The organism is Yeosuana aromativorans (assembly GCF_014646655.1).
GTDB lineage: Bacteria > Bacteroidota > Bacteroidia > Flavobacteriales > Flavobacteriaceae > Yeosuana > Yeosuana aromativorans.
In genome coordinates, this window is record NZ_BMNR01000001.1 from 115,343 (window position 1) to 173,013 (window position 57,671).

A 57,671-nucleotide genomic window follows, 5' to 3' on the forward strand; every position below is an offset into this window, starting at 1 on the left:
ATTCTAATGTAGATGTTGCGTTATTTGATCTTCAAGGAAGAATATATTGGAATTCAACAAAATCAGTTTCAAATAGTAGAATTATTGATCTTGATTTAGCAAACTTTAGCAATGGTATTTATTATTTGCAGTTACAGGCAGAAACAGTTAACAAATCAATTAAAATTGTAAAAAAATAAATTATGAAAACCGTAACATATATAAATAATTTAAAAGTCTTAATGGTTTTTATTGGAGCTGTAATAATGACTTCATGTTCAAAAAATGATGACAAGACCATTTCCTACACTACTACTCCAGGGGAAGCTGCTTTAAGTTTACCATTAAACAATCAAACATGTGAAGTTGGTGAGATTATTGGTGACAAAGCTACGGTGACTTTTAGCTGGGAGGCATCAGAAGCTACTGAAACATACAATTTAACAATAACAAATTTAGTAACCCAAGATGTAACGCTTAACGTAGGTCTTCCAACAAACTCAACAGTGGTGAATCTTTTAAGAGGATATCCATATTCTTGGATGGTGACTTCCAAAAATTCTGGAAACACAACTACAAATTCAGAAGTTTGGAAATTTTATTTGGCAGGCGAAGGAGAATCAAACAATGTACCGTTTCCAGCAACGCTTTTAAGCCCTTCTTCGGGAGCTACTGTGGTACCTGTTGATGGTAAAGTAACTCTTGAGTGGCAAGGCAGTCCAGATTCAGATGGAGATGCTATTACTTATACGTTATATGCAGATACCGTTGATGGAAATCAAGACGTTCCAGAAGAATGGAAAGGTTTAACCGATACCACTATAGATATCCCTGTTGATCCAGATACCGTATATTTTTGGCATATTGAAACCAGTGACGGCACAAACGCCTCTATTAGTACAACCTATACGTTTAAAACGGGTGACACTAATTCATCTATTCCGCAAGGAACCATAGTAAGTACTTCACAAGAAGTTTTAGACGCTATTGCAGCAGCCACACCTGGTGAAAACATTTACGTTCACGGTGGTGATTATATTTTTGATTCAACCATAAAAATAACTGGCAGTGGTATGTCTGGGAATGTTATTTCATTAATGGCTTACCCCGGTGATGAAAGTAGACCTAAATTTGACTTTTCTTCTATGACTGAAAACTCTTCAAATCGTGGCATAGAAGTCAGTGGCTCATTCTGGCATATCGAAGGTATTGATGTATTTCACGCCGGTGATAACGGTATGTTTGTCCAAGGGAATAATAATGTGATTGAATTCTGTACATTCAGTGAAAATTCAGATACTGGCCTTCAGATTGGCAATGGCGCTTCAAACAATATTATTTTAAACTGTGATTCATTTTATAACGCAGATTCCACTTTAGAAAATGCTGATGGATTTGCTTGTAAACTTGATGCCGGAACAGGTAATAAATTTGTTGGATGTAGGGCTTGGCAAAACCTTGATGATGGTTGGGATGGCTATTTAAGAGGAACAGATAATATTACTACCACTTATGAAAACTGTTGGTCTTTTAAAAACGGTATCTTAAAAAACGGAACCGTTGGTGCTGGAGACGGAAATGGATTTAAAACGGGTGGTAGTGATGATAAATTATTAAAACACAATGCCATCTATAAAAATTGCGTGGCTGCCGGGAACACTCATAATGGATTTGACCATAACAGCAACCGAGGAGCTATTGAAATCTATAATTGTTCCGCTTACAACAACGGTAAAAATATTAGTTTTGGAAGCACCAACATTGCCGAATCACTTACCATAAAAAATACAGCAAGTTTATCAGGTAAGAGCAACGACAGCTTTTCTGCCACGACTACGGATATAACCAATAATAGTTGGCAAAATGGCATTGTAATAAACTCATCAGACTTTGTTAGTTTAGATGTCGATTTATTGAGCAGCCCTAGACAAGCTGATGGTAGCCTGCCCAACGTGGATTTTATGAAACTAGTGGATGGTAGTGACCTAATAGATGCCGGAATTAATGTAGGATTACAATTTAATGGAGTTGCTCCAGATTTAGGTGCTTTTGAAAAATAATTTTATTGTTCATTGATTAATAGTTCAAAAAAAGGAAGGTGGCATCAAGCCTTCCTTTTTTTAATCTTCTACTCAAATTCATAAAACAATTCAAACATATAAACAAAATTTGAGTAATAATTTTAGAAACTAAAAAAGATGCACATTAAAAAAATATATAATTAAAAAATGTATTTTTAACATTTTAATTTTAGGGTGATTTAATCTTTTAAGATAACCATGGGTAAAAAAATAACCATTTATGATATAGCAAAAAAGCTGGATATCACAGCTGCTACTGTTTCACGCGCATTGAACAACAACACCAAAATTAGTGAGGCAACCAGAGAATTGGTGATTCGAACTGCCAAGGAAATGAATTATGAGCAAAACAAACTTGCTCAGGCTCTTAAAAGTGGAAAAAGCTACAATGTTGGCGTTATAGTACCCCGAATAGACAGTAACTTTTTCGCATCCATAATCAGGGGTATCGAGGAAGAATTATACCCTAAAGGCTATCATGTTATCATCTGTCAAACCCATGATCAAGAATACCTGGAAATTGGAAATATCAATTCCTTACTAAATGCACAAGTTGATGGTATTTTAATGTCCATTTCAAATGCCAATTTAGAAAATAACGAAAGCTTTAAAAATTTACTCAAAAAAAATGTACCATTGATATTTTTTGATAGAAAGAAAGACATTAAGGGAGTAAGCTCGGTAACCATAGATGACTTTAAAGGCGCCTATGATGCTACCCAACACTTGATCAATCAGGGTTGTAAACGGATCGCCCATTTATCAAACGATAGAAAATTATTAATATTTAAAAATAGGTATTTAGGTTATAAACAAGCTATTATTGACAATGGACTCGAATTTGATGAGAGCCTTGTCATTGAAACACAAAGTAAAGTGCTAGAAGGTAGAAAGACCACAAAAATATTATTGGATATGGAAAACCGTCCTGATGCCATATTTTCTTCGAGTGATTTTACAGCACTTGGTGCCATTGAGGAAATCAAAGCCCATGGCCTTAGAATCCCTGAAGATATTTGTGTGGCCGGTTTTGCAAACGAGCCTTTTACAAAATTTATGGAACTTTCTATTACCTCTGTCGATCAATCCCCTATTGAAATGGGTAGGCTTACAGCCCAAGTGTTTTTGGAAGAAGTCAATAACAGCAAAAAAATTAAATCAGAAAAACAGGTGGTTTTAACACCTGAGTTGATGATTAGAAAGTCGTCCCAAAAATTAAAAATAGATTAAACTTGAACAAAAAAGGCATGTCTAACATGCCTTTTTTATTTATAAAGATACCCCTCTACGCCAAGGGATAAAATCATTTTGATTTAACAATTTGGCCTTAGTTTTTACAGTTCCACTGGCTACTTGAATTATAAACTCAAGCAGTTCTTCAGCCATTTCCTCAATGGTTTTCTCTCCGCGTATCACAGCTCCAGTTTCTACATCAATGATGTCTGGCATCCGTTTTGCAAGTTCAGTATTTGATGACACTTTAATGATTGGTGCAATGGGGTTACCTGTTGGTGTGCCCAATCCGGTTGTAAACAAAACAAGGTTAACACCAGAACCAACCAATGCTGTGGTACTCTCAACATCATTACCGGGCGTGCACAATAAATTAAGACCTGGTTTAGTAATATATTCTCCATAATCCAACACATCTTGTACTGGTGACGTTCCACCCTTTTTGGCTGCTCCTGCCGATTTCATGGCATCTGTAATCAAACCATCTTTAATATTTCCAGGTGATGGGTTCATATCAAATCCTGAGCCCGCATCTACAACAGATTTTTCATAAGCCTTCATTAATTTTAAAAACTTCTCACCTATGGTATCATCTACACATCTGTTGACCAATTCTTGCTCTACACCGCACAACTCTGGGAATTCTGCCAAAACAGCCGTACCATTAAGTGCTGCCAACATATCAGAAACAGCTCCTAATGTGGGATTTGCTGATATTCCAGAAAACCCATCAGAGCCACCACATTCCAAACCAACTTTTAATTTTGATAAAGGTGCTGGTTTGCGTTCAATATTATTGGCTTTTTTTATGGCTTCAAAAGAATCCTTTATAATGGCAGACAGCATCTCATCAACCGTTCCCATTTTTTGCTGTTCATAAATTAAAACAGGCTTATTCAAATTAGGATTAATAGCATTTAAAGCGTCTTTAAAAATGCTTATTTGAAGGTTTTGACAGCCTAAACTCAATACCGTTGCACCAGCAACATTAGGATTGTTTACATATCCTGCCAACAATCTACCTAGACTTTCGGAATCCTGTCTTATACCTCCACAACCACCTGGGTGTGTTATAAACTTGACATCAATATTATTAAATACGTTTGTTGAATTTTCTGCAACAGCGGTATCTTCATGTCCTCCACTAACAAGTGAACGGAGTAACATTTGATGCGGATTTACGTGCTGCTTTAAAAGCTCTTTCTCAAAAATTTCTTTTAACGTTTCTATGTTTCTGTTTTCACAAAATACCAACGGGAAAAACAACCAAACATTTTCTGTGCCCACTTGTCCGTCTTCCCTATGGTATCCCAAAAACGTTCTGTCCTTCCATTTTTCAACATCTGGAGCCGTCCAACTAAAAGTTTGGGTTCTTCCATACACTTTTTCGCTTTGGTGCTTTACATTTTCAGTGGTCAACACATCACCTTTTTCAATAATACCGCTTGCCGTTCCAACTAAAACGCCATACATCGTTATTCTGTCTCCTGCATTTAGTTTATTCAAAGCAATTTTATGTTTGGCCTTTACATCAGACAAAATATGAATGGTATCATTATCAAAATCAATAGTCTCTCCAACCGATATGTTTACCAAAGCTACAGCTACATTATCTGTGGGATGTATTTTTAACAACTTTTTTACCATGCTATGTCTATTGTTTTATTTTTTATGTTATTGCTGAAATTAGCAAAGCCTTTTTCAACTCCATTGGCATCAATTTCCTCTAGCGCAATTGCAATAGCTGTTTTCAGCTTTTTGATTTTAGTTAAATCTTGGTCCCAGAAATCAACATGCTCAAGAACGGCTTTGGATATATCTTCATAGTCCTTAAGCTTCCAAATGTTTTCAAAGGTTTCAACAATTTCTGAACTGTCTTTTACTGGTAATTTAGCTCCTTTCCAAGTGCCTTTATAAAAACGAATCAAGCAGGCAAATGAAAATGTTAAATGTAAAGGAATGCTATTGTTTATTTCAATGTATTCCAATAAACTTGGCAGTACTCTCACCTTAAACTTTGATATGGAGTTTAAAGCAATATCAGATAATTGGTGTTTGATGAATGGGTTTCTAAAACGGTCCAAAACCTCTTCAGCAAAACTGTTTAATTCGTCCCGATCCATTTTAAGGGTTTCTATAATTTCATCAAAAACAGCTTTATTAACAAAGCCTCCCGTGAAATCATTATCAATGGTTTCTTTTACGGTTGTATTTCCATACAAAATAGAAAAAGGAACCATAGCGGTATGCGCGCCGTTTAAAATGCGTACTTTTCTGGTACGATAGGGTTGCATGTCATTAACAATCTTAACATCCAACTTTGTTTTGTTGAATGGTAATTTAGCTTTCAAATCGTCACCACCTTCAATCACCCACAACAAAAATGCTTCAGCAGCTACTATTAAATTATCCTGATAATTCAACTGTGCATTGTAAGATTCAATTTCATCTTTGGGATATCCCGGTACAATTCTATCAACCAAAGTGCTATGGAACGAATTGCTTTCCAACAACCAGGTTTTAAAATCATCACCAAGATTCCAATCGATTACATACTTTAATATAATATCTTTTAAGGTCTCAGAATTATGATTTATCAATTCACAAGGGATAATAGTCAACCCTTTAGTTGCATCTCCATTAAAATGTTTAAATCTTTCATGTAAAAGTAGTGTTAACTTAGCCGGAAACGAGCTTGGAGGCTCCATATCAGGTGTATCAGTTGCAACATAGGCTATACCTGCTTCAGTAGTATTTGAAATAATAAATTCCAAAGATTCTTCTTTTGCTAAATTTAGATAATCATTAAAATTAGCATACGGATCTACCCCTTTAACAATGTTGGAGATTAACTCAATATCTTGAATTTCTTGGCCTTTTTTAACACCTTTCATAAACAAGGTGTACAATCCATCTTGGTCATTTAGCATGTTTACCAAACCTCTATCAATGGGCTGCACTACTGCTATTCCTGCATTAAAGTTGACTGCTTTGTTCAATTCTTGAAACGCATATCCAATAAATGCTCTCAAAAAATTGCCTTCTCCAAATTGTACTATTTTGATTGGAAGTTTGTCCTCTAATCCAACATGTTTTCTATTTAGTTTCTTCATCTTATTGTTGCTCTATTCAGCAATTTTAACTTTTAATTGGTTTTAAGTTTTCATCTAATGGTGTCATTTTAGGCATTAATAAATGAACAATGCCCAAAATTATTAGGTAACAAGATCCTGCAATGAGAAATGCCCAAAAATAACCAGTATTACCAGCTGTATCCAAGACCTCTCCTAATGCTTTGTCACCGACCATACCTGCGACTGCTCCAACCATGCCTCCGATTCCTACTACTGATGCTGTTGCTTTCTTAGGAAACACGTCTGAAGCTAATGTGAAAATATTAGCTGACCACGCTTGATGGCCTGCTGCTGCCAATCCAATTAGAAAAACGGCTATCCATTTGCTTTCGGTTATGGCAACAAAGCTTACCGGCAGTATAATCAAAGCACATATTAGCATTGTTATCTTTCTTGCTTTATTAATACTCCATCCTTTCTTTATAAAAACACCTGAAAGGTATCCTCCTAAAATACTGCCTCCATCAGCCATAATATAAATGACAAAAAATGGAAGAGCAATATTATGGATATCTACACCAAAGGTGTCAGCTAAAAATTTTGCGCCCCAGAAAAGATAAAACCACCAAACGGCATCCGTTATTTTAGCTACAGCAAATGCCCATGTCTGACGTTTATCGAGAACTGCTTTCCATGGTAATTTTTCTTCATTTTCAATATCGGAATCACTATTTATATAGGCTAATTCTTCTTTTGTTACTTTAGGATGTACTTCTGGCTTTTTATACATTTTAAACCATAAAAACACCCAAATAGCACTTAATACACCTGTAATTAAAAAAGGAATTTGCCAATTTTTACCATCTTCATGAACTATCCACCCAACGACAAATGGGGCTGCAATGGCACCAACACTTGTTGCTGCGTTAAAAAGACCTGTTGCAAATGCACGGTCCTTTTTAGGAAACCATTCGGCCGTGGTCTTAATGGCTGCTGGAAAGTTTCCAGATTCTCCAAAACCTAAACCAAACCTTGCGGCGGCAAAACCAATAACACTAAACCCAGGACGTACCAAAGCATGAAGCATTCCAAATATACTCCAAGTACCAATTGATAGGATATACCCTTTCTTAGTTCCTAATCGGTCAATGATTCCTCCCATTGATAGCATCCCAAGGGCATAAGCCACCTTAAATGATATCATAATGTTTGCGTAATCATTATTGCTCCAATGGAACATTTTCTCTAATGTTGGAGCCAATACCCCAATGATACTTCTATCAAAGTAGTTAATAGTTGTGGCAAACATTAAAAGGGCTAAAATCCGGTAACGGTAATTTCCTATCTTCTGAGCTTCATTCATAATATGGTCTATTTAATTTAGTGTTTGTTTTAATTGAATCAGGAATTAAGTATTCCTGTTGAGCTTATGGCTTTCTCACTTTCTTGATGATGGCTAAAGCTTCTTTCACTTTCTGTTCCAGCTTGGCATAGTCCCTGTTGGCGATGATGTCCTTTGAGATCAACTGCGAGCCCATCCCAACACAGGTCACACCCGCATCGAACCAGCCCTTTAGGTTCTCCTCCGTTGGCGACACACCGCCCGTGGGCATCACGCTTGTCCATGGCTGTGGCCCCTTAATACCCTTCACGAACTGGGGCCCATAGATATCGCCCGGGAACAGCTTCACGATCTCGCATCCCAGCTCTTCAGCTTTTGCAATTTCCGTTAAAGTCCCACAACCGGGTGACCACAGTACCTTTCGGCGGTTGCATGCAATGGCAATGTCCTCTCTCAATACCGGTGTCACAACAAAGTTCGCCCCCAGGGCCATATATAAGCTCGCTTGGGCCGCATCGGTCACCGAGCCAACGCCCATGATCATGCCTGGCAGTTCCTTGATGGCGTACTTGGTCAGTTCTCCAAAAACCTCGTGAGCAAAATCACCACGTGCGGTAAATTCCATTAATCTGGCACCACCATCATAACAGGCCTTTAAAATATGCTTGCTCAGCTCAATGTCATTATGGAAGAACAACGGGACCATCCCAGTTTCTTTCATGGCCGTTGCCACTTCTATTCTTGTAAATTGTGCCATATCTTTAATTTTTTGTTTTTATGTTTTTTGTTTGTTTGGCCTTGAAAAGACCAGGACCGAAAATTTCTTGTCGGCCCCGATGATCCTTCAAAACTAACTCAAAAAAAAACTATTAATCAACTTTTTATCTTGCTGTCCGTCTATCTTGCCACTCGCCCCGAGGCATCGCCGCCCATCAGTTTCTCCACCTCCTCAACAGTCACCAGATTGGCATCGCCCTTGATGGTGTGCTTCAGGCAGGAGGCCGCCACGGCAAAGTCCAGTGCATTTTGGTCATCTTCCGGGTAGGTCAACAGCCCGTAGATCAGGCCGCCCATAAAACTGTCTCCACCGCCGACCCTGTCCACGATGTCCGTTATCTGGTATTGGCGTGTCTGGTACATCTTCTTTCCGTCGTACAGAACACCTGCCCAGGTGTTGTGGGATGCCGATATGGACCCTCTTAACGTTGTGATCACTTTCTTTGCCCTTGGAAACTTTTTCATCATCTGTTGGCATACTGATAAAAATGCCTCAGCCTTCACATCGTGCCCCTGTGTCTGTACGGATATGCCTTCTGGCTTTATGCCAAAGTGCATCTCGGCATCTTCCTCGTTCCCCAATATGATGTCACAGTAAGAGGTCAGCTCGGTCATGATCTCCTCTCTTTTTGAGGCATCGCAGTATTTCCACAATTTGGCACGGTAGTTCAGGTCCGTTGAAATGGTGACACCAAGTTTGCTGGCAGCCTTTACGGCCTCCAGACAGACATCAGCTGAACTTTGGGATATCGCCGGTGTGATCCCCGTCCAATGGAACCACTCCACTCCCTTGAATACATCTTCCCAGTCGATCATACCGGACTGGATCGTGGACATGGATGAATATGCCCTATCGTAGACCACCTTGCTGCCCCTGCTCACCGCTCCGGTCTCCAAAAAGTAAATGCCCAGGCGATCGCCGCCCCAAACGATCTTGTCGACGCCAACACCGCGCTTGCGCATCTCCATCATGGCACACTGACCAATATCATTTTTTGGCAGGCGCGTAACGAAATCCACCGTTATGCCGTAATTGGCAAGGGACACGGCCACGTTGGACTCGCCACCACCGTACACCACGTCAAAATTGTCCGCCTGCGAGAACCTTAAAAATCCTTGTGGAGCCAATCTTAACATGATCTCCCCAAATGTCACTACTCTACTCATTGTTCAATCTATTGTTTTTGTTTGTTTTGTTTAAAATTTGAAATATTCCTTTGCGTTGTTGTAACTGATGTCCGAGACCATTTTCCCGATCCATTCCATCTCATTTGGCAATTCACCCCTCTGTATCTCATCTCCCAAAAGGTTACACAGTATACGTCTGAAATACTCATGCCTTGGAAAGGATAGGAAGCTTCTGCTGTCTGTAAGCATCCCCACAAAGCAACTGATCAAGCCCATATTGGACAATGCGTTCAATTGTTTGGTCATGCCGTCCTTTTGGTCCAAAAACCACCAGCCGGAACCAAACTGTACTTTACCTTTCACACTGCCATCATTAAAATTACCGATCATGGTCGCCATCACCTCATTATCTGCTGGGTTAAGGTTATAAATAATGGTTTTTGTGAGTTTATCATTGCTGTCCAGGGCATTTAAAAATGCTGACAGCTTTTGTGCTTGTGGATAATCCCCAATGGAATCCCAACCTGTATCTGGCCCCAAAACACGGTGCATGCGTGCATTGTTGTTTCTTAAGGCTCCAAGGTGAAACTGCTGTACCCAACCAAATTCGTGATAGGTTTCTGACAAGAACACCAAAATGGCTGTCTCGAATTTCAAAATCTCTTCTTCTGAAAGCGCTTTCCCGCTTCTTTTCTTGTTGAAAATGGTCTTTACTTCACTTTCAGTGAACGGCTCAAAGGAAATCTGGTTCAAACCATGGTCACATAACTTGCAACCATTTGCATTAAAAAACGCAATGCGTTTTCTTAGGGCATCGCATAGATCATCAAAGGAATTGATGGGAGTACCTGCTATTTCGCCCAGTGTGTTTATGTAGTCATTATAACCTTCAGCAGCTATCAAAATGGCTTTGTCGGGCCTAAAAGCCGTACTGACCTTAACACTAAAATCACTCTTGGCCAGTTGTTGGTGGTATTCTAAAGTATCTATTGGATCTTCAGTTGTACACACCACTTCTGCATTTACTTTTTTAAGCAACCCTCTGCAACTATACCCATTGGAGTTTAATTTCTCTTGGGTTTCTTCCCAGATTTTTTCGGCGGATTTTTCATCTAATAAATCATAAATATCAAAATATCGGGCAAGTTCAAGATGCGTCCAATGATATAAAGGGTTGCGCATGGTGTAGGGAACTGTCTTGGCCCAATTTAAAAATTTATCCTTATCTGAGGCTTCACCTGTTACAAATTTTTCATTAACACCCAAAGTACGCATGGCACGCCATTTATAATGGTCACCATTGATCCAAACGTTGGTAATGTTTTTAAAGATTTTATCTTCAGCTATTTGTTGTGAGGGCAAGTGATTATGGTAATCTATAATAGGCTGGTTTTTAGAGTAATCATGGTACAGCTCTTCTGCATACTTGTTCTCTAATAAAAAATTGTCGTGTATGAATTTGTTACTCATTTTATTTATAAAATATTAATCTTCGTTTGATGGCTTTCCTATGGTGGCCAAAATACCGCCATCCACATACACCACTTGTCCGTTAACAAAATCACTGGCTTTTGAAGCTAGAAAAACAGCTGTTCCAGCTAAATCCTCTGGATTACCCCAACGAGCTGCCGGTGTTCTACTTATAATAAAATCATTAAACGGATGGCCATCTACCCGTATAGGAGCTGTTTGGCTGGTCGCAAAATAACCCGGACCAATTCCGTTGACTTGAATATTATATTTCGCCCATTCTGTGGCTAGATTTTGAGTAAGCATTTTTAACCCGCCTTTTGCAGCGGCATAGGCAGAAACACTATTCCTACCTAACTCACTCATCATAGAACATATGTTTATGATTTTACCTTCTTTGCGCTCAATCATTTGTTTAGCCACCAATTGTGACATAATAAAAGGACCTACCAAATCCACATCTATCACACGCCTAAAATCTTCAACTGGCATGGTTAATGCAAGTTCCCGTTTTATAATACCCGCATTGTTGACAAGAATATGTATATCGCCTATTTCTTTAGAAATAATCTCTAGATGTTCTTTGGCCTCCTTCTCATTCGTCACATCAAATAAGTAACCACTGGCCACATATCCTTTTGATTTATAATAATCCAAAGCACTTTCCATTTTAGAAGGCGTTGTTCCAGTTATTATAAGTTCTGCTCCAGCCGTAGCCAAACCTTCGGCCATAGCCATTCCTAAACCATGGGTTCCTCCAGTTATAAGTGCCCTTTTACCTTTCAAATCAAATAAGCTTAACGACATATATTGTTTATCTTAATTCATTAATTTTACAAACATCCATATCGCTATAATCAAGATTTTCTCCAGCCATTCCCCATATAAAAGAATAATTTGAGGTACCTGAACCCGCGTGAATAGACCATGGTGGAGAAATTACAGCTTCGTTATTGCCCATCCATATATGGCGCGTTTCATTTGGTTGCCCCATAAAATGGCACACGGCTTGACCTTCAGGAACTTCAAAATAAAAATAGACTTCCATTCTTCTGTCATGTACATGTGCTGGCATGGTATTCCAGCTACTTCCAATTTTTATGGATGTCATCCCCATTTGTAGCTGACAAACATCAACGATACTATTTACAATATACTTTCTCAATGTTCTTGCATTTGCTGTTTCTGGAGATCCTAACCCAATAACCTCAACATCTTCTTTCCCTATTTTTTTATTAGGGAAAGCCTTATGAGCCGGCGTAGAATTTAAATAAAACTGAGCTGGACTTTTTGATGATATACTTTTAAAAGTCACATCTTTATTTCCTTGACCGAGATAAAGCGCTTCTTTATTGTCTAGCTGATAGTCTTTGCCATCAACCTTAACGATACCTGAACCACCAATATTTATAATTCCCAACTCTCTTCTTTCCAAAAAAAAGTTAGACTTCAAAGCGTCTATGGTTTCTAATTTAACAACTTTTTCAATAGGAACAACTCCCGCGACCATAAACCTGTCATAGTGGGTATACACCCAATTCAATTCATCCTTTTTCATCACGTCTTGAATCAGAAATTCATCACGCAAATTCTGTGTATCATATTTCTTAACGGCCTCAGGACTTGAAGCATATACTGTTTTATAATTTTTCATAGTTCTGTTAAATGTAATCGATTACACAAATATAGTACAAAATAATTAAAATCCAATTTATTTACAACCTATTTGAGCAAATCATTGTTTTAAGTAGACTTAAAAAAGCAGGTTTCTATCTCATTAAAATTAACAGTATTATTCATTTTATAAAATATTGATTACCCTTAAATGAATTGAATTATTAAATATATAAATATCAAGCTCTATTTGAAAGAATATTTTTATTTTTTGGTGGAACTACCAGCTATAAAATAAAAACACCAATAAAAAAATGCTAATACTTTTGGATTAATTCTCTATTTTAGTAATGCTTAACTGACCAAATGAAGCTAACCCAAATTATAATTATATTAATAATAATCTCGTTCTCACCGCCCTGTCTTTCTTAAACAATTTTTAATAAAGACTGCTTAACCATTTTAGCAGATTCTTTGCAAGTGGAAGGGTTTTATGATGAATCACTCGCATTAAGAAAAGAAGCATTAAAAACATATTAGTGATTTATATCTTCAATCCTTGAAGTGTAAAACTTAATTATAATTGCCTTTTTAGGTTCTAATGGTTATTTTTGATTTTATCAATCATTAACTTAAATTGAAAAAAAAAGAGCTTTATAATTTCTCTTCAAAATCTATAGCTGTCTTACCTTTTAGTAATTTCAGCAATGATTTGTCCAATGACTATTTTACCGATGGCATTACTGAGGAAATCATAAATGCCTTAACAAGTATAAAAGGTTTAAAAGTTACGGCCAGAACATCATCATTCGCTTTCAAAAACAAACATATAGATGTCAGGGATATTGGTAACCAGTTAGGAGTTGCAACAATTTTGGAAGGCAGTGTCCGGTTTCAAAAAAACAAGGTTAGAATTACAACACAGTTGGTCAGAACCGAAGATGGCTTTTATATTTGGTCCAATAGTTTTAATAGAGATTTGGAAGACATCTTTGATTTACAAAATGAAATAAGCCTGTTGATTGCAGAACAAATTAGAGAACACTTTGGCCATTTTGAGATTGAAGATCATTTATTAACAATTGATACAAAAAGTGTTGAGGCCTATAAATTGTATTTAAAGGGCAGGTACTTACGTCTTAAATGGAACAATGCTAATGTTTCTGACGCAATCACATATTTCAAACAAAGTATCAAAATTGATCCTAATTTTTCTGATGCTTATTTTGAGTTAGGTTGGTGCTTTGGCATGTTGGCCAGTTGGGGATATATTGAAAAGACACAAGGAATAGAAAATGCCAATTATTTTATAAACTTAGGATCAGAATTAAATCCAGAATCTTATTTAGGGTATTACGCAAAAGCTACCGTAAGTTTTTGGGGGCATTGGAATTATAAAGACACCTATTATTTTCTAGAAAAATCCTTAGCCCTAAACCCCAACTTTTCTGAGATTTATAATGCTACAACAGATTTGTATTCAAGCTTAGGACATCTTAATAAAGCATTGAAGGAAAATGAAAAGGCCCTTAAAGTAGATCCCTTATCGGTTAACCATCATTTTACTAAAGGAAATTTATACTATTTCTTAAAAGAATATGACAAAGCTATCAAAGCCTTTGACAAAGCTCTTGAATTAAATCCTTCATTTCCTTTAGGTTTAGAAATGAAAGCCGCTGCCTTGATTTTAAGCAAACAGGAAAAAAAGCTTTCAGAATTCATAAAAGAAACACCTCAGCTTGAAAAACCCCATGTTTATAAAGACTTATACAATCTTATCCATAAAAAAACCGTATTTAAAATTGAACATAGAGAAGTTAATGAAAATACGGCTAACAATGATCCCGCATACATAAGTTTAAGATTGTGGAATTTATATTTACAAATCTATTTGGGAAACCATGAATTGGCCCTTGATATACTATCCGAAAAAATTAAATCCAAATCAGGGCAAATATTCAATTTCAAAAATGATCCATTTTTAAATCCATTAAGAAAATATGAACGGTTTAAGCAGATTGAGAAAAAAGTCTTTTCTAAAGAGCTAGTACCTAAATTAACCAAGGAAATCAATAAGAAAGAAAGTACGAGCCTGTTAGATGACCAACAAATAGAACACTATATTTTAAGTTTAAAGAAAGTATTAGAAGTTGATAAAGTTTTTCTCAATTCCAATCTAAGCTTAAAAACTTTAGCTGAAGCGATTGATTTACACCCCAACAAACTATCATGGTTACTCAATGAGGCTATGGGAAAAAACTTTAATGACTATGTAAATTCTTTTCGCTTGAATTACTTTCAACATATTGCACAATTACCGGAAAATTCAAATATTACCTTACTCGGCCTGGCTTTTGAAAGTGGCTTTAATTCTAAAACCGTTTTTAATACATTCTTTAAAAAAGAAACAGGATTAACTCCCAGAGCCTGGTTAAACACCTACAAATAAACACTATATACTCTCTTAAATCAATTTGTTTTATCAAGTAAAATTATCTGTAGAAAGCTTCAGATTACACTCAAAATAGGTTTCTTATTATAATTCCGAACATTTCCTAAATACAACTAATACACCTTTGCTTCATCAAAAGATGTATTAACTATAAAACCTAAAGTATGTTTAAAACATATACTATCATTACCTTATTGGTGGCATTGATTTCCCATTCCCAAAACACAAGGCAAGCACAGTGGTTAGAAGATCTTAATCATTACAAAACGCAACTTGAAAAAAAGCATATTGATGTTTATAATAAAATACCAAAAGCACAGTTCATAAAAGAATTAGACAAAATTAAGCTTGGGATTTCGTCAAAAACTGATATTGAAATTATCATTGATTTAATGCGGTTGACAAGACGTATTGGAGATGGACACACGGCTGTATCTTTATCCAATATCGACAAAAAAATATTTCCCATTGAAATTAAATGTTTTAATGGCAATTGGCGAGTTGTTAAAGCTTCCAAATTATATGAAAATTTATTAGGCTTAACACTTACTAACATTGATGGCATCCCCATAAAGACCTTAGCCAGCGCCATTTCTGAAATTGCCCCATACGTTGAAAACAAAAATTCTCTTGAAATAAGAACTGGAGAGTACTTAACGGTAAGTGAATTATTGTTTGGTTTGGGATTAACCAAACATAAAAACAATGCTAATTTTACGTTTACAAATGATAAGGGAAACATTAAAAGTTATACTATACATGCTATAGACAGTAAAACATATCAATATGAAACTGTATTTACATCCATCTACAAAGAATCAGAAAAAATTATAAAACCTAAAAATCCAAGACATGATTATTTATGGTTTGGCCCTATACAAAACACAAATGCCGTTTACATAAACTTTAGCGCTTATCCCAGCTATGATGAGATGCAATTATTTGGTCAAGACCTTTTAAATTTCATTAATGCAAACAAGTCTAGACAAGTTGTTATTGATTTAAGAAATAATAGTGGTGGAGATTTTTTTGTTGGTATCCTTCTTGCCTACTATTTAAATTTAGCTGATAGCATTGACTGGAAACATGGTGTTTATATACTAATTGACAAGGCAACATTCTCAGCCGCAACCATTAACGCTACACAATACAAAGAAATCTTAAATGGTACTGTGGTTGGATTACCAACTGGCTCAAACCCCAATGGCTATCAAGATTTAGGTTCATTTAATTTACCAAATTCCAACCTGACAATTACCTATTCTAAACGCTTATTTCGCATTCAAGAAAAAGCCAATCAACCTCTTAGTCCAGATGTTTTAATTGATTACAAATGGGATGATTTTAAAAACGGATTTGACACAATGTTAGAATGGATTATCAACGATATTTTAAAACAATAGGTTTCAAAATATAATTCCGAACATTTAACAGAAGCATTCTTCAAACCTTTGTATCAGCAATTAAAAACAATCGTGAAATAAGCTTATATAAACAAATCTCTGTCAAGATGATTTTTAAAAATTTTATTAACCAATCAAACATTTAAATTATGACAACAAAGCAACACTTAAAAACAGTATTATTTTTAGTAGCTCTGGCATTCGGAATTTCCAATGCAAGTTTAGCACAAGACATGGCGAATTCAAAAAAGGATAAAAATAAATTCAAAAATTCAATAAGTTTTTGTCCAGCAGCTTTAGCCTTTGGTATTTATTCTGTAAACTACGAATATTTGCTAAATAAAAAACACGGACTAGTAGCAAGATTTGATTACGAAGCCATCCCAAAAACCTATACAAATACTAACATAAAGTCAAATGGCAAAGCATTTATTGTAAATTATCGTTATCATTTCAGTGAGCAAATGAAATCTTTTTTTGTTGGCGCTTATGGCCGCTACAGAATTTATAATGGAACCGGTGTTATTGAAGGCAATAATACAACAGAAAATGAAAATTTCAGTTTTGATATGCCTGATTGGACCGCAGGAATAAATGCTGGCAAAAAATGGGTTTGGAATAGTGGATTTAACATCACACTTTCTTTTGGATATGGATTCTCAAATGAATCATGGAATGCAAGCTCTAATATTACTAGCGTAGATAATGCCATCAAAGATTTTAGAAAAGCTTATGATTTTATTGACCCTTTTTATGGTGAGTTCTCAATAGGATATTCATTTTAACAGATGTCCAAAAAAAAGAAAATAATGTATATTGTAGCATGAAAGTTTTAAAAAAAATATTAATCACAATACTTTCCCTGATTATTCTATTGGTTATTTCAGCCTTTATTATTTTAGGTATTGATAATAACAAAACCAATTATTTAAGTATTGAAAAAAACGTGAGTTTTCATAAAACATCGTTTGCTATAACCAATGTCAATGTAATACCTATGTCTAAAGATACCGTTTTAGCAAATCAAACGGTCATCATAAAAAATGGTTTGATTGATAAAATTGGCACTGAAATAAGCGCAAATAATTATGAAATTGTAGATGCCAAAGGCAAGTTCCTTTCACCTGGCTTAATAGATATGCATGTTCATGTTTGGGACAAGTATGAACTTGGTCTTTATTTGGCCAATGGTGTGACTTCAGTTAGAAATATGTGGGGAATACCCTATCATTTAAGACTAAAAGAAGATATCAATAATCAGGATTTTTTAGCGCCTCAATTTATTATAGCAAGTCCAAAACTAACCGGACCCAATGATTCTGGCATTGACAAGTTACAAATTTCAACACCAGAAGAAGGTAGGCAATTGGTCAAAAAATTTAAAGCAGATGGTTACGATTTAATAAAGACCTATGCTGGAATGCCAAAAAACATATTTGATGCCATTATAGAACAAGCCAGAATAGAGAACATGCCCATAGGAGCGCATCCAAGTTATGAAGTTGATTATAGCTATCATTTCAAACCTGAAATTGTAACCATTGAGCATACTGAAGAGATTGTACAAGAAGCTTTGAAGTTTCAGCATGATAGCATAAAAACAAAACACATTATAAATCTTTATGCAAACAATGATGTAGCTCACACACCTACTCTTTCTATTTTTCAAAACATAATTGACATCATTGAGCAAGGCGAAAACATCTTGAATGGTGAAGATGTTAGTTATATGAATCCCATGTTTGTTAAATTAGGCTCTATGGATGACTATAACCGTTGGACAAGTGAACAACAATACAATCCAGAAACCTTAAAGCGTATTAAAGACCAACATTCATGGCATTTAAAATTAGTCAAACAGTTAAGCGATGCTGGTGTAACTTTAGTTTGTGGAAGTGATTCAGGTATTATGTTTGCAAAACCAGGATTTTCAACTCATGAAGAATTATCACTTTACAAGGAAGCAGGTTTAAGTTCTTTTGAAGCGCTTTCAACAGCCACAATAAACCCTAGCAAAGTCTCACAATTTTTCAAAAATGTTGGAAGTGTTGAAGAAGGAAAAACAGCCAACCTTATTTTATCAAATGAAAATCCATTGGAAAACCTCAATACATTAAAAACACCCGAAATGGTTTGGGTAAATGGAAGAATGATTAATAAAAAAAATATTACCGATTTTAAAAACAAAGCTAAAAACAGAACAAACGGTGCTGCAACGCTTATAAGAATTGTTGAAAGCTTACTTTAAAAAACCATTTAAAAAAATAATGAGCAATACTGAGGAATTTAAAAAAAACAAAATAAAAAGCGGCTTTTGGAAATCATCAAGCGACAATTTGTTTTGGATACAAGTACAAAATGAGACGGTTTTTTGGTTAGGCATGAATAAAAAAACGCAACAATATAATGAAGGTTCAAATTGGTGCCACGTCGGCTATGGAACCTTTCAAGACAATACAATTTTACTTAATTGGAGTGATATGCCTATCGGCAATGATTGCCTTTCAGGAAACATCATCATCCAAATAATTAATGATAGCGAAATGAAAGTGATCAAAGATTCAGGAAATTTTGGGCTTTCTCATTGGAAATGGGTTAGCAAAAGAAATCATTTTCTTTTTACATCGTTTTAAAGATAAAGAAATGAAAAAAAAACAAAAATTAATTGGTCTCCTTTTTATAATCATATCCATACTTCTGATCATTGATTTTCATTTAAGCCATAATCTCTTTATTTCAGAGAATTTTCAATCGTTACATCATATTAACGGTGACTTTATAATGAATTTAGTGGCATTATCAATCATTGCATTACTCTTAATTACCAGTATTTCATTACTTTTCAACTATCAAAAAACCAATTTTCTATTGGCTCTTTTTGGTTTTACGGCTTTAGAAGAATTTATTTTTTCTGTTCTAGATTTGAAAATCACTCAATTCACAACTGTTTCAATTGTGATATTAATTATTAGCTCAGTCATGTTCCTGTACGCATCTTTCTTTAATGTTTTCAAATTAAAAAAACTAACTTTCGGAAGAACTATTTCAGAGGCCGTATTTGGAGCATTCATTACATTAATCCCTCTATTATGAATACACATATTTACGGCCCGGATAAAAACACAAAATACCCGCTTGAAAACCACTATAACCTGTGCTTTTTAAAAAACATCATTAAAAATCCTAACATCATTGTTGGTGATTATACCTATTACCATGATTTTGAAGATGTTTACAACTTTGAAAGAAATGTAAAATATCATTTTGACTTTATTGGCGATAAATTAATAATAGGTAAGTTTTGCATGATCGCTTCTGGAGTTAAATTTATTATGAACGGAGGTAATCATTTAACAAAATCTATTTCTACATATCCCTTTGCTATTTTTGGAAATGGCTGGGAAAAAGCTATGGATGGTAAAACATATCCAAGTAAAGGCAACACCACAATAGGCAACGATGTCTGGATTGGTCACAATGTTACCTTCATGCCAGGAGTTACCATTGGCGATGGTGCAATCATAGCAACTAATTCCACTGTCACAAAAGATGTCAACCCTTATTCTATAGTTGCTGGCAATCCAGCTGTGGAAATAAGAAAACGTTTTACAGATAAAACCATTAAAAAACTATTGAAATTAAAATGGTGGGATTGGAACATTGATAAAATAACTGCAAATACCCAAAATTTGACTGATAGTGAAATTGAAAAAATATCCTCAATATAGATTACAAACCAAGTATTGAACAATCAATTAAACTGAATAAAAAAACCTTCAACCAAAAAGGCCGAAGGTCATACTTTGTAACTAAAACCAAACTCAAACTATTGTAATTCAATATATTACATATTATAATCTGTGCTTTTTTTACACATACACCAAACTATCCCGTTGCTATTTATGAAAATCGTGTTCCAAAACAGATTCAGTTTTGTTTGTAATAATCTGTTGGGCTAAAATTAAATTTACAAAAGTAAAACATCATTTTTGGAAAAGTGCTTTTTTATAGGATTCAAAAAAATCGGCTTGTAGATTGTATTGCAACCTATAAAAAATGATGCCTTGTCAAGGCATCATTTTTTTCAAATATATGCAGTGGTTTTGTACTATTTGATAATTAATTTTTGGACCCCTTTGCTTTGGTTAATGTCTTCAATCTTTAATAAGTATAAACCGCTTTTTAAGGCACTTACGTTTATTGCATTATTGGACAACCTAGAAGTAGTTAAAACCAGTTTACCAGAGATATCAAAAATAGTCACTTTGGAGATTTTATTAGCACTATTTAAATAGACCAAACCTTTTGCTGGGTTGGGATACATAGTAAATTCAGCTTTATTAAAGTTCTTTGCATTTAAGGTATTATCAATAATTATTGAATTAAACTCTACTGTTCCAGCATCTTGAGCTTTTCCGTCCAATAGTGAACCAATTCCAACGGTAAACGTTATATTACCCGTCCAATCAGGGTCAACTCCTGCATCAGATAAATCAAAAGTATAAGTATGCTCCATGGCATCCAATGTACTCATTGTTTGTGTTCTGGTTACTTGACCACCCCCAGCAGGATAATAAACAAATCGCAGTTGGTCATTGGCTGCCGAATTATTTTTCAGTGTAATATGAACCTGTTTATGGGCTGTGGCATCAACATGATGAGTAAGTTGATCTAACTTAGCGTATTTAGTCGCAACAGGTGTAAAAGTCAAAATTCCACCTGTTGGCCCTGAAATGCTTGCATTAGTGGTAGTAAAGCCTTCAACATCATTATCAACATCAAAATTGTAAGTTTCTTGCAATGTTGTTGGAATAGAAGTTAACATTTCTACTTTGTCAATTTGAAAAATTTCAGTTCCAGTACCCGTAAAATTTGCATTCCCTATGGCTTTGAATTTTATATTTAATTCATCTACAGTTCCAACCCATTTGTTTCCACTAAAATCAACATAATAAGTTTGCCAATCGCTATCTCCATTAGAAATAGGTACACTAACATATGTATTTCCTGAATTAGCGTCACCACTTGTTACAGATTGAGCTCTAATTTCAAGAGGACCAGTAGCACTTAAGTTTTTCATTGTAATTGCTAGGATAGACACCAAAGCAGGATCAACAGATGGGACAACAGGGTTAATTTTTAAGCCAGGGTTATCAACACCATCTTTACTGGTTAATTCCCAATAAGTTGCTTGTACTGCTTGGGTTGAAGCAAGAGGTGTCCAACCATCATCAGTATTCGTAAAATCCCAGGTTTGAGCAAAGCCAAACACGGGCAAAATTGCTAAAATTAAAAATGTAATTTTTTTCATAGTATTAAAAATTTAGTTAGTAAAAGTATTGTGTATTAATAATTTTTGATTTGTGCTAAACCCATCTTTAAAGACCACTTTTAAAAGATATAAGCCGTCCTTTAAAATAGAGACATCTATAGCATTAAAATTGTCAGTTATGGTATGCTGCTGTCCTAATAAATTAAAAAATTTGATTGACATAATTTCAGCATTCGCTTTGATGTTTACAAACTTGCTAGCAGGGTTTGGGTAAATTTTACAGGTTTGGTTTGCTGTTACTTTTTTTACACCCAGAGTCCCCGCATTGAGCAAGGCATTTTTTACATCCTCAACCCAAGTACGATCGCTTACCTTGTAAACAGTTTTGTTAGATTCATCTCCTGCATCCCAAGCCGTAAAAGCAAAGCCTCTGCTAAGGGCCGCTTCTGCCAAATACCCGTAATAGGCCACCCTTGAAGCAGCATCTGGCCCACCAAAATCACCATAGGTTTGAGTGCTATAATTGAAACCACCCTCATTATCGGCACCAAATTCACCAAGTAATATGGGAATGTTGTTTGTTTGAGACCATGATTGTACAGCATCAAAATTAGTGTCTATTTCAGCAGTATCTGATGAATTTCCCCAATCATAATCATTTTGATTTTGACTTGAAGACGCCGTAAAGGCTCGTGGCCAATAATAATGAAATGTGGCTATTAAATTACTATCACTGGCTATAACTGAATTTCCTATTTGAAGTGGTGCTTCATAAGAGTTTTTGCTTCCTCCGGTTATGACAATATTTCTGGCGGCATTGTTGCTTCCTGAATTTCTTATGATATTAATTATATCAGTGTTTAAAACATCCATCTCAACATCGGTTATGTTAAAAAAGGGCTCATTGATAACTTCAAATAATAAATCGTATGTATAGTCTTTAAATCTATTGGCAATTTGGGACCAAATAGCCCTAAACTTTTCATTATCCGCAGCACGTTTAGCTGATGTTGGATAGGTATACAAATCAGGAGCCTTTGTTTGGTTGAATGTTTCTATAAATTCACTTTTTAATGTGCTTCCATGAAAATCCAGAATAACTACCAAATTTTGGTTTAATCCCCAATTAATAACTTCTTCTACTCGATCTAAATAAGCTGAACTTACCACATAATCATCCGGAGTGCCCGTATATGTGGCGGCAGTACCAGCGTCTTTTGAATAAACAGAAGTATCACCAGACGTTCGAGAACCAAAAAAATCCATTGGTACACGTACCGTTTTAAAACCTGCCACAGCAACGTCTTGAAAATAGCTTTCTGTAAAAGCTGGAGCCCAATTTCCTTCAACTGGAGCACTCATAACATTTCCCATATTTATACCACGTCCCATTTTGTTCACCATTTGTTGTGGTGTGGGTTGGGACATAGCTTGTTGAAAAAACAAGCAAGTGAATATTGTAAATATGAGAAATGCTGAATGCTTCATGTAACGTGCTATTAATCTTTGCCTTTCATTCTTTCTTTTGCTTGTTTAATCGCCTCCTTCTGTTTACTGTTTAAAACCTCTTTATGGATTTTTTGAAAATATTTTTTACTGATTTTCTTAATTTCATTTTTGTCCATACCCTTTCTTTTAGCTTTATCAATTTCTTTCAATCGCTTTTCAAGAATTGACTGGATTTCCTCTTTTTGATCATCTGTTAGTTCTAAAAATTCATTAACTGAAATGATTTGGTCATTTATTTCATTAACTTTTTCTTTGACCTGTTGCTTAATATCTTCAGATTGGGCAAAACCAGTTAATGACATTCCTAGGAAGAAAATACAGACGGTCATTATTTTTTTCATTCTCATTTTTGTAGGTTTTGTGTAATTCATTTTCTGTATTTTTTTTGCAATTAGTTAATTACGTAAATATCCTCTTTTTCCTTTTTATAGAGGTTTGAAAATAGTCAGATAACGTTTGATTATGATGAAAATATAGGCTCCAACAAGCCAAAAAAAAAGATACTGCCAACAAAACACCTATCAAACATTAATTTTAAATTAAAGAAATTAAATTAATTGTTTAAAGGAAATAAGTGTTGCAAGCCTTGGAGGTTTTCTGGTAAGATCACTTCTGGATCACCACCTTTTACATGGCCTAGAATACCAAACGGCCCTGTGTATTTTAAGTCCAACAATTGTTGGATCATGTCTTTTTCTAAATTACCTTGACCAATAGTGATAATTTTAGGGCCTTCTTTTTTCATGCCATTTAGGTTAACGCACCATAAATAAGGCAAAAGCATTTTTATGTTTTCTGAATAATTTTGTAAATCGTCATGGGCATGGTGGAAATTAAAGACAACCCCAATATTCTCGTTTGGAAGTGCTTTAACGATCTTGAACAGGTTTTCTGGCTTTCCAAACCAACCGCCATGATTGTACAGGGCTATTTTACATCCTAATGCCTGCGCTCTCTTTGATAGGAAGGAAACCATTTCAACAGATTGTTTTAAGGATTCAGCCTCTGATAAATCCTCAAAATAAGTAGGCTCAAAACCCACCCAAATTTGAGTGTGCAAGCCAACCGCTTTTAAGTTTTTAAACACCGCTTCGCTTTCGGGTTTTAAAGCCTGTGGACGGTCCCTTCTTAAATTAACAAACAGCCAAACGGCATCAATCTTGATATCGTTGTCTTTGGCCAATTGCCACTCAAGCCCCATAGTTGGCACATGTTTTGGGCGGTTTCCATAAGCATACCTTTTTAAACCTAAACGTTTTAGCATATCAATACGCTGTTGGGGTGTGCGCTCCTTAACATCAAAACCAACTATGGACCATGGAATGAGATTACTTTTTCTGAAAGCATAAAAATTTTCATGTTTTGTAGCCTGGGTTTGCTTTACCTTACAAGCATTGTACATTAGCGCACAGAAACATACCAATAAAATTTTTAATACTCTCATTTATAAATTTAACCTTACTGTTTTATTATTCTTTTTATCTGAACAAATGCTTCGCTCTTTATCTTTACGATATACATCCCAGAAGGAATAGCTTCTAAATGCATTGTAGTTTTTGGACCAGTTAGAGGCGTTTTTTGGACCAATCTTCCTAAGTTATCAAATAGTTCAATGGTTCCATTTTGTATGCTGGATTGTCCAATACTAACAGTCAACAATTCCTTTGTTGGATTGGGATATAATAAAACCGTCTGATTTTCTTTATCATCTATTGATAATGTCATATCCAAAAATTCCACATTGGATTGTGTTGACTCATTAAAAGAGCGATCCTTAGCCGTTACATAATAATTGTAAGACGCATTGGTAACCGTATTGTCCACAAAGCTATTGGTTCTAATTTCTGAGCCTATGACGGTATAAGGGCCTCCGTTTACTGAACGATATACCGTATAGGTATCAAAAGCAGGGTCGGTTGAGGCATCCCAATTTAACAGCACGCTTCCTGTTTGATCCGTAGCAGTTAAATTTGCCAGCGCATTGGGTGCCGTGCTGTCTAATGTTGTATAAAAGTAATCATTGTTAAGTATCGATTCGCCTTCATAAACTTCATAACCAGCAGAAATAGACTTTATCCATAAAATGCCCACTGCCACTTTTAAATCGGCTAAGGTCCTTTCATCTGTGGTCAACGGTACATAATCCAAATAATTTTTGGTACAGTCTATGAACTGTTTTAAGGAATGGTCTAAATAAGGAATGGGCTTACTGTTATCTATAGGAATAAATTTAATATGAACTTTATCATTTTTATCATAATTTGGGTCACCAACCGGATAATCAAAAAACTTATAGCGGACAGCCCAGCTGTAAGCAACACCATTCAAATACACTGTAAACGGTTTTATTGCACCGCCTGGTGTTTCCCTTGCAAAATACCAATATCTGCCACCAGGGTTACTTAAATCGGTCAAGTCATCTTGTTGGTAACTTACATTTTGAATAACCAAATCGTAATCCCGCGCTGCCGGATCTGGTGCTGATGTTTTTGTTCCTCCATCAAAAATCACGTTAATGGTAGCCCACCACTTATCTGTGGAATCACCAGCATTTGATTGGGATGTTTTCCAATTGATTCGAAGCTCATCTGTTAAATCTTGTATCTGTATGGGCAGTCCGCATGCATTTACATCGCCGGAATAATACGTTCCATTAATTTTAAAACCTCCCACAGTTCCACTGGGGTAACCATCAAAGCTGGTTCCTCCCTGATTGGTATAGTGTATACTAAAAGCAGCCCCATTTACATCTACTTGTGAAGGATCGTAAGTCATTGGGGAACCATCATTGTACAATGGGTTGGTCAATCCAAAATTGTGGTTGGGCTTAATTAAGGTATTGTAACTTGTGACTGTTGTTTGAGCAAAAACAAAACTAGTTGAAGCTACTAATGCAATGGCAATAAAGTAAATGGTTCTCAAAATCGGTTAATTTAAGTTTGACTTGCAAATTAAATTCTATAAAAGAGAATTCATGGTATAAAAACTATCAGAATACGTTCAATTTTGCTTTTAATCCCCTTCAATATTGTGTTTAAAGGCATTGTGCAAGATTGTTTTTAATTGTTTCACGATAGCTTCATATTCCGGGTGGTCAACCACATTAACATTTTCTTCCTTATCCACTCTATGGTCGTACAACATAGATGTTATGGTTGAATTATCCTCGGCTTTGATAAATTCGGTATAACTAAAGTTGGATGTTTTTAAGGTAAACCCATTGCCTTTTTTAATCAGAACATATCGATTTCCTTGCTCCTTTTCATCATGTAATACCGGTACCAAACTTATACCGTCCAATTGATTTTTGGGGATTTGCAAGCCACACAACTGAGCTAGTGTAGGATAGATATCCACCAATTCAACCAGCTCATCCCGGGTACCATGTGCTTCTGAAAACGGATTGTAAATAATTAAAGGCACCTGTGTAGATGTGTTGTAGTTGGTAAACTTTGCCCATTGGGTATGCTCTTCTAAATTATAACCATGGTCAGATACCAGTACCACGATTGTGTTCTTATCCAAGCCTTGCTGTTTTAATTCATCTAAAATCTTTCCTATTAAGGTATCTACATAAGTTACCGTGGCATAATACCCATGGATCAAACTAATGGCCAAACTATCGGACACTTGCCCTTTTTTAGGGATATTGGAATAGGCGCGCATTTCGGGCCAATTGCTAATGCTCATTAAAGGTGCATCCTTGGGAATATAATTATAGTTTTCTGGTTGTTTTATGTCTTTTTTATCATATAGGTCCCAATATTTCTTGGGGCTATTAAATGGCAAATGGGTGCTAATGAATCCTGCAGTTAAAAAGAATGGTTTCTTGGACATTTTTAGTTTCTTGATATCCCGAATTACTTTTTGTGCCACCAAACCGTCAATATAAACTGAGTCTGCCACATCAGCATTTTCGTAAGCCGGTCCTGTACCGGTGGCTTTATATTCAGCAATATTTTTTGGTATATGATAATCTTTCCAAAGGGATTGCCAATAATCCGTTGGCGACAAGCCCAAGTCATTTTTATCAAATGCATAAGGCCGCCAAATGTCATCCCAGTCGGATTCCCTATCATCTAAATGATGATAAATTTTCCCGTTGGAAATGGTAGTATAGCCATTCTCTTTAAATAACTGAGGCAGGGTTATAGCATTGGGTGTTTCCTTTTCAACAAAGGTATCGTAATTTAAAAATCGGTTTTTATTAGGTAACATGCCCGTTAACATACTGGCCCGTGAAGCACCACAAACCGGCACATTGCAATAGGCATTGGTGAACTTAATACCTTTTGAGGCCAACGCATCAATGCTTGGTGAGATGATTTTAGTTTTTCCATAGATTGCCAATTCCGGACGCAAATCATCCATATATAGTAACAGCACATTCGGTTTTGCTACGGAATTGTTATATTCCACTGTTTTTTTGCAAGAAAAAAACAGTGGAATAACAAAAAGTATATAAATTATTTTTATTGATTTCACTTGTTTAGATTATAAAGGTTTAACCAATATGTCACTTTCCTTATAACCAATACGTTGCGCCCTAGTATATATGTATTTGCCTTTTTCTACTGGGACAGGTTCAACATATAATTGCCAATGGCTGTCAAGATCCAATTGTTCATCAGGTTTATCTGAAATATAATATGCAATTGAGGCCCCTTCCGTTTTTGATGTTAGGGTAACTTTACCGTCTTTTTCTTGTACGGTAGCCTTGGCCGTAACCGGCTGTTGATAGTTGGGCCACATCATGTCAATAAGCTGACTCTCGGGCATTTGTCCCATATCGGCACGTCCCTCATAATGGTCTATAAATGCCGTGCGCATGTTGCTTAATACATCTGCATATTTTGGATCATCGGCTAAATTATTCAAATTAAACGGGTCAACGCTACAGTCATATAACTCCTCTTTGGTCTTGGTTTCAAACCAACTATGCTGCACTTCGTTGAGCTTCCCTTCTTTTTCCAATTCCAAGAAATTGCTCATCATGGGTATTTGTTTTCTGTAACTTACATCTTTGTATTTGGGTAATTCTGGAAAGTAATTGCGCAGATACAAAAACTGTTTATTCCTAACCGAACGTATCCTATCGGAATATTCATCGAAACGATCGGAACTTCCAAACACATAATCTCTTTTTTGAGTGTCGAATTCCCCTCTAAACGGTTTGCCTTCCATATAGCTTGGCGGTTTTATACCTGCCAAACTTAATACCGTCGCACCCAAATCGACATACGAAATCAAGCGATCGGTTCGTCCTTTGGTTTTACTGTTAATGTCTTTAATAATAAAAGGCGTTTTTAGGCCCACATCATAAATCTCCCGTTTTTCACGTGGTAACGGGCCACCATGGTCACTGTAAAAGAACACAATGGTATTATCGTAAAGACCATCTGCCTTTAATTGATCAAGAATCTTGCCCACTTTGGCATCCATCATTTCAATATTGCTGTAATTTCGGGCTACCATATGACGCGAAGCGGCATTATCTGGAAAATATGGTGGTACTGGCACGCTATCAGGATTTACGGTCAATGGCAAATCCTCATGCTTCCAAAGTTTACTTTCATGGGTATCATCAATATTAAACACCGAAAAGAACGGTTTACCTTTAGGCCTATTTCTCCAATGTGCTTTTGCATTATTTTCGTCCCAAGCTGTTATGGGTGCTGCAAACTGGTAATCGGTTTTTTGGTTATTGGTGCAATAGTAGCCTGCTGCACGTAAATATTCGGTAAAACATTTAACCTCTTCGGGAATGACGGCCGAATATTGACGGATGGGTTTTCCGGTAATATCTTTCCAACCCTGTTCCTCACTATTTTTGTAGGTTCTGTTTCCCCAAGACTGAATGTCTTGACCAGTTCGCATATGCATGGTACCAATGGTTGTAGGATACATACTAGTAATTATTGCTGAACGGCTTGGCGCACAAACCCCAACCACGGCAAAGGAATTATCATAAATCAAACTTTCTTTTGCCAGCTTATCTAAATTGGGGGTTTTTGCTGTGCTATCACCATAAAAAGACAAGGTCGGACTGATGTCTTCACAGACAATCCATAGAATGTTTGGTTTTGGATTTTGCTTTACTGGTGTGCTCTTTTCTTTTGACTGGCATGAAAAAAGCGCTATTGTTAAGGTTAATGTTGTTAAAAAATACTTCATTTGATTAGAAAATATAAATGGTTATTAGAATGTGTAAGTCTTTGAAGGGCTATAATTATCATCAAAGAGCAATAAATCGTGGCCTGATGGTGCGTAATCCACCGGTTTCACTACCGATGGGTTATTAGGATAGGTTTTACCATTATTCACCAGTTTCACAAACTTGTCTCCGAACCTTACCAAAATGGTATTCCATCCGTTTTCTACTTCTTTTTGGATGTAAAGTGGCGTACGAGTGACCGTAAATTTGGTGATTGGTTTTAAATCGTTGCTCAAAAGCAGTAAAGTACAGCCTCCTGTACCACAAAAATAACTTGAGAAAAAGTTAACGAACACCTCATTTTTGCCATCGCTGTTCAAATCGATTTCGGCCAATTGGAATTTTTTATCATTGTCCATTAAAATATCATAATCGGATTTCAAATAGTCATTTTTAAGAAAATCTGCTATGTTTTTGACCAAGGCATCGTTTACCGTAAACGGCATGTAATGGGCATTGGCAGAATCTGTTTCTGGAGTATTTTTTGAAGTCGGTTCTTGAGATGTTTCATTAACTGAACCAGCAGGTTCTTCACTTGCCTTTTCATTGGATTTTGATGTATCCTTACATGAAAAAGCAAACTGGGCAAACACGAGCAGAACTAATAACTTTTTCATTTTACTTAGATTTTAAAAGTTTAGAATTTCATTGATTTAACTTGTTAGTTAATTTCATCCTTTTTATTCAAATTGCCCATATTAAATTGTAGGCTTTCCATCAATATACCCAAGCAATTTTAAAAACCGATCTGTTTTCCTTAAAGTGTCTATAAAATAGTCACCTTTATTAAAAAAACTGTGTTCTGCTCCTTCATACAAGAACAAATCGCATCTACTCCCTATCGCTTTCATTTTCTTTTCATAAGCCTTTGATGATGCCACGGGTGTGGTTTTATCTTTAGTCCCAAAAAACACAATGGTTGGTGGAGCGCCCTTATTGATATTGTGCAATGGTGAAATCTCTTTGTACCTACCGTTCATTCTCGCAAACCCAAAACCATTTTGACTGTTATCATAAACAGGATTAAACAGTACCAAAGCATTAGGTTTAGAACTGATGCTTAAATCCTCATTCGGGCCTTCCAACCCTTCAATGTTTCCACATGCCGCCGCCAAATGCCCTCCTGCCGAACCTCCTCCAGCAGCAATCATATTTGGATTTATACATAATTCCTTGGCATGTTTTCTAACATATCTAATAGCCGATTTGGCATCTTCAACAGCGTCAAAGGGTGTGGTGCCATGTACATTTTTAACTCTGTAATCGGCAGATATTGCTATCATGCCCCGAGAGGACAAATATCTGGATTGCCTTTGAAAGGCTTTATAATTTCCATTATTCCATCCGCCCCCATGAAAAAAAACAATGCAATTGTATGTTTTATTAGTATTAAAATTTTGAGGTTTATAAATATGCAAGTTTAATTTAATTGTATCAATGGATTTGTAGACTATTGCTTCTGGTATGATGTCCGGTATGGATGATTGAGCATTTAATGTATATCCCAAAATACTTATCCAAAATATTAAAAATGCTCTCATAATATGTTTTTATTAAAATGTAGTCTTCCAATCGTTAAGCACTTTTAACATCTCTTGGGCTAGTTTTGGTTTTTCATTGATTAAATTATGGGTTTCAGAAGGATCTTCTTTAATATTATACAATTCAGTCCTTCCTTCAACATACCAGTTTATCAATTTATAATCACCTTTGCGAATAGCTGATGATTTGGTGTCTCCAGTATTGGTAGGCCTAGCATTTGGTGAATGCCAAAAAACCGTTCTGTCTTGCCAATGTTCTTGATTTTTTAAAATTGGTAAGAAACTTTTTCCATCGGTATCGAGTTTTTTGCCCGAGGTAATGTCAGAAAGGGTAGGAAAAACATCCATTAACATAACAAGTGACTTGTTTTCATCGCGTGGCTGAAAATGATCGTTCCACTTCACAAATAGTGGAACCTTAATACCTCCATCATACAACCAGCCTTTTCCAGCTCGCAATGGGTAGTTTGAGGTTGCCAAGTCCCTTTTCTTGGTTCCATCATTAGAAAGCCCACCATGGTCTGATGAAAAGAAAATTATGGTGTTTTCCGAAATACCTTCATCTTTTAACAATTGTAATAAGCGCCCAACATTTTCATCCATATTCTCTACCATGGCCGCATAGGTGGCATTGTTCTGGCGCATTTTTGTACGTCCGGTGCCTTCTAAAATATATTCTGGCTGATCACCAAAGTCAAACGCATCAATTTCCTTTTGGTTGCGTTTAATATCAGCTTCTTTGGCTTCAAGAGGTTGATGTACAGCATAAAACGCCAACATGGTCATAAACGGTTTTGACTTGTCCCTGTTCTTAATGTATTTGATGACTTGATCAGTCAACACATCTGTTAGGTAATCACCTTTTTTTCCAATAGAATCCAAGTCCTTAATAGGTGCTTTTTTATTGATCCCTTTATGCTTTGGTGTGTTAAAAGGGTAGATATAACTAATAGGCGATCCGGCATGACCAGCAGCCAAACTATAATCGAACCCAAAGTCTTTTGGGTCTTCTCCCAAATGCCATTTACCAAAATAGGCTGTTTGATAACCAGCATTATGGATTTGCTTAATATAATTTTTGGAATCCGGAACATCTGTCATTTCAAAACCATCATCAGGCACATCACCATCCTTTATTGGGTATCCTGCCGTTAGCATGGCATACCTTGAAGGCACACAACGTGGGTAATTGGCATAAGCGTTATTAAACCTAACAGATTCGCTTGCCAATTGGTCCACATGAGGCGTTTGATAGATTTTTGAGCCTGTTAAGCTTAAATCGTGATATCCTAAATCATCTATGTGAATAATTAAAATGTTGGGTTTTTGTGAGTTAGATTGCTCTTTAGTTATTTTATTTCCTTTACAGGAAACAAAAAGTATACACAGAAAAAAAACAAGAGCTTTATACTGTTGTATTTGTTTTAAAAATTTCATTAATGACTTGCTTTTAGTGCCCTTTGAATACTAAAATAGGCAGGTGTAGGTTTAAATTTTTTATTGTAAATGGACTGAAAGTCTCCTGTCCCTTTTTTGTGTCTTACACTTAAATCCCAAAGGTTTAAAGTTACCTCGCCTTGTTTGCTTTTCTCAATTAAAAGATTGACTATTTTATCATATAGTTTCTTTTGGTTTTCACGCTCTGGCTTTAACTCTTTTTTAAATTCATCCTTAACGAGATAGTCCAGTTCTGTTACATGAAATGCCAGATCGTGAGCATGTGCCCAATCAATCAGATCAGACATTTTTTGGATGGTAGCATCCATATTGTCTATAAAATCCTTTCGTTTAGCTCCCAGTAAAATATGGCCCTGCCATCCAATACCATCTACACGGTAACCTTTACTTCTAACGTAAAGAACTGTTTCTTTGACCTTATCCCACAGCTTGTCTTCCATGCCTGCATTTTGATTATAAACCAATTTGAGATTTGGGGCATATTTGGTCGCTATTTCAAAGGCTTTCAAGATATAGAGCGGATATCCATTTTCATCATACCCCATATTTATCCATGGGTTTTCCCATTGGTGAACACCTTCTTTTGGACCAAACCAACTACCATCGGGCAAAATGGTTTCGTTCACTACATCCATGTATTTTATGGAAGGCTCTACATTGAACCTTTGTGAAATAGCCGTAACATATTCTTCCATATTTTGTGTCAGCTCTTCTGCTGTTCTATGGTCTGCTTTGGCCCATTTTGAGGCTTGTGGACTAACCGGGGCATGCATGCGAACGGTAAGGTGATTTTTGTTTGCAAAATCAATAAAATCGTTTATTTTGTCCCAATTCCATTTACCAGGCTCAGGGTGTATAGCGCTCTGTTTGGCTGCATTAGCAGGTGTTAGGTACTTAAAGTCTTTTAGGAAAAGGCGTTCCTTTTTGGTTCCCAGTTCCTCATAGTTTAATGTAGCACCTACTAATAGTGAAGGAAATGATGCTCTGTTTGATTGTTTATCAATGGTATTGCTGTTATTTTCGGACAGTTCATTTTGCGAAACCCCAAAAAAAGCAAAAGCAAAAAACAATATGCAAAACACCTTCAATCTCATTATTCGCTATCTTCTTGATTATCCATGGCTTTAGCCTTCATTTTTTCCGCCTTTCTTTCAGCTTTTCTTTCGGCTTTTTTTGCTTCTTTTTTAGGATTGGGCTTCTCAAATTCAATATTATCGCCTCCTGCCTTGTGATTGGCTTTCATCTTAACATGTCTTTCCTTTTTGAATTTTTCAAGCATGGCAAGCATGGATTGCGTTTTTTCAGGCATTTGCTTGGAAAGGTCGTTTTTTTCTGAAATGTCTTCAGCAACATTATAAAGCTCAACTTTCCCACTTTCCACAAATTGAAGCAACTTGTAATCTCCTATGCGTATAGCTGAAGTCTTATCATCACCAGTTTGAAGGGGACGAGCCTTGTATGAATTCCAATAAACGGTTCGGTCTTTCAGGCTGCTTTTTTTATAAATTTCATCTTTCACACTAACACCGTCTATACCAGTTATTTTTTTATTCAATGCTATATCAACTATGGTAGGAAATACATCCATACCTAAAACAATTGATTCTTTGTCCACTCCAGATGATGTTTCGTGAGGGAGTTTGAATATCAATGGTACTTTTATACCGCCTTCGTAAATCCAACCTTTTCCAGCTCTAAGCGGGGCATTAGAGGTTGGTATTAATCGATGGTTAGGTCCTCTTGTGGAAAGGCCACCATGATCAGAAGTCAATACAATCAGCGTGTTGTCATACAGTCCTTCATCCTTTAACGTTTTAATCAACTTTCCAATATTTTCATCTACGCTTTCAACCAAGGCAGCATAAGGCGGATAATCTTGTTTCATTCGTGTATCCCCATTTCCTTCTTTGATATACTCTGGGCCATCACCAAAATCAACATGTTTCATTTGCTCTTCGTTTCTTTTGATATCGACTTCCTTTGCTTCTATTGGTGTATGAACAGCGTAATAAGCAAGCACTCCCATAAATGGTTTATCCTTATTATCCTTAATGTATTCTATAGTCCTTTTGGTCAGCACATCGGTAAGGTAATCACCAGGTTTTGCATAGTCTTCAACATCTTCAATAGGAGCTTTTTCGCCTTTAGCACCAGCTACTCGTTTTTTATTGAAAGGATAAAATCGGGCATCGGTTCCACCAGCCTCTCCAGCGGCAAATGAAGAGGTGAAACCCATGCCTTTGGGACTATCAGCTTCAGATCCTAAATGCCATTTTCCAACGTAGAATGAATAATATCCCGCCTTTGAAAACTGTTTTGGAAAGTTTTGATCTTCTGGAGTTGAACCAGGATGTCCTTTGCTTTCTTCCAACGGATAGGTACCTGTCATAATTCCATATCTAGATGGCACACAACGCGGATAGCTGGCATAAGCATTTTGGAACACAAATCCGTTTTGTGACAAATTATCCACATTGGGTGTGTTATACATTTGAGAACCATTAATACTTAAATCATGGTACCCCCAATCATCTACGATGATGAATAATACGTTTGGTTTGTTTTGTGAAAAAACAAAAGTTGAAAAACCAAGCATTAATGCAAATATGATATTTTTCATTTTTTTTAAATTTTTGTTCTGAATATTTGACCGTTAAATCGCTTAATAGTTTATTGATAGAAATGTTAAAATTATTAGCATTCCATTATCTCCTATCCATTAATGATTTTTTGGATCAGTCAAATGTGCTTTAAGTTTCGCTTTTAATTGAGTTACTACTGCTTTGTATTTTGGATCATCAACCCAGTTTTTGGTTTCCAAAGGGTCATCTTGATAATCGTATAACTCCCGTCCAATGATATTCTCATCTTTATACGGTTTGTAGCTTCTATAATCATTGTCATGCCATTCTGTATAACGGTATCTATCCGTTCTAATGGAATATCCCATGCGCTTTCCACGGGCATATTGATGAAAAGCGGCATCGGCCGTCATTGTTGTTGCAGCATTACCATCTATTAGTGGCACCAATGATTTTCCTTCGGTTTGAGAACTTGGAGCAACTCCCGCCAAATCGAAGAGCGTTGGGAACAAATCCAAAAGTTCTACCGGGTTATCCACTTTTATATCTTTGGCAACTCCTGGTCCAGCCCACATAAATGGAAAATGGGCCGCTTGTTCAAAATTGGAATGCTTGCACCATTCGGTATGGTCACCCAAATGCCAACCATGGTCACCCCAAAGCACTATAATTGTATTATCCAAAATACCTTTAGCTTCCAGTGCATCTAAGAGTTTTCCTAGTTGTGCATCAATGTATGATACAGCAGCCATATAGCCATGTACCAATTCTCTCTGCTTATCCAGGTCAATAATATCGCCAATATCATAATTGTCGTCTATATCTGAAAAAGCTCTTAGCTCACCGTAGTTTTGATAAGCAATCCTTGGTGTGCCTTCTGCCAATTGTTGAAATTCAGCCAGTTTTACCTTACTCCTATCATATAAATCCCAATATTTTTTGGGTGCTATAAAAGGAAGGTGTGGTTTTTGAAATCCTACGGCCAAAAACCAAGGTTTATCACCATTCATTAGTATGTCAAGTTTCCTTAAGGCCTCTTTGGTATAAATACCATCTTGGTAAGCTTCATCTGATACATCCGCACATTCGGTACTTGGTTTAAGTCTTTTGAAAACATAATTTCTCAACTTTCCTCCTTTGATCCCTTTTGCTTCGGCTTCATCTATCAAAGCTTGCATTTTCTTTTTGGTATCAGGATTTTGATAGTACTCAAACATGGGTGCCCCATATTTAGGGTCAAAATTATCTGGTTGAATCCAAGGAATGCTCCAGCTTTTAGCGTCATGTCCAGGCGATGACGATCCTTTGTGAAAAATCTTACCAATTCCTGTGGTTTCATAGCCTTGAGAAATCATGTACTCTGGCATTGAAACCAAATCTGGGGCAGATTCCCTAAAATTGGTGTGTAAGTCCCAAACTTTGGTTCTATCGGGATAAGTACCTGTCATCACACTTGCTCTTGAAGGACCACAAACAGCATATTGAACTTGGGCATTGGTAAAGGTAACGCCCATCTTGGCCAAACGGTCAAAATTAGGTGTTATCATTTCTGGATGACCATAGTTGGACAATAATGGCTTTAAATCATCAACGGCAATAAAAAGAATGTTCTTTTTTTGATTTGTCCCAGATGTTTTTGAGACCGTTGCTACTTGTTGGCTCTTACAAGTAAATACAGCCAAACAAAGAAAACCGAATATTATTTTATTTAATTTCATTTCTATTTTATTGGTTTAATATATCTCTAACAGAAGTCTCATCATCCTTTTTGTCAACAATCGCTCCAAAATCAGTATCCGTAATGGTTCTGAAATCTGCAAGGGATTTATTATCATCATATTTAACCATAAGGTCTTTGAGTTGTGATTTTAAATCTTGAATAACATTGGTATATTGTGGATCATTTATGATGTTGTTCATTTCGTGTGGATCCTTTTCTAAATCATATAATTCCCAAACATCAATGTTATAGTAAAAATGTGCCAAGGTGTATTTTTGAGTCCTGATACCATAGTGTGGTTGTACATGGTGCCAATAAGGGAATTCGTAATAATGATAGTACATGGCCTGTTGCCAATCTTTCGGGGTCTTACCTGCCAGAATGGATTTGAAGCTATCACCCTGCATTTTTTGGTTGGTCTTAATATTGGCCAAATCCAATAACGTAGGTGCAAAATCAATATTGGTTATAATGTCCTTGTTAACGGTTCCTGGTTTTACCAGTTTAGGATATTTAACCATAAATGGCATGCGCAACGATTCTTCGTAAATAAATCGTTTGTCAAAAAATCCATGATCTCCCAAATAAAATCCTTGGTCTGAAGTTAATACAATGACCGTATTATCGGTTAACCCATTTTTGTCCAGATAGTCCAATACTCTACCGATGTTGTCATCAACGGATTTTACACAGGCCAAATAATCTTTAATATATCGTTGGTAACGCCATTTTTTACCTTCTTCATTGGTCATTCCTTCTGGTTGAACCAATTCTCCTGGTTTAGCTCCATAAAATGCCCATTTTAATTTTTCAGCACCTTTTAAATCAGCAGGTTCTTCTAGTTTCATATCACGACGGGATAAATAATCCATCGTCATTTCTGTATCACCTGCCGTAAGCTCACGGCCTTTGTAGTCGTCATTAAACGTAGCAGGGTAAGGCATTTCTATGTCATCCCAAAGTGTTTCATACTTATGGTCTGGTTCCCATGGTCTATGAGGTGCCTTGTACTGCAAAACCATTAAAAAAGGAGCATCTTTTTTTCGGCCTGTTTCTAACCAGTTTAAAGCAAAATTTGTGCTTAAATTAGTGGAATATCCTTTTTCTTTAACATCCACTCCATTTTCATTGTAAACAGGATCCCAATAATGACCTTGTTGTCCTGCCGAATTATGGTATTTAAACACATCAAAACCTTTGGGTTCTGTTCCTAGATGCCATTTACCAAACATACTTGTTTGATAACCATTCTTTTGGAATTCTTGTGGAAAAGTCCATTGTGATGCATCAAATTTACCACCGCTTTCGTTTTTGTAATAACCATTTTTATTGCTGTAATTACCAGTCAGTATAGCCGCCCTACTAGGCCCACATATTGCATTTGTGCATAGAACATCTTGAAAAAGCATACCGTTTTTTGCAATCCTATCAATATTGGGGGTTGGAGCAATGTCCTTATAAATACCTCCATAAGCACTAATGGCTTGTGTGGTTAGGTCATCTGCCATAATATATATAATATTAGGACGCTTTGTTTCTGTAATAGACGAATCGGCCAACGTTTGGTCTTTAGTGTGTTCTTTACAAGAAAGTACTACTAATGCACAGGCAATAATAAGGTTAACTTTTCTAAGCATTTTTATTTGTTTTTATCTAATATAATCTCATTATCAACTGAGATTGTTGTTTTCATTAAGTCTTTGTCAGCAGAAGAACTGCCTGTCATGATTGTAAAGGTTCCGGGTTCTACAACAAAATTGAAATCTTTGTCATAGAAGGCTAGACTTTCTGCTGATATAGGGATTGTTACTGTTTTCGTTTCACCTGCTTTAACAGCTACACGCTTATACCCTTTAAGTTCTTTTACAGGTCTTGTATAAGAACTAACGTCATCTCTTATATAAAGCTGTACAACTTCAGTACCATCCATTTTTCCTGTATTGGTCACATCAACAGAAACATTTATTGTGTCATCTTTACCCACAAACTTTGCTTTGGAAAGTTTAGGCTCTGACAACTTGAATTCTGTATAACTCAACCCAAATCCGAATGGGTGTAGTGGCACCTTTTTCTCGGTATTGTATTTGTGTATATATGCTGTTGGTTTGTGATTATATACCATTTGTAATTGACCAACCGATCTAGGAATGGTCAATGGTAGTTTTCCACTTGGGTTTAAGTCACCAAAAATAGCTTCTGCAACAGCTTGACCTCCAAAAGACCCGGGCTCGTAAGCATAAACAACCGCTTTGGCTCGTTCTTCTAAGCTAGGCTCAGCAATTGGACTTCCGCTAACATACACAACAATAACGGGTTTACCATTTGCAAGTACTTTATTGGCAAGATCCATTTGTTTTCCCGAAAGTCTTAATGTGGCACGATCTATATTTTCACCAGTTGTTTTATTCGGCCAATCATAACGAAACGAATTTTCACCTAATACCAATATGGTAATATCAGCTTTTTTGGCTAATTGAGCGGCTTTATCAATATCGGCATCTTTCATCTTTTTGGAACGATCACCCGCATTAAAATAAGATACGTTGTAACCCTTTTGTTCTCCTAAAGCTTTTAGCCCTTGGTAGACTGTCGTTACGTTTTCGGCTGGTTGTTGATAAACCCAATCGCCCATAATGGTTTCATTGTTTGCATTTGGTCCTGTTACAAAAATGGATTTTTTACCACCTTGTAACGGTAAAATATCATTGTTCTTTAACAATGTAATGGCCTCTCTTGCTTGAGCTAAAGCCGTTTCTTGGTGTGCTTTAGAAAAATTGACTTCATTAGCTTTTTTAACATCCACGTACGGATTCTCAAAAAGCCCCAATCTAAATTTCGCTTCTAAAATTTTACTACATGCATCGTTTACACGAGACTCATCCACCTTACCTTCTTTTACCAACTCTATCAAAAGTTTGTCAAAAACTGGACCATGCATATTCATATCCATTCCTGCATTTACAGAAAACTCAATGGCTTGCTTGAAGTCTTTAGCCACATGATGCCACAATGCAATTCGGGATATATCATTCCAGTCACTTACATAAAACCCTTTAAAACCCCATCGATCTCTCATTAAATCGGTCATCATAAATTCATCCATATGTCCTGGCATACCGGCAACTTCATTATGTGCTGTCATAATGGAAAACACATTAGCTTCTTGTACGGCACGGCGATATGGTGGCAAGAAAATCTCAAATATCGTGCGTTTAGATACATCGGTTGGAGCCGCATTCAAACCATTAACAGAAGAACTTCCAGCAATTAGATGTTTGGCACAAGCAACCACATGGTCAGGACCAGATAAGTCTTTCGATTGCAATCCTGTAATGGCCGCAACCCCCATATTACCAACTAAATAAGGATCTTCTCCAAACGTTTCACCTGTTCGCCCCCAACGTGGATCTCTTAAAACATCAATGTTTGGAGCAAAAGTCCAGTGCATGCCATTAGCCCTCATTTCTTGAGCCGTCTGTGCACTGCCTTCTTTTATCAAGGCATCATCAAAAGTTGCAGCTTGAGAAATTGGAGAAGGATAAATGGTCGAACCATTGACCAAACCATTACCATGAATGGCATCAATCCCTATTAACAGCGGAATCTTTAAAGGGGACTTCAACGCTAAACTTTGAAGATAATTGGCTTCTTCAGGAGTTACCACATGAAGAAAGGAACCGATTTTCCCTTCCGTGGTCAAACGGGCAATATCTTCAGGCCTCATTCCTGGATAAAAGCCCAACGCATCGTTTTTTTCTAATTCCTCTGGAGAAATTTCACTTTCGGCCGCCTTCATGTGCTCTAAGCCTACATATTGACACATTTGATGGACTTTATCCTCAAGAGTCATGCGAGACATTAAATCTGTTACTCTATCATTAACTGATGCTGAAGAATCAAGATATATTGGATTTCCAAATTCTGTTTTTTTGTGTTCATTGCAAGAAACTAAAAACATTACCGGCACTAAAACAAGCATGAATAAACTACACCTCATAAGTCTTATTCGTTTATCAAATTATTACCCGATAACTCAGCTAAAGGGATTGGAAGTGTCATTTGTGTTTCTATATTAGAAAATATAAAATCTTTATTTCCTTCAGATGAATAAAAGCTGACCGCTGCATTATGATGGTCTATTTCATTTTGGAAATAATCCAAACCGCGTCTTCTCATATCAAACCATTCATGCCCTTCACCATTTAGTTCATACTGACGTTCTTTCATGATGCGGTAACGGAATTCTTCTTGAGTAGGCACACTGGTAGCGTCCCAATCGGCCGGTTGCAATGTGGTTCCAGTAGCGGTGGTTCTGGCTCTTTTTAATACCTTGTTCACATAAGTGTATGCAGATGATGGACCATTAATTTCGTTTTCAACTTCAGCTCTCAATAACAAGACCTCAGCGTAACGAAGCAAAATAATATTTTTAATGGTTGTTGTGCCATCATAGGTTAAGTCCTTATATTTGGCAAGACCTGGATAGGCTTGATTTCCCTTATTAATTCTTGGAAACAAATTTTGATTTTTACCGTTTACAGTGCTTGTATAATTGTTATAAAGATAGGTTTCGTTTATTCTAGGATCTGCCACAGCATCATCTAAAGTAATGACGTCTGAAGCTTTACCTGCAGTAATAAAATCTTGCCCTGTGTAATCATTTCCAGAATATTGGATAATATGGTCACTAAACATTTCTTTGTTTGGTCTTATGCGTCCAAAAGTATTTGCTCCATCGGGTATAATTCCTGGATAACCTTTAAGCACTACGTCTCTAATAATATCATTTGTTCTTACCGCTCCTGTATGCCCATATTGCAGTTCAAAAATAGATTCAGATGTGTTTCTGCTGTCTTGTGTCCATAAATCGGCAAAGGTTGGTGTTAACTCATATCCGCCATTGTTTATAACAAAATCCAGTTCCTTTTTTGCTTCTTCCCAAAAATTAGAAATACTAGTTACGGTTATTTCAGATTCTGTAACAGTATTAAAACCTGAAGGTAGAGATGTTGCATCATTAGTCCCAGCCAATGTAACATATACTTTTGCCAAATAGGCATTAGCAGCGTATTTTAGTGGTCTGCCCGCAATATATTCACCTCTGTCGGGTAATAAGTCAGCCGCTTTTTTAAGGTCTGAAATAATTAAGTTATACAGTTCTTCTTTTGAACTTTTAGCGATATGAATATCATCTTTTGTTGTTGGTGTTAATCTTATGGGTACTTCACCAAAAATACGCACCAAATCAAAATACACCACTCCTCTTAAAAAGTAAGCTTGTCCAAGTGTAGTATTCTCGTTGGCCAAGCCACTCCCTTCAGCATTTACAATTACTATGTTAATTTGATTGATGGTTTGCCATATACCGCGCCATAATTTATCTAAATTGATATTGGTATTGGCTGCAACTAACTGGTTGGCATCATCATTTGCCCCTTGGGAGGAATTGTATTTACCGGAATGAGGCCATAACAACAAACGTGTTCTTGAACCATAATAATCATAACCTTGTAATTGGGCATACATACCATTTACAGCCGTTTCTGTACCTTCTTCAGTAGAAAATACTTGTACCTCTGAATATTTATTTTCAAAATTGTCAACTAATTGTTCATTACAACTTAAAAAAGCTGTGATAACCATGAATAATCCTAATATTTTATTTCTATTTTTCATTGTGCTTCTTTTAAAATGTAACATTTAATCCAACTGTGAATGTTCTTTGATTAGGAAATGATCCCCAATCTATTCCGATACGTAACGGATCATAAGCAAAACTGTTTACTTCTGGATCAAAACCGGGATAATCTGTTAACAGCCATAAATTTTGTCCAGATAGGGTTACCTTCATCGAATCAAAAAACTTAGTGTCCTTCACAGGAATGTTATATGCTAACGACACATAACTTAGTCTTAAAAAACTTCCATTGGCTACCATTCTATCATTAAAATCCGTAGTATAATTAGCTCCATAGCCACCTACACCTACATTTGGATAATTACCAGTAGGATTGTTTACTGCATCAAACGCATCATAGTATGCAGCAGATAACACATTTCTGGTACTGTTGTTGGCATAACCAGACTCTAAAAAGTTTCCAACGGCTATATTGTTTCCATAAACACCATTAAACATGGCGCTCAACGAAAAACCTTTAAAATCAAATGAGGTGCCAAATCCAAAGGTGAAATCAGGATTTGGATTTCCTATAATGGTTTTGTCATCATCGTTAATAACTCCATCCCCATTTTGGTCAACAAAGTAAACATCACCTACTCTTAAATCTGCTACACCGTATTTTAATGGATCACCTGTAGGAGTGTCAGTCAACTCCGCATCTGTTCTAATAATACCTTTGGTTTCATATCCATAGAATAAACCAGCTTCTTTACCTTGAATAAAAATATTGGCAGGTTGTTTAAAATAGGTACCTCCTGATACATTATTTCCAAAAAAGCCGACTTGCTCACCCAAAGTTCCAAATGTAGTTGGTTGAACTTGGCCTAAATTTGTGATTTTGTTTTTGTTAAATGAAATATTCCCAAACAGATTCCAGTTAAAATTTTCATTTTTAATAATATCAGCATTCAATGAAATTTCCAACCCTTTATTTTCTAAATCACCTTGATTGGCTATGATGTAGTCAAAACCAGCTGTAGGCCCTAAAGCTACTTTTAGTAATAAGTCTGAACTTGTTTTTTTGTATACATCAACAGTTCCTGAAAGCCTGTCTTTGAAAAGACCAAAATCAATACCTGCATTGTATTGGATGGCTGTTTCCCATTTTAAGTCTGGATTTGCAAGATTTAATGGCACCACAGCTACTAAACTGCCCCCAGATGCATCTGATAGTGCAGCCTCTGTAGCTCCAAACGGTGTAAGATAACTGTAAGGTGGAATGTTTTGATTACCAACTTCACCATAACCCAATCGTACTTTTAAATCTGAAAACAACTTCTGATTTTTTAAGAATGGTTCTTCAGTCGCTTTCCATGCAAATGAAAAGGCTGGAAAATAACCCCATTGGTTTCCTTTAGCAAATTTGCTACTACCATCGGCCCTAAATGTTCCTGTAAATAAATATCTATTATACAGTGTATAATTTAAACGCCCAATAAATGATATAATGGTCGGAAATTCACTATCAATAATCAAGGGTGTGTAGGTAGACCCATAAGATATCCCATCTGCTCGCAATGATTTATCAGCAAAATTGGCAGCAGAATAACGGCTTGTTTTTAGACTGGTTTTATCTATCAAAGCACCAATAGTTGCATTAATCCTATTGTTTTTGTTAAATGATTTTCTGTACATTAATGTATTATCAACATTGTATCTAAATCTGTTTAAAGTACTAATACCTGCCAATCCATTAGGATCTCTACCTTTAAGCAAGGCTGTTCCATACCAAAAACTCCTTTCTTTTCTTCTATAATCTCCACCAAATCTAAATCGGTATGTCAATGCTTTTGATAATTTATAATCCATGGTTAATGACCCTAACAGACGTACTTCTTTACCTTTATCATCATAATCTGTTGTCCAAGCTCTTGGCCCATCAACAGCCTCATCAGTAGAACTAGGATCAGGGTTATTATCTGCAAAATTGACTATTGGAGCGGCTAAAAGCACTTGTCTAACCATACCGCCATTAATACCTCCATTTTCATCTGTTCCTTTTGAAGAAGACAAGTCTGTATATGTTGTAGCTATTTTTGTATTAATTTTTACTCTATCTGTTAAATCTTGATTAAGATTTAAATTAAAATCAACTGATTTTGCAAGTGCATTAGGAATGGTTCCTTTATTGCTAATCATTCCTCCAGAAATATAATAACTGCCATTATCTCCTCCTCCAGAAGCAGATATTCTGTTTTTTTTGATCATTGAGTTTTGATACGTATCTTTTGCCCAATTAATCCCTTGAACCCTATCTGTGGTTCCAGAATAATAGATCTCACCATTAGGATTTATATCAAAAGCTGGTTCTTGACCAAGAGTCGCTTTCATATCGTTTTGATAATTGGCATAGCCATTAACATCCAAAACATCAATATTTCTAACAACACTACCGGTAGTTAATGATGAAGTGAAATTAAATTTTGCCTTTCCTTTTTTACCTTTTTTAGTAGTAATAATTATGACACCATTAGCAGCTCTTGATCCATAAATTGCTGTAGCAGATGCATCTTTTAAAACCTCAATACTTTCAATGTCCTCTGGATTTACACCTGAAACACCTCCTCCTTGAGGTGCTGAATAACCTGACAACGGATTATTAACATCTTCAGCCGCTGTATCCATAATAATACCATCAACAACATATAAAGGTTCAGAATTAGCAGTAAGACTGCTTGTTCCTCTAATTTTTATTGACATTGATGAACCTGGCTCTGATCCATTAGAGCTAACCTGAACTCCAGCCGCTCTTCCTCTTATAATATCTTGAATATTACTAGATTGTTCAGCAGCTTCTTGTGTAGGCTTGATAGATGTGACAGCACCTGTTAAATCCTTTTTGTTGACAGAACCGTAACCAATAACAACCACTTCATCTAACTCTTGTTGATTTGCTTCTAAAACTACAGCAACAGTTTTTTGGTTTGTAATTACAACTTCTTTAGTGATGTAGCCAAGATAGCTAACTACTAACGTAGCAGGAGATTTATCAATTTCTATGCTAAATTTCCCATCGAAATCGGTCACAGCGCCTTTCGTGGTTCCTTTAATTATAATTGAAGCTCCTGGCAAGGGCATATTATTACTGTCTGTAACAGTTCCTTCTAATGTTTTTTGCGCCAATAAAACAAAAGGGCATAATAATAAAATTAATAACAGCTTAATGTGTTTCATTTTTTAGAGTGAGTTTAATTTGTTTAGTATGATATGTAATTTGTTGTTGCTAAATTATCCAATACCATCATCAAACAGGTTAAAAAAACTATCAAAAAGGGTTTGGAAATTGTCAAAAACAATAGAAACATTGTACAGTTCCTGTTTATTTGACCATATTTAAAGTTTATTAGCTTTAAAAAGAACAGCTCAATTTTATTGTTCCTTTTTGAGGCTCTCCAAAAAAGCACTCGGCGTTATATCATAGAATTTTTTGAAGGAAGTACTAAAGTATTTGGGATTTGAAAAACCAGAATGATATGCAATTTCCTTGATACTATACTCTCCTTCTATGAGAAGTTTTTTGGCGAGTTTTAATTTTGTGTGTATAATAAAATCCTGAGGAGATAAATCTACTAGATTTTTGAGCTTCATGTAAAGTGATGTCCTGCTCATATTGAAACTGTTTGACAAATCATGTACTGAAAAAGATTCGTTCTCAATATTTTTTATAATAGTCTCTTCAAGGTTTTGTAAAAATTCTTGATCATGTTTATTTCTATGAACGGTAGCATTGTCTGCATCATTGTCATGAACGTATTTCTCCCGTAGTTTTTTCTGCCATTTCAATGTATTGACAATTTTAGCAAATAAAAACTTCATGTCAATTGGCTTTTCAATATACTCTGATATCCCGGTTTCAATACTTTCTAGCTTTTGAGCTGAGTTTTGCAATACAGTGAGCATAAAAACCGGAATATGATTGAGGTTGATATCGTTTTTCAATATCCGTGACATTTGCATACCGTCCATTTCAGGCATGATAAGGTCTGTTAAAATGATGTCAGGGAAAATTTGCGACGCTGTTTCCAGACCTTCTTTCCCATTACTGGCCTCAAAAATCTGAAAATAAACGCCCAGTGTTTTCACCAACAAGTCCCTAAGCTCATCGTTATCTTCAACAATCAGTATTTTACTGTCACTAAACTCTTCTATTTCAGTTTGGTCCTCCAATAAATCATTATGCTCAACCGTATTTTGTAACGAATCTATTTTTTTATTGTACTCATATTTTAAATTTTTCAATATCACGGTAAAGGTAGTTCCCTTGTTTTCTTCACTTTTGAAACTAATGGAACCACCTGTTTTTTCAAGTAATTTTTTAACCATCATTAAGCCCAGTCCAGTCCCTGGCCTTTGACTATTAATAACATTTCGTGCTCTGTAGTACCTGTTCAAGATAAATTTTTGCTGGTCTTTAGGTATTCCCAGCCCTTCATCAGCAATTTCAATTTTTAATTCTTTTAAAGAGGTTTTAGTTAAGTTGATTGTGATTTTTCCGTTCTTGAAAGAATATTTTATGGCATTGGATATTAAATTAAGAAAGATTTTATCAAAAATATCCTTATCAAAATAAAAGGATGGTTCATCCCAATTATTGTTTATAATAACTTCTAAATTATTTTCTTTTGTGAGCGGTTCAAAATTATTGACTCTTCGCTTGATATGCTTATCTAAGTCTATCTGTGAAACATCTATTGATAAATTATCACTGGATGTGACTGTTTGAAAGTGCAACATCTGCTCAAAAAGGGAATTTATACGTTTTACAGTGTTTTTTATCCGCTTTTTAGAATCCTCTCCTGAACCCTCATTATCTGTTATATTATCCAATGAAGAAATTAAAATGGTCAGCGGTGTTTTTATTTCATGGGTAATGTTATTGAAGAAATCTATCTGCTCATCTGCATTTTTTTTCTTGATAATGACACTTGTGAAATGAATGATTGCAATCACAATTCCTATCAATGCCAAAAAATAAATGACATAAGCCTTATCTGTAGCCCACCAAGGAGATAGTACCTTGATGTTTAATTGTCGTTCCTCACCAGGTTCAGAAAATTTGTTGTAGGCCTTAACCCTAAAAACATACTCTCCTGGGCTTAAATTGGTATAGGTAGCAAAATTAATATGGCTAGGTGTTGACCATTGTTCATCAAAACCTTCAAGTTTATATTGGTATTTTATTTTTGAAGAAGAACTGTGCAAAATACCCGTGAAACCAATTTCAATAGAATTTTCATTATGTTTTAAAGTAATGGACTTTGTTTCATTGATGTGCTTGAACAGTGGCCTTTCTCCTGGTTTTACAGCTTTGTTAAAAAGTTTGAACTCATCAAAAACCAATTTTGGTTTAAAACTTTCTCCTTTTATATTATAAGGATTGAAAATTGTAACACCATCTACCCCTCCAAAAGCAAATAAACTATCACCAAGCTTAGCATAACTCCCATAATTAAACTCCGTACTTGTTAAACCATCCCTTTTATCAAAAACATTTATAATTGTGTCTTCTTTGGTGGTTTGAATATTAACCAAGCCTTTGGTGGTACTAGCCCAAAAATTTGAATCAGAAACAGCAATGACCCCTTGTACAATATCTGAAGGCATTCCCGAATTGATTTTGAGTTTTTTTACACTTTTATCATTAGGGTTATAAAAAATAACACCTTCACCATTAGTTCCCAGAACCAACATGTTGTTCTGGATCTCAATAACTGAATTGATTGTTGAGTAGGCCAGAGTATTTTTATTGGGACTTAGAGCATCTATAAGCTCAAAATGCTTTGTTTTATCATTAATAGAGTAAACACCATATCTTCCTGCTGCCAATATGTTGCCCGATTGTATTTGGCTTATAGATTTAATTTGCTGAATTGGATATGTTTCAACCTCATTTGTTTTGGTAATTTTAGTTAAATAGCCGTCAATGCCACCATACCAAATATTGGAGTTGTTATCTTTGAATATAGTATATACTTTTTGAGGCATGTTATCTTTTTGAACCAGTGACTTAAATTGGGTACTTTTTAATGTATTAATGTTGATTTTAAAAATCCCATCGTTGTAGGTGCCTACCCACATATATTCATCACTAGGCTCTAAGGCCAATACTATTTCCCCAGAGGTATCATTTGTTTTATCAAAACTTGGTATGTGTGTCCATTTATTGGATTTCTTGCTCCAAATACTGACCCCTTTTTTAGTTCCAAACCATAAATTGCCATTGCTATCTTTTGCCAATGACCTTGTAAAATTGGCTACAAGACTGTTTTTGTCATTGAGTCTGTGCTGTATTTTTTGAAACGGAAAACCATTTGAATCAAAATAATTAACACCGCCTCCATAGGTGGCAATCCATACTATGTTCTCTTTTCCTAATACAATATCATAAATTCCATTACTGGATAAGGAATATTGGTCATTTGCATCTTCTACATAATGATCCAAGATAGAAAATGAATTGTCCAATTTATATAAACCATCTCCATCTGTTCCCAAATACAGTGTATTGGAGTCTTTTTTAATAACATCGGTTATTGGATTTTTTTCATCAAAATTTATTAAAAACCCTTGTTTGAAATTTAAATCTGTCTTGTATAATTCCCCTGTTTTAGTACCAATTACCACGTAATCGTTTATGGGACCTATAAAGCTAATGTTGCTTGGTTTTGAACTTAATGGTATTTCATTTAAAATATCATTCTGTGTGTTATATACAAAAAGACCTTTTGAAGTTCCAAATAGGATTTTTCTTTTATAAGGAAATAGTGCCTGAATATTTTGGTTGCTCAAAACCCTGACGAGTTTACTTTGGTTATCATTTAAGCCATACTTCCATAAGCCATTAAATCCACCAATCCAAACATTACCAGAATCATCTTCACTTATACAGGTTATCAAGGAAGGGTTGATATCGGCATCAGAACTAACAATTTTAAAAAGATCTAGGTTTTCATCATAAACACAGACCCCTTTTTCAAGTCCAATCCAAATATGTCCTTTAGAATCTATGAAAATTTTAGTGACCCGGTTACTTACCTCTTCTGGTAGTCCATTATAGGAGTTGTAAACTTTATAAAACTTTGAATTGTGCTTTAATACCCCTTCTTCCGAAGCAACCCATATATTTCCAATACTATCTTGAGCAATAGCATACGTAATGCTTTGAGTGGAAACATTCTCCCCTACCAATTGCTTAAACTCAATTTGGTTTTGAGATAAAATAAATTGAGATAGCAGAAAAAAAACGCTAAAGAATATGGATGCTTTAATCTTCAATCTATAAATTTGTTTCTTGATTATAATAAATATTTCTTTGTTGAAAATAAATGAAAATTATTTACTCCTTCTCATGATTTAGAAAAATAACCTCTTATTTAAATAAAAACAACCAAACACAAAATTTTCACCTAAAACTAAAATCCCATGAAATCTCGCTGTAGGATTATGAAGAGAAATAACAAACCATATTGAATCACCCTCACTTTCCTTAAAAGCAGCAAATCCAAATTTATGAAAAAGAATTTTTAAACTTGATTTTATTAACAGCTTGGACAATTCTTATACGCTTTATATCTATAAACAAACCCATTTAAATCACATGATTTATAGTTTAGACTAAATAAAAATAAAATAATCATGAATAAAATAATCATTGCATTTTCTTCCCTGGTCTTAATCATATCTATGTTAGATACCAAAGTGCAAGAACGTAATTTTGAAAACACTGTTAAAAGCTGTGTCCTTGAGGAAAAACAATCATATACTATTACAAACGGGATTTTAACTGTTAGCATTTTAACCAAAGGTGCTGAACTATCCAGCTTAAAAACAAAAACTATGGAATACTTATGGCAGGCCAACCCAGAATATTGGCCACGCCATGCCCCTATTTTATTCCCTATTGTTGGGCCTTTAAAAGATGGCGAGTACATCTACAAGAACAAGAAATATCCCATGGCACAACATGGCTTTGCCAGGGATTATGATTTTAAGGTGATTGAAAAACATAAAAACAGTATTGTTCTTGAACAAAGAGCCAACGACGAAACAAAAAAAATATACCCTTTCAACTATATCCTACAAGTACATTATACACTTGAAAACAAACAGTTAAAAGTTGAATATGTCGTTAAAAACCCATCCAGCGATGTCATGTGTTTTTCTATTGGTGCCCACCCAGCATTTAACTGTCCGTTTGAAGCTGGTCAAAAACGAAGTGATTACCAATTGGTATTTGACAAAAAATTAAGCCCAAAGGCCAAAAAGAAAGAGGGACCTTTCTTTGTTGAAAAATACATGCAAGTTTTTGACGAACCGGGTATTTTGGAACTCCCTGATGGTAGATTTGACGACCACGTGATATGCTTTGACCCAAATCCTTTCTCTAAAGTAACGTTTGTACACAAACCAACAGGTAAAAAATATTTAAGTGTTACTTTTAAAAACTGTCCCTATTTGGGCATTTGGTCTGCAGGAGATTCCCCCTTTGTGTGTATTGAGCCTTGGCACGGTATTGCCGACAACGTGAATCATGACAAGGATTTCACAAAAAAAGAAGGCATTATAAAACTTGAGCCAAAAAAAACCTTCACTTTTAGATTTACAGTTGAAGTTTATTGACCAATTAATATAAAATAAATAAAAAGGCCCTTAAATGTTTAAGGGCCTTTTTATTTGAAAGCAGTAATCCAAATTAATAATTGTTTAAGGCTATAACTTTCATAGATTTAAAAGAAATACCATTCATGTTATCTTGGGTTGCTGTTAGGGTTGTTTTTTTGCCTTTAAAATTTGGTTTGGGATATAATTCAACCTCAAAATCAAATGGCACCATAATGGAATTAACAGATTGGTAAAACCCAATGGCCTGTAGATCTGTCTGATCATAATTTCCTGGTGCAAGCCTGTAGGACGCTCCTTCGTAACCTTGGTTTTGGTAAATGGCTATCTTTTCGGTATCCAACAATACGTCCCTTACCGGTATCCCTGCTGCATCAGTTGTCGTGGCAAACCAACTATTGGTCTCGTAATCATAGTATTTATTGCCTGCATTGATGGACCATGGAATATTGGCCTTGGCCAGCTCTCGGGTCATAAACGTAGCAAAAGCCACTTGCTCTGGAATGGAGAAATCATTGCCTTTGTTATAGTTTCCAGACATCCAGGCTCCTACCCAAGTTTTATAGCCTGTGGCCTGCATCCACTGAACGGCCGTTTGAATGGGGCCTGTGATATTTTCCCTTTCTGTGGCGGTACTGCCATCGTTCCAGTATTTTTTATTGGTAGGATCTGTAGTAGGGCCAGCTGCATAAAAGTGCCATTCTGCCATTGTATATGGATCGTTCGCGGGAATTTCCAAATATTGCAAATAGGTTGGATCTGAGATTTTAACGGGTGGAAAAATCACGATGCGGTCTGGATTGGTTTCACGTATGGCGGCAAGTACATCCACGTAAAAACTGTTTATAGCCGTGTAATTCAGTTTATAAGTACCTGAAATTTCTACCAATATATTAAAAGCCAGCATGTTGGAATATCCCTGGAATTCTTGAGCCATGTTACGCCACCAGGTCACCAAATGCTGTCTGGCTTCTTCATCAGTAGAAGCAATATCTTCTATATAGGCACCTTGATAGGCGATTATGGGGTAAATGCCATGGGCCAGGCAATCATCAACTTGTGTTTTAAGACGGGCAAAGAAGGCCGCATCTGGATTCGCTTCACCAATTCGGATCCTAACGTTGGTAAAACCGGCATTGCTGAAATCTATCACGTCCTGCTCGTTGTATAAATTCATGTATTTGGTGAACTCTGACCAAGTCACATCAAAACCTCTCCCTAAATTCTGAATATAATCTGAAGGTGTAATGGCTCCTCCTGTTAAGTTTATTGTACTGTTTGCTTTTACATTGAGTTCAGGAGTTGATGCTTTTGAATTTTCAATCCCTTCATTGGAACAAGCCGAGAGTAATAGCAATACACAAAAAAGAATTTGTGAATAAAATGGTTTAGTTTTCATGTTTAATGTAATTTAAGTTTAGTTTATTTTTGTTTTTAGTGTTTAATGAGTTTATAAACCTTAGAATTGATTTTAAGAATATATATTCCCCTTGGGAAATTTGAAAAATCTAACTCAGAGATAGGTTTGGAGTTTATTTTAAATGCCATTTTTTTTCCAGTAATATCATAGACAGCTATATTGCTTATATTGTCAAACCCCTTTAAATGAACAACATCCTTAAAAGGATTTGGATAGATAGTTCTGTTGGTCTTTGTAAAGCTTTCAACTCCTAAAGTCCCTGAATAGGTGTTAAGAGCGATAACTTTTAAAGACTTTACTACTAAACCATTTAAACTCTCTTGGGTTGTTGTTAGGGTCATTTTTTGTCCTTGGAAATTGGGCTGATCATACAATTCAACCACAAAATCAAAAGGTACCATGATGGAGCTAACAGATTGGTAAAACCCGATAGCTTGAAGGTCTGCCATGTCATAATTTCCTGGTGCCAATCTATAAGATGCACCACCATAAGTTTGATTCTGGTAAACGGCAATTTTTTCTGTATCCAGAATGGCATCTCTCACAGGTAATCCTGCAGCATCAGTTGTCGTGGTAAACCAACTATTGGTTTCGTAATCATAGTATTTGTTACCTACATTGATGGACCATGGAATATTGGCCTTGGCCAGCTCTCGGGTCATAAACGTAGCAAAAGCCACTTGCTCTGGAATAGAGAAATTATTTCCTTTGTTGTAGTTTCCAGCCATCCAGGCTCCTACCCAAGTTTTATAGCCTGTGTCCTGCATCCATTGAACCGCCGTTTTAATGGGGTCCGTAATATTTCCCCTCTCTGTGTCTGTGCTACCATCATTCCAGTACTTTTTGTTGGTTGGATCCGTTGATGGACCAGCCGCATAAAAGTGCCATTCCGCCATCGTATATGGATCATTTGGAGGGATTTCCAAATATTGCAAATAGCTTGGGTCTGATGTTTTAACGGGAGGAAAAATTACGATGCGGTCTGGGTTGGTCTCTCTAATGGCAGCCAAAACATCTACGTAAAAGCTGTTGATGGCTGTATAATTAAGCTTGTAATTGCCTGAAATCTCAACCAGAATATCGAATGCAAGCATGTTGGAATAACCCTGGAATTCTTGAGCCATATTACGCCACCAAGTAACCAAATGCTGTCTAGCATCTTCATCAGTGGATGCAATATCTTCCACGTAAGCACCTTGGTAGGCTATTATGGGGTAAATACCGTGGGCCAGGCAATCATCAACCTGCGTTTTAAGACGTGCAAAGAAGGCCGCATCTGGATTCGCCTCTCCAATCCTAATCCTAACATTTGTAAAACCGGCATTACTGAAATCTATCACATCCTGCTCGTTGTACAGGCCCATGTATTTTGTGAACTCAGACCAGGTTACGTCAAAACCCTTCCCTAAATTCTTAACATAATCTGAAGGTGTAATAGCAGCAACAGATTGTTGTTTGATAACAGAATAACTAGTTTGTGCGATGGCAAAACCATGAGTTAAAAACATAACAGCACAAAACCAACTCGCAATTCTTGAGACCATAAACTTTTTTTTTTCAAATCTATTTAATGAATTGCATAAAAAAGTTCAGTTATCGTTTGTTATGGGTAAACAAATCGTCAAAATGAGGCCTAATAATTGTCATAATAACAAATTAAGAGTTAATTTATTAGTAAACTGTTATAAATTTAAGTTCACAATTAAACCAAATCAATAAATAATTGTCATACAGACATTCAAATACTTAAAAATGAAAAAATCGGTTCTTTGGTCTTTACGTTTAGGATTTAGTTCTGCGCAAGCAAAATCTATTGAAGCATCGGGTTTTACGAATTTTTTAAACAACTCATTTAATGTTCCCGTTGACACCAAATTACCAGCCTGTTTACAAGATGTCCCAAAAACAATCAAAGCCTACAGGGAACTCCGTAAGACAATCAAAAGCTTTTCAGCAGATGAGAAAAAGGCTTACAATTTAAGACAGCGCCAGGCGGCTATTGAACTTCAAAAATGGTGGCTTGATAAAATGATGCACTCAAACTATCCATTAATTGAAAACATGATATGCTTTTGGCACAACCATTTTGTCTCTACACAACAAAAAGTAAAAGTCAATTATTGGATTTACCAACACCACATGATTTTGAGACGGTATGCTTTTGGGAACTTTAAGACCTTGACCAAGGAAATTATAAAATCCAATGCCATGATAAGCTATCTGGATAACGAAAAAAATAGGGACAATGCCTTTAACGAGAACTTAAGCAGAGAACTATTGGAACTGTTCACCTTAGGTATTGGAAATTATACAGAAGATGACATAAAAAGTGGTGCCAAAGCATTAGCTGGCTTAAGCCACGGTGATGAATCCGGGATTTACAGACGCTTTTTTGAAAATAATGACCCCATTACTTATTTAGGAAAAACAGGCGTTTTTAAATTGGATGATATGATTGATATCATTTTTGATCAACCCGCCATACCCTACTTAGTTACAAAAAAATTGATACAATGGTTTATCGAGGATGATCCTGAAGAGGAAATCATCAAAACTTTAGGAAACTATTTTAAGGAGGTTAATTTTGAAATACAGCCCTTATTGGTTAAAATGTTTACTGAAACCTATGATCATGATATTGAGGGCAAGAAAATCAAAGACCCTTTACGGTATATTCTTCAATTAAAAAATGAGTTGAATATTGCCATAGAAAAACCAGAACACATTCTCTTCTTTTTAAAACAACAAGGCATGGAACTCTTCAACCAACCCAATGTAAAAGGATGGGATGGAGGAAATTCTTGGTTATCCTCACAGACTTACCTTCAGCGCAACAACGTTGCTGATTTGTTGTGCACGGGAAAAATGCTTCGTGGTAAAAAAACACAAAGCAAAACCAGACCAGAAATAAACCTTTATACTAGTTCCATGAACAACAAGGAGATTATAAAATCTCTTACAGATCGTTTGGTTTTTCAAGTTAGCAATGATATGCAAACCGATATGGAAACACTTCTCAAATACGATTTTGATGCTAGCAGCCCAAATGCCAATGCTGCCGTTTTAAGAGTGTTTAATTACATTGTAAAAACCCCTGAATTTCAAGTAATATAATTAGCAAACAACATGAACAGACGTCACTTTTTATCCGTTTCTGCAACATTTACAGGAGGTGCTTTAATAGTTCCCAACTTCTTGTTTGCACTTAAAAACCAATCCTTTGTTAATGATAATTCACAATGTTTAGTATTCATTCAACTTAATGGTGGCAATGATGGACTCAACACCTTTATTCCATATGATGATCCCCTTTACAGCATTCTAAGGCCCAATATAGGTTTCTCAAAACATGAAGTTATCAATAAAAGCAACGGTATGGGGTTTCACCCCATACTAAAAGGCATTTCAAATATCCAACAACGAGGTGACCTGAGTGTTATTCAGAACGTGGGATACTCTGAACCCAATCGGTCCCATTTTAGGAGCCAAGAAATATGGCAAACGGCTTCAGCATCAAACGAATATTTATCAAATGGCTGGCTTGGCAGGTATCTGGATTTGCAATGTAACGGGCATATGCCAACTGCGGGCATTAATTTGGATACCATTGATACCTTATCCTTAAAAGGGGAAGAACCTAATTTCATTACAGTAAAAAATGTAAGACAGTTCAAACCTAAGGATACCGAAACAGAAACCGTGACACTTTCAGGTAATCCTCAATTGGACTTTGCCAGAAAAATATCCTATTCGGTTAATGAAGGAGCCGAAGAAATACAAGATGCCTTGAAACAATCGAAAACTGAAATAACCTATCCAAAGTCTGAATTAGCATCAAAAATGGAATGGATAGCCCGTTTAATAAAAGGGCATTTAAATTCAAAAGTATATTACACCTCTCTTAATGGTTTTGATACGCACAATAACCAGTTAGGCATACATCATAATAAACTAAAAGAACTGGACGAAGCCGTCACCACATTTTATAAAGATTTGAAGGATGCCAAATTAATGGAACAAGTAACCCTTGTGATATTTTCAGAATTTGGAAGGCGCGTAAAGGATAATGGAAGCGGTACTGACCATGGAACTGCTGCACCTATGCTCATTATTGGCGGACAAAACAAAGGAAAGGTACTTGGCAGCAACCCAGACTTAAACAATCTGGACAATGGTGATTTAGTTTATAAAACCGATTTTAGAAGTGTTTACGCCGCTCTTCTTAAAGAAAAAATGCAGTTTAACCCAAAAGATATTGGGTTAAATAACGACTTAGTAAAAGGGTTGTTTTAAAGTATCACTAAAATCTAATTTTGTAAAGCTATATTCCAACAGCTTTTAAAAACTTTCATTTTATATATAACCCATAAAAAAAGGTTTCAAGTGATTGAAACCTTTTTTCTTGTAGCGGGAACTGGACTCGAACCAGTGACCTTCGGGTTATGAGCCTAAAGATTACAAAATCAATTTTAATTAAACAAACTTAAAATCAATTACTTACACGACTAATGATTTTCTTTGATCGCAATTAATACTATCTAAAATCAAATTATTCTGTACCTATTCTGTACCCATTTTTTAATTATTTTTATTATCTTTATACTAACATAAAATACTTTGTAAATTATAGTTAAAATAGGCATTTCCATAAAAATGTACAACAGAATATTGGCGTCTTTACTTTGTGTTTTCAAACACTGATTCTGTACCCATTTTTTAAATTATTTAAATTACACTAATACTAATTATAAAACGAGGCTTATGTCATCCATAAAAATTGTAATTCGTAAAAACAAACTGCGTAAAGATGGTACTGTACCATTAGCATTAAGAATTAGCAAAGATTATAAAACGAACTATAGCTTTATAGGTATATATATCTATGAAAAGGATTGGGATGAAGTAAAAGGAAAAGTGAAAAGAACACACCCTAATTCTCAAAAAATCAATAATTTTTTATTGAAAAAATTGACTGAAGCTAATGATATTTCTTTCGAAGTCAATGACAGAATTTCCAGTAAAGAAATGAAAAAAAAAGTGGTCGGGCCAGGTGGTCAGAAATCTTTTTTTTCAGTTGCGGGGGAACGAATAGAGACTAAATAC

At 35.8% G+C, this 57,671-nt stretch carries 42 protein-coding genes (2 of these 42 running past the window's edge); 14 read left to right on the forward strand and 28 right to left on the reverse strand.

Features of this window, described 5'->3' with window-relative positions:
* From IEW94_RS00435 to IEW94_RS00445, 3 genes are all read left to right on the forward strand, one after another.
* Positions 1-179, forward strand: partial view of a pectinesterase family protein gene (locus tag IEW94_RS00435; RefSeq protein WP_188649293.1) — the final stretch only. 6,535 nt of this gene lie to the left of the window's left edge; only the last 179 of its 6,714 coding nucleotides appear in the window; its start codon lies off the left edge, out of view; it ends in the stop codon at positions 177-179.
* 3 nt (positions 180-182) lie between these two features.
* Positions 183-2,039 carry a right-handed parallel beta-helix repeat-containing protein gene (locus IEW94_RS00440; protein WP_188649294.1) on the forward strand — a complete coding sequence of 619 codons (1,857 nt, stop codon included), beginning with the start codon at positions 183-185 and terminating at the stop codon, positions 2,037-2,039.
* Between the two features lie 219 nt (positions 2,040-2,258).
* Positions 2,259-3,290: a LacI family DNA-binding transcriptional regulator gene (locus tag IEW94_RS00445; RefSeq protein WP_188649295.1), complete on the forward strand. Its 1,032-nt coding sequence runs from the start codon at positions 2,259-2,261 to the stop codon at positions 3,288-3,290.
* Between the two features lie 39 nt (positions 3,291-3,329).
* Here IEW94_RS00445 and IEW94_RS00450 read toward each other — a convergent pair whose 3' ends face one another.
* The 8 genes from IEW94_RS00450 to kduI form a co-directional block, all read right to left on the reverse strand.
* Positions 3,330-4,940, reverse strand: a complete 1,611-nt coding sequence (locus IEW94_RS00450; protein ID WP_188649296.1) for a UxaA family hydrolase — start codon at positions 4,938-4,940, stop codon at positions 3,330-3,332.
* Positions 4,934-6,406: a tagaturonate reductase gene (locus IEW94_RS00455; RefSeq protein WP_188649297.1), complete on the reverse strand. Its 1,473-nt coding sequence runs from the start codon at positions 6,404-6,406 to the stop codon at positions 4,934-4,936. The genes IEW94_RS00450 and IEW94_RS00455 overlap by 7 nt, the downstream gene beginning before the upstream one ends.
* Positions 6,407-6,431: 25 nt before the next feature.
* The gene (locus IEW94_RS00460) at positions 6,432-7,730 is read right to left on the reverse strand and encodes an MFS transporter (protein WP_188649298.1); all 1,299 of its coding nucleotides are present in this window, start codon (positions 7,728-7,730) and stop codon (positions 6,432-6,434) included.
* 64 nt (positions 7,731-7,794) lie between these two features.
* Positions 7,795-8,466, reverse strand: coding sequence for a bifunctional 4-hydroxy-2-oxoglutarate aldolase/2-dehydro-3-deoxy-phosphogluconate aldolase (locus IEW94_RS00465; RefSeq protein ID WP_188649299.1), 672 nt, complete (start codon positions 8,464-8,466; stop codon positions 7,795-7,797).
* Positions 8,467-8,606: 140 nt separating this feature from the next.
* Positions 8,607-9,653, reverse strand: a complete 1,047-nt coding sequence (locus IEW94_RS00470) for a sugar kinase (RefSeq protein WP_188649300.1) — start codon at positions 9,651-9,653, stop codon at positions 8,607-8,609.
* Positions 9,654-9,683: 30 nt separating this feature from the next.
* A complete protein-coding gene (gene uxaC, locus IEW94_RS00475; RefSeq protein WP_188649301.1) occupies positions 9,684-11,084 on the reverse strand; it encodes a glucuronate isomerase in 1,401 nt (466 codons plus the stop codon).
* A gap of 15 nt (positions 11,085-11,099) precedes the next feature.
* Positions 11,100-11,891, reverse strand: a complete 792-nt coding sequence (locus IEW94_RS00480; RefSeq protein WP_188649302.1) for a gluconate 5-dehydrogenase — start codon at positions 11,889-11,891, stop codon at positions 11,100-11,102.
* 7 nt (positions 11,892-11,898) lie between these two features.
* The gene (gene kduI, locus IEW94_RS00485) at positions 11,899-12,738 is read right to left on the reverse strand and encodes a 5-dehydro-4-deoxy-D-glucuronate isomerase (protein WP_188649303.1); all 840 of its coding nucleotides are present in this window, start codon (positions 12,736-12,738) and stop codon (positions 11,899-11,901) included.
* Between the two features lie 597 nt (positions 12,739-13,335).
* Here kduI and IEW94_RS00490 point away from each other — a divergent pair.
* From IEW94_RS00490 to IEW94_RS00520, 7 genes are all read left to right on the forward strand, one after another.
* A complete protein-coding gene (locus IEW94_RS00490) occupies positions 13,336-15,147 on the forward strand; it encodes a tetratricopeptide repeat protein (RefSeq protein WP_188649304.1) in 1,812 nt (603 codons plus the stop codon).
* 167 nt (positions 15,148-15,314) lie between these two features.
* Positions 15,315-16,553, forward strand: a complete 1,239-nt coding sequence (locus tag IEW94_RS00495; RefSeq protein ID WP_188649305.1) for a S41 family peptidase — start codon at positions 15,315-15,317, stop codon at positions 16,551-16,553.
* Between the two features lie 149 nt (positions 16,554-16,702).
* Complete coding sequence (locus IEW94_RS00500; RefSeq protein ID WP_188649306.1) at positions 16,703-17,338, forward strand: DUF3575 domain-containing protein; 636 nt, start codon at positions 16,703-16,705, stop codon at positions 17,336-17,338.
* Positions 17,339-17,376: 38 nt separating this feature from the next.
* Complete coding sequence (locus IEW94_RS00505; RefSeq protein WP_188649307.1) at positions 17,377-18,801, forward strand: amidohydrolase family protein; 1,425 nt, start codon at positions 17,377-17,379, stop codon at positions 18,799-18,801.
* 19 nt (positions 18,802-18,820) lie between these two features.
* A complete protein-coding gene (locus IEW94_RS00510) occupies positions 18,821-19,186 on the forward strand; it encodes a hypothetical protein (protein WP_188649308.1) in 366 nt (121 codons plus the stop codon).
* 10 nt (positions 19,187-19,196) lie between these two features.
* Entirely contained in the window at positions 19,197-19,646 is a 450-nt protein-coding gene (locus IEW94_RS00515; RefSeq protein WP_188649309.1) for a hypothetical protein, read from the forward strand.
* On the forward strand, positions 19,643-20,281 hold the full coding sequence (locus IEW94_RS00520; protein WP_229669408.1) for a CatB-related O-acetyltransferase: 639 nt from the start codon (positions 19,643-19,645) through the stop codon (positions 20,279-20,281). Before IEW94_RS00515 ends, IEW94_RS00520 begins: the two co-directional genes overlap by 4 nt.
* Positions 20,282-20,661: 380 nt before the next feature.
* Here the strand turns inward: IEW94_RS00520 and IEW94_RS00525 are convergent, their stop codons facing one another.
* From IEW94_RS00525 to IEW94_RS00610, 18 genes are all read right to left on the reverse strand, one after another.
* Complete coding sequence (locus tag IEW94_RS00525) at positions 20,662-21,864, reverse strand: T9SS type A sorting domain-containing protein (protein ID WP_188649310.1); 1,203 nt, start codon at positions 21,862-21,864, stop codon at positions 20,662-20,664.
* 12 nt (positions 21,865-21,876) lie between these two features.
* Positions 21,877-23,313, reverse strand: coding sequence for a cellulase family glycosylhydrolase (locus IEW94_RS00530; RefSeq protein WP_188649311.1), 1,437 nt, complete (start codon positions 23,311-23,313; stop codon positions 21,877-21,879).
* A gap of 11 nt (positions 23,314-23,324) precedes the next feature.
* Positions 23,325-23,705 carry a hypothetical protein gene (locus IEW94_RS00535; RefSeq protein WP_188649312.1) on the reverse strand — a complete coding sequence of 127 codons (381 nt, stop codon included), beginning with the start codon at positions 23,703-23,705 and terminating at the stop codon, positions 23,325-23,327.
* A gap of 182 nt (positions 23,706-23,887) precedes the next feature.
* A complete protein-coding gene (locus IEW94_RS00540; protein ID WP_188649313.1) occupies positions 23,888-24,778 on the reverse strand; it encodes a sugar phosphate isomerase/epimerase family protein in 891 nt (296 codons plus the stop codon).
* Between the two features lie 14 nt (positions 24,779-24,792).
* Positions 24,793-26,256 (reverse strand): T9SS type A sorting domain-containing protein, encoded by a 1,464-nt coding sequence (locus IEW94_RS00545; protein ID WP_188649314.1) that lies wholly within the window; start codon positions 26,254-26,256, stop codon positions 24,793-24,795.
* Positions 26,257-26,346: 90 nt separating this feature from the next.
* The gene (locus IEW94_RS00550) at positions 26,347-27,753 is read right to left on the reverse strand and encodes a sulfatase (protein WP_188649315.1); all 1,407 of its coding nucleotides are present in this window, start codon (positions 27,751-27,753) and stop codon (positions 26,347-26,349) included.
* A gap of 75 nt (positions 27,754-27,828) precedes the next feature.
* Complete coding sequence (locus tag IEW94_RS00555) at positions 27,829-29,508, reverse strand: sulfatase family protein (RefSeq protein ID WP_188649316.1); 1,680 nt, start codon at positions 29,506-29,508, stop codon at positions 27,829-27,831.
* 24 nt (positions 29,509-29,532) lie between these two features.
* On the reverse strand, positions 29,533-30,165 hold the full coding sequence (locus tag IEW94_RS00560; RefSeq protein WP_188649317.1) for a COG3650 family protein: 633 nt from the start codon (positions 30,163-30,165) through the stop codon (positions 29,533-29,535).
* Positions 30,166-30,246: 81 nt separating this feature from the next.
* Entirely contained in the window at positions 30,247-31,089 is an 843-nt protein-coding gene (locus IEW94_RS00565) for an alpha/beta hydrolase (protein WP_229669409.1), read from the reverse strand.
* A gap of 12 nt (positions 31,090-31,101) precedes the next feature.
* Positions 31,102-32,526 (reverse strand): sulfatase, encoded by a 1,425-nt coding sequence (locus tag IEW94_RS00570; protein ID WP_188649318.1) that lies wholly within the window; start codon positions 32,524-32,526, stop codon positions 31,102-31,104.
* Entirely contained in the window at positions 32,526-33,641 is a 1,116-nt protein-coding gene (locus IEW94_RS00575) for an endo-1,4-beta-xylanase (protein WP_188649319.1), read from the reverse strand. The genes IEW94_RS00570 and IEW94_RS00575 overlap by 1 nt, the downstream gene beginning before the upstream one ends.
* Positions 33,641-35,167: a sulfatase-like hydrolase/transferase gene (locus tag IEW94_RS00580; protein ID WP_188649320.1), complete on the reverse strand. Its 1,527-nt coding sequence runs from the start codon at positions 35,165-35,167 to the stop codon at positions 33,641-33,643. The genes IEW94_RS00575 and IEW94_RS00580 overlap by 1 nt, the downstream gene beginning before the upstream one ends.
* Before the next feature lie 99 nt (positions 35,168-35,266).
* Positions 35,267-36,847, reverse strand: a complete 1,581-nt coding sequence (locus tag IEW94_RS00585; protein WP_188649321.1) for a sulfatase — start codon at positions 36,845-36,847, stop codon at positions 35,267-35,269.
* Between the two features lie 7 nt (positions 36,848-36,854).
* Positions 36,855-38,486 (reverse strand): sulfatase family protein, encoded by a 1,632-nt coding sequence (locus tag IEW94_RS00590; RefSeq protein WP_188649322.1) that lies wholly within the window; start codon positions 38,484-38,486, stop codon positions 36,855-36,857.
* A gap of 2 nt (positions 38,487-38,488) precedes the next feature.
* A complete protein-coding gene (locus IEW94_RS00595; protein WP_188649323.1) occupies positions 38,489-40,846 on the reverse strand; it encodes a glycoside hydrolase family 3 N-terminal domain-containing protein in 2,358 nt (785 codons plus the stop codon).
* Positions 40,847-40,851: 5 nt separating this feature from the next.
* Complete coding sequence (locus tag IEW94_RS00600) at positions 40,852-42,525, reverse strand: RagB/SusD family nutrient uptake outer membrane protein (protein ID WP_188649324.1); 1,674 nt, start codon at positions 42,523-42,525, stop codon at positions 40,852-40,854.
* Positions 42,526-42,535: 10 nt separating this feature from the next.
* Entirely contained in the window at positions 42,536-45,703 is a 3,168-nt protein-coding gene (locus tag IEW94_RS00605) for a SusC/RagA family TonB-linked outer membrane protein (RefSeq protein WP_188649325.1), read from the reverse strand.
* 195 nt (positions 45,704-45,898) lie between these two features.
* Positions 45,899-49,804, reverse strand: a complete 3,906-nt coding sequence (locus IEW94_RS00610; RefSeq protein WP_188649326.1) for a hybrid sensor histidine kinase/response regulator transcription factor — start codon at positions 49,802-49,804, stop codon at positions 45,899-45,901.
* A 360-nt stretch (positions 49,805-50,164) separates the two neighbouring features.
* Here IEW94_RS00610 and IEW94_RS00615 point away from each other — a divergent pair, with 360 nt between their 5' ends.
* The gene (locus tag IEW94_RS00615; RefSeq protein WP_188649327.1) at positions 50,165-51,148 is read left to right on the forward strand and encodes an aldose 1-epimerase family protein; all 984 of its coding nucleotides are present in this window, start codon (positions 50,165-50,167) and stop codon (positions 51,146-51,148) included.
* 73 nt (positions 51,149-51,221) lie between these two features.
* On the opposite strand, the gene IEW94_RS00620 is transcribed toward IEW94_RS00615, so the two are convergent.
* Positions 51,222-52,547 carry a glycoside hydrolase family 5 protein gene (locus IEW94_RS00620; RefSeq protein WP_188649328.1) on the reverse strand — a complete coding sequence of 442 codons (1,326 nt, stop codon included), beginning with the start codon at positions 52,545-52,547 and terminating at the stop codon, positions 51,222-51,224.
* 35 nt (positions 52,548-52,582) lie between these two features.
* Entirely contained in the window at positions 52,583-54,112 is a 1,530-nt protein-coding gene (locus IEW94_RS00625; RefSeq protein WP_188649329.1) for a cellulase family glycosylhydrolase, read from the reverse strand.
* Positions 54,113-54,320: 208 nt separating this feature from the next.
* Here IEW94_RS00625 and IEW94_RS00630 point away from each other — a divergent pair, with 208 nt between their 5' ends.
* The 3 genes from IEW94_RS00630 to IEW94_RS00640 all read left to right on the forward strand — a co-directional run.
* Complete coding sequence (locus IEW94_RS00630; protein WP_188649330.1) at positions 54,321-55,682, forward strand: DUF1800 domain-containing protein; 1,362 nt, start codon at positions 54,321-54,323, stop codon at positions 55,680-55,682.
* A gap of 12 nt (positions 55,683-55,694) precedes the next feature.
* Positions 55,695-56,861 (forward strand): DUF1501 domain-containing protein, encoded by a 1,167-nt coding sequence (locus IEW94_RS00635; RefSeq protein ID WP_188649331.1) that lies wholly within the window; start codon positions 55,695-55,697, stop codon positions 56,859-56,861.
* A 468-nt stretch (positions 56,862-57,329) separates the two neighbouring features.
* Positions 57,330-57,671, forward strand: the beginning of a protein-coding gene (locus IEW94_RS00640) for a tyrosine-type recombinase/integrase (RefSeq protein ID WP_188649332.1). The gene runs 990 nt beyond the window's last position; the window shows 342 of its 1,332 coding nt (coding positions 1-342); it begins with the start codon at positions 57,330-57,332; its stop codon lies beyond the right edge, outside the window.

Excerpts from the sequence above, each read along its gene's own strand:
- IEW94_RS00585 (WP_188649321.1), bottom strand. The coding sequence starts at position 36,847 with ATGAAATTAAATAAAATAATATTCGGTTTTCTTTGTTTGGCTGTATTT.
- IEW94_RS00535 (WP_188649312.1), bottom strand. The coding sequence starts at position 23,705 with ATGAATTACACAAAACCTACAAAAATGAGAATGAAAAAAATAATGACC.
- IEW94_RS00530 (WP_188649311.1), bottom strand. The coding sequence starts at position 23,313 with ATGAAGCATTCAGCATTTCTCATATTTACAATATTCACTTGCTTGTTT.
- IEW94_RS00460 (WP_188649298.1), bottom strand. The coding sequence starts at position 7,730 with ATGAATGAAGCTCAGAAGATAGGAAATTACCGTTACCGGATTTTAGCC.
- IEW94_RS00515 (WP_188649309.1), top strand. The coding sequence starts at position 19,197 with ATGAAAAAAAAACAAAAATTAATTGGTCTCCTTTTTATAATCATATCC.
- IEW94_RS00575 (WP_188649319.1), bottom strand. The coding sequence starts at position 33,641 with ATGAGATTGAAGGTGTTTTGCATATTGTTTTTTGCTTTTGCTTTTTTT.
- IEW94_RS00600 (WP_188649324.1), bottom strand. The coding sequence starts at position 42,525 with ATGAAAAATAGAAATAAAATATTAGGATTATTCATGGTTATCACAGCT.
- IEW94_RS00630 (WP_188649330.1), top strand. The coding sequence starts at position 54,321 with ATGAAAAAATCGGTTCTTTGGTCTTTACGTTTAGGATTTAGTTCTGCG.
- IEW94_RS00510 (WP_188649308.1), top strand. The coding sequence starts at position 18,821 with ATGAGCAATACTGAGGAATTTAAAAAAAACAAAATAAAAAGCGGCTTT.
- IEW94_RS00465 (WP_188649299.1), bottom strand. The coding sequence starts at position 8,466 with ATGGCACAATTTACAAGAATAGAAGTGGCAACGGCCATGAAAGAAACT.
- IEW94_RS00555 (WP_188649316.1), bottom strand. The coding sequence starts at position 29,508 with ATGAAGTATTTTTTAACAACATTAACCTTAACAATAGCGCTTTTTTCA.
- IEW94_RS00455 (WP_188649297.1), bottom strand. The coding sequence starts at position 6,406 with ATGAAGAAACTAAATAGAAAACATGTTGGATTAGAGGACAAACTTCCA.
- IEW94_RS00615 (WP_188649327.1), top strand. The coding sequence starts at position 50,165 with ATGAATAAAATAATCATTGCATTTTCTTCCCTGGTCTTAATCATATCT.
- IEW94_RS00540 (WP_188649313.1), bottom strand. The coding sequence starts at position 24,778 with ATGAGAGTATTAAAAATTTTATTGGTATGTTTCTGTGCGCTAATGTAC.
- IEW94_RS00445 (WP_188649295.1), top strand. The coding sequence starts at position 2,259 with ATGGGTAAAAAAATAACCATTTATGATATAGCAAAAAAGCTGGATATC.
- IEW94_RS00450 (WP_188649296.1), bottom strand. The coding sequence starts at position 4,940 with ATGGTAAAAAAGTTGTTAAAAATACATCCCACAGATAATGTAGCTGTA.
- uxaC (WP_188649301.1), bottom strand. The coding sequence starts at position 11,084 with ATGAGTAACAAATTCATACACGACAATTTTTTATTAGAGAACAAGTAT.
- IEW94_RS00635 (WP_188649331.1), top strand. The coding sequence starts at position 55,695 with ATGAACAGACGTCACTTTTTATCCGTTTCTGCAACATTTACAGGAGGT.
- IEW94_RS00495 (WP_188649305.1), top strand. The coding sequence starts at position 15,315 with ATGTTTAAAACATATACTATCATTACCTTATTGGTGGCATTGATTTCC.
- IEW94_RS00620 (WP_188649328.1), bottom strand. The coding sequence starts at position 52,547 with ATGAAAACTAAACCATTTTATTCACAAATTCTTTTTTGTGTATTGCTA.
- IEW94_RS00570 (WP_188649318.1), bottom strand. The coding sequence starts at position 32,526 with ATGAAATTTTTAAAACAAATACAACAGTATAAAGCTCTTGTTTTTTTT.
- IEW94_RS00580 (WP_188649320.1), bottom strand. The coding sequence starts at position 35,167 with ATGAAAAATATCATATTTGCATTAATGCTTGGTTTTTCAACTTTTGTT.
- IEW94_RS00560 (WP_188649317.1), bottom strand. The coding sequence starts at position 30,165 with ATGAAAAAGTTATTAGTTCTGCTCGTGTTTGCCCAGTTTGCTTTTTCA.
- IEW94_RS00440 (WP_188649294.1), top strand. The coding sequence starts at position 183 with ATGAAAACCGTAACATATATAAATAATTTAAAAGTCTTAATGGTTTTT.
- IEW94_RS00565 (WP_229669409.1), bottom strand. The coding sequence starts at position 31,089 with ATGAGAGCATTTTTAATATTTTGGATAAGTATTTTGGGATATACATTA.
- IEW94_RS00625 (WP_188649329.1), bottom strand. The coding sequence starts at position 54,112 with ATGGTCTCAAGAATTGCGAGTTGGTTTTGTGCTGTTATGTTTTTAACT.
- IEW94_RS00470 (WP_188649300.1), bottom strand. The coding sequence starts at position 9,653 with ATGAGTAGAGTAGTGACATTTGGGGAGATCATGTTAAGATTGGCTCCA.
- IEW94_RS00505 (WP_188649307.1), top strand. The coding sequence starts at position 17,377 with ATGAAAGTTTTAAAAAAAATATTAATCACAATACTTTCCCTGATTATT.
- kduI (WP_188649303.1), bottom strand. The coding sequence starts at position 12,738 with ATGAAAAATTATAAAACAGTATATGCTTCAAGTCCTGAGGCCGTTAAG.
- IEW94_RS00525 (WP_188649310.1), bottom strand. The coding sequence starts at position 21,864 with ATGAAAAAAATTACATTTTTAATTTTAGCAATTTTGCCCGTGTTTGGC.
- IEW94_RS00480 (WP_188649302.1), bottom strand. The coding sequence starts at position 11,891 with ATGTCGTTAAGCTTATTTGATTTGAAAGGTAAAAGGGCACTTATAACT.
- IEW94_RS00500 (WP_188649306.1), top strand. The coding sequence starts at position 16,703 with ATGACAACAAAGCAACACTTAAAAACAGTATTATTTTTAGTAGCTCTG.
- IEW94_RS00595 (WP_188649323.1), bottom strand. The coding sequence starts at position 40,846 with ATGAGGTGTAGTTTATTCATGCTTGTTTTAGTGCCGGTAATGTTTTTA.
- IEW94_RS00590 (WP_188649322.1), bottom strand. The coding sequence starts at position 38,486 with ATGCTTAGAAAAGTTAACCTTATTATTGCCTGTGCATTAGTAGTACTT.
- IEW94_RS00605 (WP_188649325.1), bottom strand. The coding sequence starts at position 45,703 with ATGAAACACATTAAGCTGTTATTAATTTTATTATTATGCCCTTTTGTT.
- IEW94_RS00520 (WP_229669408.1), top strand. The coding sequence starts at position 19,643 with ATGAATACACATATTTACGGCCCGGATAAAAACACAAAATACCCGCTT.